We start from the raw sequence: 57,671 nt of genomic DNA, 5'->3' as shown, positions 1-57,671 counted from the left end.
TGGCAGGATATAACCTTTCTCGTTTAAGCATCTATCGATAGCGGCAGTATATAATTCAATATCCGGATGCGCCGCTTCTAAGGCTTTAATGCCTTCAGGCGCAGCCACTAGCACTAAGGCCTTAATTGAAGTACAACCGCGCTTTTTCAATAAATCAACGGTCGCAATCATAGAACCACCAGTCGCGAGCATTGGGTCGACAACTAAGGCGATACGCTCGTTCATGTCGCTGGCCAGCTTCTCAAAATAAGGCACTGGCTCAAGGGTCTCTTCATCACGGTAAATACCGACAACTGAGATACGCGCACTTGGAATGTGCTCGAGTACGCCGTCCATCATGCCCAAACCCGCACGTAAAATTGGCACAACAGTGACTTTCTTACCTTTGATTTGATCGACTTCAACCGGACCATTCCAGCCTTCAATCGTCACCGTTTCAGTTTCGAAATCTGCGGTAGCTTCATAGGTTAATAAACTACCCACTTCGGCGGCTAGTTCACGGAAACGTTTAGTGCTAATGTCACCTTCGCGCATTAAACCGATTTTGTGACGCACTAAAGGATGTTTAACCTCGACAACTTTCATTTTTCTCTCCTGCTTATTTTTCGGCGTATTATTTTAGGCAAATTTTTCAGATTCTAGTTGATTTGTTTACTAGGTAAAACAGAAAGTTTTGCCATTCGGTCTAATCGTGAGCTATCTCGCAAGAATAATCCCCAATCGTCTAAGATACCTACTGTGATTTACTATTTTGTGACCAAACTCAAGACCTCTAAAAATAGAATATTTCGTATTCAGACCAAAAAAACTCCGCCGAGGGGCATAAATCCAAATCATGACTTTCGACCCCTAGCACAAGCTGGTAGAATACCGCCGCATAAAATCCAATAACGATGTACCCGAGAGGATCCCTCCGTGAGCACACCTACCCCACTGAGCTATAAAGATGCCGGCGTTGATATTGATGCAGGTAATGCACTGGTAAGTAACATTAAAGCAGCCGTTAAACGTACCCGTCGTCCAGAAGTTATGGGCAACTTAGGTGGTTTTGGCGCCCTGTGTGAAATCCCCACTAAATACAAACAACCGGTTTTAGTGTCTGGCACCGATGGTGTTGGGACTAAATTACGTTTAGCTATCGACTATAAAAAACATGACACTGTCGGCATAGACTTAGTCGCCATGTGTGTGAACGATCTGATCGTTCAAGGCGCTGAGCCACTGTTTTTCCTCGATTACTACGCAACAGGCAAGCTCGATGTAGAAACGGCAACATCCGTCGTCAACGGCATCGGCGAAGGTTGTTTCCAATCTGGTTGTGCGTTAATTGGCGGTGAAACCGCTGAAATGCCAGGCATGTATGAAGGTGAAGATTACGACCTAGCGGGTTTCTGCGTGGGTGTAGTTGAAAAAGCCGACATTATTGACGGTAGCAAAGTGGCAGCGGGTGATGCACTTATTGCATTAGCCTCAAGCGGCCCTCATTCAAATGGTTACTCTTTAGTACGTAAAGTATTAGAAGTGAGCCAAGCAGACCCTCAACAAGATCTCAACGGCAAACCGCTGATTGAACATCTACTTGAGCCAACCAAAATTTACGTAAAATCATTGCTCAAACTGATTGAAGCATCTGATGTCCATGCGATGGCGCACATTACTGGCGGCGGCTTCTGGGAAAACATCCCGCGCGTACTGCCAGATAATTTAAAAGCGGTTATCCAAGGCGATTCATGGCAATGGCCCGCTGTTTTCAGTTGGTTAATGGAAAATGGCAACATTGCAGAATACGAAATGTATCGCACCTTCAACTGTGGCGTCGGCATGTTAGTCGCGCTACCAGCCGATAAAGTAGATGCAGCACTTGCATTACTGGCTGCAGAAGGCGAACAAGCATGGCTTATCGGTGCTATCGCACATCGTGAAGGCAATGAAGAGCAAGTGGAGATCCTGTAATGCCCCAGAGCTGTCGTGTAGTTGTATTAATTTCCGGAAATGGCAGTAACCTGCAAGCGGTTATCGACGGTTGCGACGATAATCTGCAGGCCGAAGTTGTCGGAGTCATCAGTAATAAACCCGATGCCTATGGCCTAGTGCGCGCCCATCATGGCGAAATTGATACCAGCTGCGTGATAGCTCACCAAGGTGAATCTCGCTCTGAATACGATGCACGTTTAATGACAGTGATTGAAAAGTACCAGCCCGATTTAATCGTGTTGGCGGGATTTATGCGGATCTTAACCGATGATTTCGTGAATCATTACCTAGGTCGCATGATCAATATTCATCCTTCGCTGCTACCTAAATACACTGGCTTAAACACCCATCAACGTGCCATAGACGCGAACGACAGCGAACATGGTGCCAGCGTGCATTTTGTCACGCCTGAGCTGGATGCTGGCCCGGTGATATTACAGGCCAAAGTGCCTGTTTATGAAGAAGATACCGCTGATATGCTCGCCGCCCGCGTGCATGAGCAAGAACATGCTATTTATCCGCTCGTGGTGAAATGGTTTAGTCAGCAACGTCTTAACATGCAAAATGGCCAAGCCTATCTCGATGGCAACCTTATCGGCCCAAGCGGTTACGCGCCCGACTAGTTCCACTTGACAGTAAGTTGTACCAATCAAAAAAATAGAGACCTTCGGGTCTCTATTTTTTTAACTATTTTCAACAAAAGCATTGTTTTCTGAGGCAATGTGGCATTAGATAACTTAACGAAAAAGTGATTTTTGATCGGCATGACAAGAGACTATTAGATGAAAAATATTATCTGCGATATCGATGGTGTACTACTGCACGACAATAAACTAATCCCAGGCAGCGACAAATTTATCCAGCGCATTTTAGAGCAAGGCAATCCGTTAGTCGTCCTGACTAACTATCCCGTACAAACGGGTAAGGATCTGCAAAACCGTTTAAGTGCCGCCGGTATTGATATTCCTGAAGAATGCTTTTACACCTCCGCCATGGCCACCGCCGACTTTTTAAAACACCAAGAAGGCAGCAAGGCCTATGTCATTGGCGAAGGCGCCCTCACCCACGAACTCTACAAAGCAGGCTTTACCATTACCGATATTAACCCTGATTTTGTGATTGTCGGTGAAACCCGCTCCTACAACTGGGAGATGATCCATAAAGCGGCAGGCTTCATCGCACGCGGCGCGCGCTTTATTGCCACTAACCCCGATACCCACGGTCCAGCCTACAGCCCTGCTTGTGGCGCACTCTGCTCACCCATCGAACGTATTACCGGTAAGAAACCTTTCTACGTGGGCAAACCGAGCGCTTGGATTATTCGCTCTGCACTTAATCATATCGATGGGCACTCGGAAGACACTGTCATCATAGGCGACAATATGCGTACCGATATTTTGGCGGGCTTCCAAGCAGGGCTTGAAACCATTCTGGTCACTAGCGGCGTGAGTAAGCTTGAAGATATCGACAAAGAACCCTTCCGCCCGAACCATGTGTTTGCCTGCGCCGGCGATATCGACGTTGTTTAAACAATGGTTTAAACAGATGTCTAATCCTACGTCTAGCAATTCATCTTTGCCAGTCGCTTAAACATTACCTATGCAACACGCCTAGCCCAAAGGCGTATTGCATAGGGTAAAGCAACATTAAGTAACATATTCACCTTCTTCTCAACCTTGTGGCTCACCGCGGCTTGCTTCATGATAAGTCTCGCTTCTGAATGATTAACATAAATCTAAAATACCTTAATTAAAACAACAGTAGGATTAACCTATGCGACGTCTGTATCCACTCTGTGCGTTGGCCATGCTCAGTGCCTGTAGTCCAAATGTATCAGAGCCTGATGGCAACAGCACTTTGGCTGAACTCAAACCAGTGCAGTTTAATGAAGTGCGCTTTAGAAATGATATTAAAGCTCTGTCATCCGATGAATTTGAAGGTCGTGCGCCCACCACTCACGGTGAAAAACTCACCTTGGATTATTTGACCAAAGCCTTTACAGAGATGGGACTCAAGGGCGCGTACCAAGGCAGCTTTTTACAACCTGTGCCTATGGTGAGCTATACCGCAGATGAAGCGCAGCAAGTCACGCTGGCAGGATTACCCTTTAAATACCGAAAAGATCTAGTGCTCAGCAGTCGCCACGATAACGGTGGTATTAGTATTGAGAACGCGCCATTAGTCTTCGTCGGCTATGGGGTGAATGCCCCTGAATATGGTTGGAATGATTACCAAGATCTCGACATGAAAGGCAAAATCGCGGTGATCTTAGTGAACGATCCCGGCTTTGCTCGCCCTGACTCGGGGAAATTCAACGGTAAAGCCATGACCTATTACGGCCGTTGGAGCTACAAATTTGAAGAGGCCAGTCGTCAAGGCGCACTCGGCGCACTGATTATCCATGATACCGAGCCCGCCTCTTACCCTTGGTCCGTGATAGAAAATAGTTGGACTGGACCACAGCAAGATCTGGTCCTCAGTAAAGCAGAACAAGATAGCCGTATCCAAGTCGAAGGCTGGCTTACACTGGACGCGGCTACGCAACTGTTCGATAAAGCCGGTTTATCACTGCCTAATTTAATGGCACGCGCCGCCGACAGCTCAATCAATTTACCCCTTGAGCAAACGGCCAACATCGCCTTTAAAAATAAAGCCGAATACGCGAATAGCTACAATGTGGTCGCCACACTCCCCGGCAGCACACAAGCCGACGAGCAAATCCTCTACACCGCCCATTGGGATCACATAGGTAAAGACGAGACAAAAGCAGGCGATCAAATTTATAACGGCGCCATGGATAATGCCTCAGGCACTGCCGGCATTCTCGAAATCGCCAGACAATTAGCCGACAATGCCAAACAAGGCCATGGTTTAGCGCGCTCGGTCACCTTTATTGCCACCACAGGTGAAGAACAGGGCTTACTCGGTTCACGCTATTACGCCGCTAATCCACTTTATCCTATCGACAAAACCGTGGCAGTGTTAAACCTCGACAGCACTAATATCTATGGCAAAACCAAAGACTTTACCATCGTCGGCAAAGGTAAATCTGAGTTAGAAACTTATCTTATCGATGCGGCTAAACAACAAAACCGCATCGCCATGGGTGAGAAAAATCCCGCTTCGGGCGGTTTCTTCCGTTCAGATCATTTCAGCTTTGCCAAACTTGGCGTGCCAGCGGTATTTGCCGGCGGCGGTAGCAACCCCGTTGATGAAGCCACGGCTGCTTATAAGACTCAGATGCAAGCCACAATGAAAGGCTGTTATCACAATGTCTGCGATGAATATCGTGAAGATTGGGATTTAAGCGGCGCGCTGCAAGACTTACAAATCTATTACCAAGTCACACGCACATTGGGCAACAGTGAAGATTGGCCGGGATATTATCAAGGCACAGAATTCAATAGCCTGCGCCCAGCCAAAACAACGCTGGTAACGGACGCAAAATAACAGGCTAAGTCAGTGGCTTCTTGCGAGAGGCAGCTGGGTTAGCCGTCTCTTATTGACGTCTGGCTAGTCGCATCTGCGAAATAAAGCGCCAGCTGAATAGAGCGCCTCCTACGCCAGCCAAAGCGCCAAACAAGACCTACAAGCACGTGAACCATTCGCGTGCTTTTTTTGTTTTCAGTTCACAAAAAATGCCGTTATCGCTAAATACCCACCACGTCATTATGAATAGTCTTATGCCATTGGTTGATGTCAAACTCGGCGCATTAATTGATTAAAAATAAAACACTTAAACGTGACAACTCATTGTTTAAGGGCTTTTTCGCAGTTTTTCTATCATCGACATATTTTCAAAACACATTGTGGATTCCCCAAAACTCCCCGCGCCAAATCAAACGACAAAAACAAATCATCAAAAATAACGCAAATTAAATGAATTATTCCCAAATAAAACCATGAAACATAAACACCTAAATCAACAAAAACACCAATAAACAGATAAAGCGTCAAAAATAGTGTTTGGCAAATGCCTAAATTGCTGGCACATTAAACCTCAATTGAGACATCCTCAAATGACAGACAGTGTAGGAGTTGTACTATGTGTTCAATCTTTTCGATTTTAGATATCCAATCTGATGCCAAAGAACTGCGCCAAGTCGCGCTAGAAATGTCTAAGCTCATGCGCCACCGTGGCCCTGACTGGTCAGGTATTTATGCCAGTGATAAGGCAATTCTTGCCCACGAACGTTTAGCGATTGTTGACATTGAACACGGTGCTCAGCCGCTGCTGACTGAAGATGGCAGTTTGATCCTCGCGGTCAACGGCGAAATCTATAACCACAAAGAATTGAAAGCCCAATTAGGCGATAAGTACAGCTATCAAACCAACTCTGACTGTGAAGTCATTCTGGCGCTGTATCAAGAATATGGCACTGAATTTCTTGATAAATTAAACGGTATCTTCGCCTTTGTGTTATATGACAAAGCCCAAGACAGATACCTTATCGGCCGCGATCACATGGGTATCATCCCGCTATATACAGGCCGTGACGCTGCGGGTAACTTCTATGTTGCCTCAGAAATGAAAGCCTTGATGCCAGTGTGTAAAACGGTAGAAGAATTCTTACCGGGCCAATATTTGTACTCAAGCGATGCCGCCGCAGTGAAATACTACACCCGCGATTGGCAAAACTATGATGCGGTTAAAGATAACCCAGCCAGCCAAGAAGAATTGCGTGACGCATTAGAAGCGGCGGTCAAACGTCAATTAATGTCAGACGTGCCCTATGGTGTGTTGCTGTCGGGCGGTTTAGATTCATCGATCATTTCCGCCGTGACGCAAACCTTTGCTAAACGCCGCATTGAAGACGATGGCGAAACCAACGCTTGGTGGCCACAGTTGCATTCCTTTGCCGTCGGCCTTGAAGGTGCGCCAGATTTAATCGCCGCCAAAAAGGTCGCCGAAGCGATTGGTACGATTCACCATGAGATCCATTTCACCTTCCAAGAAGGCTTAGATGCGATTAAAGAAGTGATCTATCACTTAGAAACCTACGATGTCACCACCATACGTGCTGCCACGCCAATGTATTTAATGGCGCGTAAAATCAAAGCGATGGGCATTAAAATGGTGTTGTCGGGTGAAGGTGCTGACGAACTATTTGGCGGCTATTTATACTTCCATAAAGCGCCAAACGCACAGGCATTCCACGAGGAGTTAGTCCGCAAACTCGATAAGCTGCATCTGTTCGATTGTCTGCGAGCCAACAAAGCCATGGCCGCTTGGGGATTAGAAGCCCGTGTGCCTTTCCTCGATAAAGAGTTTATGGATGTGGCGATGCGCATCAACCCTGAAGCGAAAATGTCTAAGGATGGCCGTATTGAGAAACACATTCTGCGTAAAGCCTTTGAGCATAAATTGCCAAAAGAAGTGGCGTGGCGTCAAAAGGAACAATTCAGTGACGGTGTGGGCTACTCTTGGATTGACGGTTTGAAAGAACAAGCGGCAGCGCGTGTGGATGATTTACAATTGGCGAACGCGAAATTCCGTTTCCCATACAACACGCCAGAAACCAAAGAAGCCTATTTCTATCGCTGCTTCTTTGAGGAACATTATCCACTGAGCGGCGCTGCAGAAACGGTTCCAGGCGGTAAATCCGTCGCCTGTTCAACGCCAGAAGCATTAGCTTGGGACGAAAGCTTACGCGGCATTATCGACCCATCAGGCCGAGCAGTACGCTCTGTACACACCTCAAGTTATTAATAGCCTAACGTTGAAGGACTAAGTTCATAAATTAGGTTAATGAGCTAGATTGATGAACTGGTTAATACAGCCAACCACAAGCGCCACCCTAGGGTGGCGATTGTATTTTGATGCTTTTTACTTTTATTGCTTACTCACGTACAAAATGGTGACTTAGCTAAAATACCAAACTAGGCTGACAGCGCACTGAATGGCTTGATTTGAGAATGAGCTTGAATGTGAGTTTGAGCGTTGGTTTGCACTTGAGTTTGAAAATAAGCATTACTCTGCGTCAACGCCATCTGATCTAGGCTTAAAAACTGCTTTCCAGCACTCAACCCCGCATGATAATCATGGCGTAAATCCGCATCGGTACTGCCCAGCAATTTACTTTGCAAATTTTCAGCAGCAAAAATCTGCACTATCTCCACATCCTCTGGCGGATTAGCGATAAAGTCCAATTCATCCTGATAGGCTTGTTCGTGCTGCACTAAGTAATCTATGGTTTTCGGGCAAAAGCCAGAAACACAAATCCAAGATTTTAATTTGTGAACCCAAGCCGATTGCGCCTGAAAATCCTCGCTCACAGTACGGATCACCACAATTTTGCGGGCACCACGACGATAGGCCTCACGCACAGGTAAAGGCGCAGCTAAGCCGCCATCGAGATAAAAATCACTATCAATACCTTCGCTTAATGCTGTGCCGTAACCAGAGGCGCTATGATTAGCCGCGCCGTTATTAGAAGCCTTGTCGCTATTACAGGCGTTGTCACTATTACAGGCGTTGTCATTTAGCCAAGGCGTGAGTTTCACCCCTTGTTTATATAAAAATGGTAATGCGCTAGAAGCTTTTAGCAATTCGCGCCACTGGCTTTTACTGCTTGGACTAAAAAAGTAACCTTTGCGATCACTGGCATTCGTAGTTGTGATCAGTAACTGCCGATGACCGAGTGAAGCTGTCGCCGCGTTAAGATCTAATTTAAACATCCCTTGTCGCGTCTGCTCAAAATACCAATCTAAATCGACTACATTGCCGCCGACTAACCCGCGACCGAGTCGATAGAAGCGTTTATGGCGCGATAAACCGCGGATTAAGCGTTTGGCATAACCCTTTTGGCGGGCCAAAAAACTGCTGAGATTCTGTGAACCTGCTGAGGTACCGATAAACAAATCAAAGGGATCGAATCCGCCATCAAGCCAAGCATCGAGCACGCCTGCGGTGAATATACCGCGCTGACCACCACCTTCTGCAATCAGGGCCACCTGTGGGCTAGCGTTAGATTGAGGGTCTTTGGAGGCTAAGTGGCTGACGGCGTGCATAGGAAAACCTTATCGAATAATTCATATAAGGCGAGTCTAAACAAGCTGAATCAGAAAGGATAACGGATAGAAACTATCATCTTAATAGGTAAACACTATTAAGATGATAAGTCACACAAGGTTAATCCATGCTAAATGCACGAATACAGACAGAGAGCTACGGCGGTTATTCGCGCAAGATTAACCCATTCGCTCCAGCTTGCTCATCATCCTTAACGAACAAGCTATTTTTACATCAATGCATTAAAACTTATGACTCAGTTCAAGCGTGATATTACGCGGCTCACCGGGGAAATGGCCATTACGCTCACTAAAACCACTGACGGCATATTCTTTATCGAAGATATTTTTAAGATTTAAGCGAACTTGAGTTTGATCCCACTGGGTCGTCCAGCTCATGTCAAAAATCGTATGGGGCTTCACCGTTTGGCCATCGAGGCTGAACTGCTCGCCCACATAGTCCATGCCAAAAGCAATCGCCGAATCGAGTGCATTGATATCGTAACGGGTCCATATCCCTGCTTGATGACGCGGCGCATTGGCAAAGTGCTTACTATCAAACGTATTGGTTAAACTGTCGTTCGTTACCCCTTTAACCACTTCGGTCTCGTTATAGGCATAGTTTGCCGTGACGGTCAGGTTATCGGTTAAATCTCCCACCAGCGTCCATTCAATGCCTTGACTGTGTACTTCACCCAAATTAAGTAAAGCGGGAATACCATCGTCATCACCAGTATCTAAAGGGTTAGCTTGGGCGACATTTTGTTTTTCAATGCGATACACAGCAAGCGTGGTCATAAACTGGCCATCAAGCCATTCATTTTTCATCCCAAGTTCAATTTGATTGCCCGTTTCTGGATCGAGGAAACCGTCACCAATATCTTCTGCTTGATTGGTTAAAGATGCTGGATTGAAGCTCTCTGAGTAATTCAAATAAAAGGACATTGAATCGATTGGACGATAATTAAGCCCTGCTCTTGGCGTTATCGCGTTATCGCTGAAGGAGAACCCGGTATTTTTATCATAATCATCAAACTGGCTAAAATGCAGACCAGCAATCAATGACCACTGCTCATTAAAGTGCAGATGTTCCTGTACATAAATGCCGTAACGGTTAGCGCGGGTACCATCGGTATTTTTATCCTTCAAGTTGTAACTATTAGGATCGGTTTCACCATAGTTAAGGTCAAAAATATTCAGGTTACCAACACCATCTTTATCAGTCGCCAATTTGTACTGATATTCGGTTTCGACATAGTGATAGTCGCCGCCGAACAGGAATTCATGTTCAAAACCTAAAGCATCGAATGCATAGACAAAATCATTGATTAAACTAATTTCATCATTAGCCCGTGCTTGAACTCGGTATTCACGCTTAATGGTGCCATCACCCATAATGGGCTTTTTATTGGCATCTAAGGTCGCCCAACCTCTCGATTCATGATATTGCTGCGTCGAATCATTATTCAGATAACGGATCTGTGTCTTGACCGAGAAATTATCGGTAAATTGATGATCGAGAATCGATTGCAGCACCAGTGCATCCATCTTCTGGAAGTCACTCTTCTCATTGGCATTATAGGATGGCGCAACAAGGAAGTTACCGTCATTATCGACAGGAACGCCGCGCAGTCGATTGCCACCTAAATCCTGCTTAATAATATCGAAAGTGGTAGTGAGCTTGGTATCATCACTGATTTCGTAGAGTAACCCACCCGCCACTTCGGCATTTTGACTATCGGCATTATTTCGAAAGCTATCTTCCTGCTGATAATAGGCGCCAAAGCGATAGGCGAGATTGTTGGTTAAGCCACCGGTGAAATCCAGCGAGCCGCCCATCATATCCTCGCTGCCCGTACTTAAGGTCAGCTCTTTACTCTCGACAAAGGTTGGTTTTTTAGTGACATAGTTGATCATGCCGCCGGGTTCACCGCCGCCATAAAGTGCGGATGCAGGACCTTTTAACACTTCAACCCGCTGCACATTAAAGAGTTGCGGCACAGAAAATCCCGAATAGGGATCGCCCCTTACCCCATCATAAAAAACGTTGGCATCGTCGCGGAAACCGCGAAAGGTCACGCCCGAATAACTAAACTCACTCACGCCCGCGATAGAGCGGTATAAATCGGTAATATTGCGCGCCGCTTGGTCGACGATTAACTGCTCGGTCAGCACTTGCACCGACTGCGGCAATTCCATCACATTAATCGCCGTCTTAGTGCCAACTGTCGTTTCTTTATCGACGTACATTTGCATTGCACGGCCATGGACAGCAATACGCTCAGGTGCTGCGAGTGTTATCTCCCCATCGGCTGCGGATTGAGTCGATGCAGAACTGGGGACTGGTGAGCTCGTAGACAAGGTCTGCTGTGGAGCCTCTTTATCGAGTACGGTTTCAGCGGCAAATGCCGACTGATGTTGAGCGAGTGCAAGTGCGATTAATGAGTAGGCGAAACGAGTCTTCACAGAATGTCCCCAGCGCGAGCGCATAAAAATGGCATAAACCAAAGGGTTTACAAATGTATTCAAACGAATTGGCCGTCATTATAAAGAATGATTTACGAATGACAATAATTATCATTTGAATTTACGCAATTGTGAGACGCGTTTAATAAATCATCGACATCAACCCACATAATCCTTGTTATGTTTGGTTATGAATCAAACAAAGGAACGTCAATAACACAAACCTTCGATGGAAGTTTTAATGTGGAATGAGACAGAGACGCACAGCATCCAGCTGAGTACTTGCGTGCAGCTTAATAAAAACAATAAGTTAAAGATTTAAACGATATAAAAATAAAAACCAGCGACAAGACGCTGGTTTTGACTGTTGTTGAGCTGTGCTTAAGCAAAGGCTTAACTCAGCCTATAAGGTGAATGCTTAAAAGATAGCTTCATCCAATTGCGTGAGCATTTCACTCGCCTGCTCGATTTGCTTACGCAGACTGCGACCTTGCACCGCCCAGTAAGCCATGTAGAAATCGGCAGTTTTCAATTTAGCTTGGTAAAACGCAGTTTCTTCGGTGCCCTGCTCCAGCGCCGCTAATGCCACTGCGGCACTTCTGGCCCACATCCACGCCAGCGCAGTCACCCCAAATAACTCCAGATAAGCCATAGAGGCTGCGCCGATAATGTCAGGATTGGTCGCTGCCTGCGAAGCTAAATAACCGCTAGCCTTTTGCAAATCACCCGCACAATCCATTAAACCACTCACGTAAGGTTGCATCGCCGCATTCGTGCTATGTGACTTAATAAACTCAGTCACTAACGCCGACCATTGCTGCATCGCCGCACCGCGGTCGCTAAGCAGCTTACGCCCCACTAAATCCAATGCCTGAATACCGTTAGTGCCTTCATAAATCAGTGCAATACGGCTATCACGCACAAATTGCTCCATACCCCACTCATGAATATAACCATGTCCACCAAACACTTGCTGTGCATCGACACAGGCATTAAAACCACGGTTAGTGATAAAACCTTTCACCACTGGCGTGAACAGTGCCGCTAATTGGGAGGCAACTTTGGCTTTTGCGGGATCGCTATGACGCTCAGCTTCATCGAGCCACAAAGCTTGTTGTCCAACTAAGGCTCTTGCGCCTTCATTGAAGGCTTTTTGCGAGAGCAACATGCGGCGCACATCGCCGTGAACCAAAATCGGATCGGCGGCTTTTTCTGGGGCTTTGGCGCCACTTAAGGCGCGGCTCTGTAATCTGTCTTTGGCATAGGCTAGCGCATTTTGATAGGCAATCTCAGAGACACCCAGACCTTGCACGCCAACGCCTAAACGCGCTTGGTTCATCATAGTAAACATGGCGCGCAGTCCTTGGTGCGGCTCGCCGACAAGCTCACCCAGCGCAGCTTCAAATACCATCACACAAGTTGAGTTACCGTGAATGCCCATCTTATGTTCAAGGCCACTGGCATATAAAGTGTTCGGTGCGCCTAAACTACCATCGTTATTCACTAATACTTTAGGCACGGCGAACAAAGATATGCCCTTCACGCCTTCAGGTGCATCCGACAAACGAGCTAATACGAGGTGCACTATGTTGTCGGTGAGTTGATGATCACCTGAGGAGATAAAAATTTTCTCGCCAGTAATGGCAAAAACGCCTTCGGATACTGGCACGGCTTTCGTGCGTAATAAGGCTAAATCAGTACCCGCGTGGGACTCGGTCAAATTCATGGTCCCAGTCCATTCACCGCTAACCAGTTTACTCAAATATTTTTGCTTGAGCGCATCACTGCCGTGGGCATGGATGGCGGCATAGGCGCCATGGGTCAAACCGGGATACATGGCAAAGGCCATGTTAGTTGCCGTTTGTATCTCAGTGGCAAAAATCCCCACCACTTCGGGTAAGCCTTGGCCGCCATATTCAGGATCGCAGGTCAGCGTCGGCCAGCCATTATCAACAAACTGCCGATAGGCATTATCAAATCCTTCCGGTGTAATCACCTTACCATCGACCAACTTACAGCCTTGCAGATCGCCGACACTATTGAGCGGTAACATAACTTCAGTACTAAAGTCGGCCATACCTTGCAGGATCGCATCGACAAGATCTGGATCGATTTCATCGAACCCCTTGAGAGCATCTTGCTGATAAATATGTAACATTTCATTGAGGATAAATTGATAGTCGCGCAGCGGCGCTTGATAAACTGGCATAATCGCTTCCCTTTTCTTGTTAGACTGCAACTCAACTAAGTGATCTGACCACTTTGGTGCTCTGACCACTTTAGCTAAATCTGCCGAAAAAGAAAGCACCTCAGTATCTGCCACAGACTTTTGTTTACACAAACGAACAGCGAAACCGTAAATTGATCGCAACAAAGCCTTATGTTATCGCGGAAAACTTTGTAAGCTAACTGCCTGTTTTTCTGATATGTCAGCAGAGTTAAGGATATTGTTACTATGGGTTCTGTCACTACTAAAAAGCACGCCAACGGGCTCGATTATGTCGAAGTGAATACGGCGTTATGTCAGGCAAGAATTTTTTTGCAGGGCGCGCAAATAGACTATTTTCAACCCGTAGGCAAACCACCTTTGCTGTGGGTTTCATCGGCTGACGATTATCAACCCGGTAATGGGATCCGTGGCGGAGTACCCGTATGCTGGCCTTGGTTTGGCATGAGTAGTGAAGCGAACTTTCCCCAACACGGTTTCGCCCGTACCCGCATTTGGGCGCTGGAATCGGTAGAAATGCGTAATCAGTTAGTGGATTTACGTTTTAGCTTAAAAATCAGTGAGCAAGATAAAATCTATTGGCCGCATAACACTGAGGTCTGCGTGTTATTTACCCTAGGCGACACTCTAAGCATTAGCCTTGTGAATACCAACTTAGGCGATGAAACCGTCACGCTTACCCAAGCGCTGCACAGCTATTTCCCGATTGAGGATATCCACCAACTCAAAGCCAGCGGTTTTAGTGGGTCAAAATACATCGAATTTGCACAAGGACCTTACCCGCAAACCACGGATGAAGTGCTGTTTAATCGCGAGACAGATCGTGTCTATACCGATCTCGGCCCAGTGCAGTTATTGCATACACCGCAGGGGACAATCGAAGTCAGCCGTGAAAACAGCCAATCAGCGGTATTATGGAATCCATGGATTGAAAAGTCACAACGCCTTGGCCGATTTAATCCAGAGGATTATCTGACCATGGTCTGCCTAGAAGCGGCCAATGTATTAGAAGATAAAGTCGTGCTTGCTCCAGGTGAAACCCACAGTTTAGTGACCCATATTCGTTGGAAAGACTAACGATTTAATATCCAAGTTATTAATATCCTAGTCAAAAACGATACAAACAAAAATGCCCAGTTCGATACCAATGCGGACTGGGCATTTTTATAACAGACGACTCTTAAAACAAGATGGCTTATTTAGCCGATTTCTCTAAGCGCGCCAGCAAACTAGACGTATCCCAACGGTTACCGCCCATGCCCTGCACTTCTGAATAGAATTGATCCACCAAAGCGGTTAAAGGCAAATGTGAACCGTTGCGGCGCGCTTCTTCTAAGGCGATGCCTAAGTCTTTACGCATCCAATCGACGGCAAAACCAAAGTCATAGCTTTGACCCCACATCGTCTTGTAGCGATTTTCCATTTGCCAGCTTTGCGCCGCGCCTTTGCTGATCACTTCAATGACTTTCTCGCCATCGAGTCCTGCTTTACGGGCAAACTGTAATGCTTCCGCCAAACCTTGCACCACACCCGCGATACAAATTTGGTTCACCATCTTAGTTAACTGACCTGCACCAACCTCACCTAAACGCTCGGCGCAGCGGGCAAAGGCTTCAATCACGGGTTTAACACGCTCAAATACCGCTTCATCGCCGCCGACCATCACAGTCAAGGCGCCATTTTCAGCGCCCGCTTGACCGCCAGACACGGGCGCATCGAGGAAATCAATGCCCTTTTCGGCTAAGACTTTGGCAAGCTCACGAGCGACATCGGCCGAAGCCGTAGTATGGTCAACCAGCACTGCGCCCTTTTCCATCCCATGAATAACGCCATCACTGCCTAATACCACTTCACGCAGATCGTTATCATTGCCCACGCAAGTAAACACAATATCTTGACCCTCTGCCGCTTCCTTTGGTGTTGGACAGCAGCGACCGCCATAGGTGTCGACCCAAGTTTGCGCCTTGGCAAAAGTACGATTATAAACAGTGACCTCATGGCCTTTGTTCAGTAAATGCCTCGCCATGGGATATCCCATTACGCCTAAACCAATAAATGCAACTTTTGCCATGAGCTGATCCTTAAATAGATAAACAAAGTGAATCGATTCAAAATAGTGGCCGCAGTTTAACATTCATCAACGGTAACGTCAGAGTGAAATCGGAGCGAGTGATAAACGCACTTTTCGCTACAAACAACAAAGGCGCCTTAAGCGCCTTTGCTGATTTAATTTATGGAGCTATTTCACCACATGGGCTTCCATTTCGGCGCCAATCTTTTTACGCATTTCCATCAAGCGCAGTGCAGAATCCCGCAAATGAATATCATGTTCCGTCTGTGGTATCCACTCAGGCACTGGCGTAGGTAGGCCATCTTCATCAACTGCTACCATGATCACAATACAATGGGTGGTGAGATGACGCTCAGAAACTTTAGGATCGCCTGCTCGCACATCGATACCGATATGCATAGAGGTTTTACCCGTATAAATCACTTTTGCGCTGACTTCAACGATATTGCCCACCAAAATGGGTTGCACAAAACGAATACCGCCCGCATAAGCAGTAATACAATATTTACCGCTCCAGCCCGCTGCACAGGCATAGGCCGCGAGATCGATCCACTTCATCACAGCACCGCCGTGAACTTTACCACCAAAATTCACATCCGCAGGCTCTGACAAAAATCTCAGGGTACTTTGTCTATCTATACCAGCCATATAACCTCAACTTATTCAGCCACTGTGGCTCAATGTTTCGTGCAATAGGCTGAGTTTACGATAGAAAGCGCCATTAGCGTAAAAATAATTACGATTGACCTCGTCAAAAAATTCGATTTAACCAAAGTGGCTAATAAGCACGCAGCAAAGCAATAAACTCGGCAACGCTAAACGATAAATCCATAGCTGAAATTCACTACTGACGAAACGTGTACCCTTAGCAAAAGTGTAAACGCCTAAGCCAAACATAAAGAAACCAAGCACTTCGAGGCCCGAAGACATATTGCTATCGCCACCGACGTTAATCGCCGTCACCAATAAGGCAAACCAAACCACCACGTAAGCAGCGATTGCTAAGGTAAAAGTCTTGATCCCAATGTCCATGTTTGGATGCCACACTTTAAACTCACCACGGATCAATTCGGTCAGATTGGCAGTTAATGCGCCAATAAGGGGAACAAGCGGGATCACCGCAGGATTTAACATGACACACTCCATTAAGATTGAATATGTCTGTCATTATCTGTGGTCACTAGAATTAAACAAGCTTGATGAACAAATGTTAACACTATGGATATCATACAGTTAGAAAGTGACATCCATCACAATAAAGTCATAAGATAACGGAGTTCAACTCACATGAGCAATGAATTTGACCCATAAAAAATGCGCCCTCAAGCGCATTTTTTCACCGTTTTTTACACCATAAATGCGTGTTTTACACTTTCTTGAACAGTAATGAACCGTTAGTCCCACCAAAACCGAAGGAATTACACAGAGCATAATCCATCTTCACGTCACGGGCTGTATGGGCAACAAAATCTAAGTCACAACCTTCATCTGGATTATCCAAGTTAATCGTTGGCGGTACGGCTTGGTCGCGCAGTGCTAATAAGGTGAAAATCGCTTCAACCGCACCCGCAGCACCTAACAGGTGACCCGTCATCGATTTAGTCGAGCTAACCAGTACTTTATAAGCGTGGTCGCCAAATACTGACTTAACCGCTGCCGCTTCCGCTTTATCACCTGCTGGCGTCGACGTACCGTGGGCATTGATATAACCAATTTGCTCCAGTGATAACTTAGCGTCATTAATAGCATTGACCATAGCCGCCGCAGCGCCTGCTCCGTCACTTGGAGGCGATGTCATATGGAACGCATCACCGCTCATACCAAAACCGACTAATTCGCCGTAAATGGTCGCACCGCGCGCTTTTGCGTGTTCGTACTCTTCCATCACCATCACACCAGCGCCATCACCGATCACAAAACCATCACGGTCTTTATCCCATGGACGGCTCGCCGCAGTCGGATCGTCATTGCGTGTCGATAACGCTTTCGCTGCACCAAAACCTGCCACGCCTAAAGGAGAAGTGACATCCTCAGCACCGCCGGCAACCATCACGTCTGCATCGCCATAGGCAATAGTACGCGCCGCAAAACCGATATTATGCACGCCCGTAGTACAAGCGGTCGTCACGGCAAAATTTGGGCCTTTCATGCCAAACATGATCGACAAGTGGCCCGAAATCATATTGATAATGGTACTAGGTACGAAGAAAGGAGAAACCTTACGCGGGCCACCATTCATCAATGCGCTGTGACCTTGTTCAATCAACCACATACCGCCCATACCCGCACCAATAGCAGTACCGACACGACCAGGGTTTTCTTTGCTCATGTCCAGACCTGAGTCTTGGATAGCTTGGATGCCAGCCGCCATACCGTATTGAATAAAGAGGTCCATCTTACGGGCGTCTTTTTTCGTTACGTATTGCTCAACATCGAAATCTTTTACTGAACCACTGAAACGAGTGGTAAATTCACTGGCATCAAATTTGGTTATCGGTGCAATACCACTCTTACCCGAAAGCAAAGCCTTCCAAGTAGTATCGACAGTATTGCCCACTGGAGTTACTAACCCCAAACCGGTTACCACTACACGACGTTTAGACACGGCAGTCACCTTTAAATGCTAATTTGTTAATTCAGATAGAGGACACAGGGTTTTCTATCATTAGACAATTTCTTAAATAATTTTTTATTTAGAAAAATTCGCCAATCTGCGGCGAGCATCTCGTGGATAACAATTAAAACAGGATCCAGAGACGATTGAATGGCACGGAGGCAGAATTTGACGGGGGTAAAACAAAAACAGGCGGCAAAAATGCCGCCTGTCTTCAAGAATTCAGAATTACTGATTCTTAGAAACGTAGTCGATCGCTGCTTGAACAGTAGTGATCTTTTCAGCTTCTTCATCAGGGATCTCGGTATCAAACTCTTCTTCCAGAGCCATAACCAACTCAACAGTGTCCAGAGAATCTGCACCCAGATCGTCAACGAAAGATGCCGCTGGCTTAACGTCTTCTTCTTTAACGCCCAGTTGCTCTACAATGATTTTCTTTACACGTTCTTCGATGTTGCTCATTAGTTTTCTTTCCTATTCAAATTACGCACTTGCGTAAGATTGCGAGTAGTTTATTAGATTTGGCTGACAATGCAAGCTTAGTTTTCGTGGTCTAACCACGAAATTTCACTATCAATTGATACAGATCACTACTCAGTTGCGACAGAAATCCCTGCCATTCGCCCTTAAACCATGTACATGCCGCCATTCACATGCAAAGTTTCGCCTGTGATGTAAGCGGCTGAGTCCGAGGCCAAAAAGAGCACTGCATTGGCAATTTCTTGCGCTTGCCCTAATCGTTCCATCGGAACCTGTGACATGATAGCTTTTTGCTGCTCTTCGGTCAGCTCATCTGTCATATCGGTCTGGATAAATCCAGGAGCGATAGCATTAACTGTAATTTGACGAGATGCAACCTCTCTTGCAAGAGATTTTGTAAATCCAATCAAACCCGCCTTTGCTGCCGAGTAGTTAACTTGACCTGCATTGCCCATGGTGCCTACCACTGAACCGATATTGATGATTCGGCCAAAGCGCTTTTTCATCATGGTACGCATCACAGGTTTTGACAGTCTAAATAACGATGTCAGGTTGGTGTCGATAATATCCTGCCATTCATCATCTTTCATCCGCATCAGCAGATTATCACGGGTTATACCCGCGTTGTTGACTAGAATATCAACATCACCCGCTTTTTCTTTGATCGAGGCGAATAAATGTGTAACAGATTCACTATCTGTGACATTAAGCACTAAACCAAAACCTTTGTCACCCAGATATTCTTGGATCGCCGCAGCGCCCTTCTCACTGGTTGCGGTTCCAATAACTACGGCGCCCGCTTCGACCAATGTCTCAGCGATCGCACGGCCAATACCGCGGCTCGCACCTGTCACCAAAGCCACTTTGCCTGTTAAATTCAGGTTGAAACTCATATAAACTCCTTACTCAGTTAATGCTGCTAATGAAGCAACATCATTAACCGCTTGGGCTGATAGTGATTTATTAATTCGTTTTGCTAATCCTGTCAATACTTTACCAGGACCGCATTCCACCAGTTGGGTAATGCCTTTTTGGGCCATTAGCTCAACAGTTTCGCTCCAGCGGACAGGACAATATAACTGACGCACTAACGCATCTTTAATGTCATCAGCAGAGGTGGGTGATGCCACATCAACGTTATTAATCACTGTAATTGTTGGGGTATTAAACTGTACATCGTTTAATGCCACCGCCAGTTTATCCGCCGCAGGTTTCATTAATGCACAGTGTGATGGCACGCTGACAGGTAAAGCCACCGCCATTTTAGCGCCCGCTGCTTTACAAGCTGCTGCAGCGCGCTCAACTGCGTCTTTTTGACCTGCAATGACCACTTGACCAGGACTGTTAAAGTTAACTGGACTCACCACGTCACCTTGAGCCGCTTCAGCGCAGGCATTAGCGATACTCTCGTTGTCCAAACCGATAATCGCATACATAGCACCCGTGCCAGCTGGTACCGCTTGCTGCATCAGTTGACCACGTAATTCCACCAACTTAATCGCGTCTTTAAAATCCATCACACCCGCGCAAACTAAAGCAGAATACTCGCCTAAGCTGTGACCCGCGAGTATAGCAGGCATAGGTTTGCCTGAAGCCACGTAGGTACGCCAAATCGCCACGCTCGCCGCTAATAGGGCTGGTTGAGTTTTATCGGTTTCATTTAAGCTTTCAACAGGACCTTGCTGAACCAATGCCCACAGATCATAACCTAAGACGTCACTCGCCTCAGCAAAGGTTTGTCCAACAACAGCATGAGATTCGGCAAGCTCGGCTAACATGCCTAGGGCTTGTGAACCTTGGCCCGGAAATACAAAAGCAACATTTTCCATATTCAAATTACCTATGGCTAACTTAATTTATTGAAAAATCATGTGGAACACACATGTAGAACTTAGAAACGAATGAGCGCACTGCCCCACGCAAATCCAGCACCAAAGGCCTCAAGCAGCAGTAGTTGTCCGCGCTGAATACGGCCATCACGTACGGCTTCATCCAATGCAATGGGCACAGACGCGGCAGAAGTATTACCGTGTTTAGCTAAGGTCAATACGACTTTATCAAGGCTCATATCGAGCTTTTTAGCGGTAGCATTGATAATTCGGAAGTTGGCTTGATGTGGCACTAACCAGTCAATTTCTGACTTATCGATATTGTTAATGCGTAACGTCTCAGTCACCACATGGGACAATTGAGTCACAGCCACTTTAAAGACATCGTTGCCTTTCATGGTCATAAAACCGACCGCTTCAGAGGTTTCGCCTTTACGTGGTGGGAAAGCGCATTTCAATAAGTCACCTTGGCGACCGTCGGCATAAATGTGGGTCGAAATGATCCCTGGCGTTTCGGATGCGCCTATCACAACCGCGCCCGCACCATCACCAAATAAAATAATCGTTGAACGATCTTCTGGCTCACATAAGCGAGACAGTACATCGGCACCAATCACTAATACTTTTTTAGCCGCGCCCGTTTTTACAAATTGATCGGCAACAGATAAAGCATAAACAAAGCCTGAACACGCCGCGGCGATATCAAAAGCTGGAATGGTATGCACGCCAAGCATGGCTTGAATTTCACAGGCCGCAGCAGGAAAAGCATTGGGAGCACTGGTGGTGCCGCAAACGATCATGTCTAAATCTGATGCTTCTATGCCAGCCATTTCTAGCGCTTTTAATGCCGCTTGGTAGCCCATAGTTGAAACGGTTTCATCGAAAGCCGCAATGCGACGTTCTGATATACCTGTACGTTCAACAATCCATTGGTCAGTGGTTTCCACCATTTTTTCCAAATCTTGATTGCTACGCACCTGCACCGGCAGATAACTACCAGTTCCGAGAATTTTTGTATGCATAAGGAGGGATCAGTTATTTATATCTAAAAGAATCGACTCCAAACGATCTTTTATCATTTCAGGGAGTCGACGTTGAGCTTCCGTTACTGCCAAACTAATTGCTTGTAAATAGGCAGTTTCATCCGCGTTTCCATGGCTTTTTACAACTATTCCGCGCAATCCTATCAGACTTGCACCGTTATAGTGGTCGGGGTTCATCTGACTAAGGACCGCCTGGATACGAGGGGCGATAAGTTTAGCCAGAAAACGAACGAATAAACCTTGGGTTAGTCCCCGTTTTAACTGATGTACTAATAACTTGGCAATACCTTCTGAGGTCTTGAGCGTGATGTTACCCACAAACCCATCACAAACAATCACATCCACATTACCGGAATAGATTTCATCCCCTTCGATAAAACCTGTGTAATTGATTTGTTCTGTGTGTTGCAGCAACTGCGCGGCTTGCTGAACTTGGTCATTACCTTTAATTTCTTCAACACCCACATTGAGCAAGGCGACTTTTGGCCGAGATTTCTTATCTACCGCTTCGCACAGGACTGAGCCCATCACGGCAAATTGAAATAAGGTTTCAGAGTCACAGGAAATATTCGCGCCCAAATCCAACAAATAAACCGGTTTTTGAGTCACCGCAGGTAAACAACTGACTAATGCAGGTCGATCAACACCAGGCAAGGTCTTCAGCAATACTTTCGCCATTGCCATCAGCGCCCCTGTGTTACCGGCACTCACACACGCTTGTGCGCGGTCGTCACGCACTAACTCAATAGCCAATCGCATGGAACTGTTTTTACGTGTACGCAAGGCATGCACAGGCCTATCGGACATACTAACGACTTCATCGGTATGAATGATTTCTATGCGCGAAAGTAAACTCGCTTCGGCTTGACGTAGATAGACATCAATTTCAGTCTTGTCACCGACTAAAATGATTTTAAGAAAAGAATGTAATTGTAGTGCCCGCAAGGCTGCAGGCACCGTGACGTGGGGGCCATGATCACCACCCATTGCATCTAACGCAAGCGTCAGATTCGTCATTAGGAAACCAACAAATTACTTGTTGATTACCTTTTTACCGCGATAGAAGCCATCTGCAGTCACATTGTGACGCATATGGATTTCACCGCTGGTAGCGTCTACAGACAGCTGAGCAGTGCTCAGTGCGTCATGTGAACGGCGCATTCCGCGCTTTGAACGTGATTTTTTGTTCTGTTGTACAGCCATTGGCCTGTCTCCTCGATTACTTGCTCTTCAGTTTTTCTAACACTGCAAACGGATTTGGACGCTCCTCTTGAGCGGGTTCTATCTCGCCTACAACCATGTCTTTAGATCCTGCACTGCAATCAATTTCTTGATGCATTGGGATTATCGGCATAGCGACTATCAATTCATCTTCGATCAATTGATGTAGACGCACTTCGCCAATTTCATTGCACTCAATTGGGTCATACGCATCCGGGAGCTCATCGATTTCTGCCTTAGTCCGACATGGACCAAAACAAAACTCGACCGTAACCTCAGTGGTAAATAGTGTCATGCAACGTTGACATATCAGAGTGAGCTCCGTCACAGCCTTCCCTTTCAGGTAGACTATCCCCTGTAAATCTACGCCACATTCAAGCGACACTGCCACATCGGAACAGTCGCCGGCACATAACTCAGTTAATCTTTTCAGTTGCACACCAGGAACAACGCCCTGATAAACTAGGCGACTCGAGGCGGCGCGAAATGGATCAATTGAAACCGGTATCTTTACTGTTTGCATAAGGCGCGCATATTATAGTTTGAAAACGCTAGAGTCAAAGAAAAAATGCTAACTTAAGTCCCAGTTTGCGACTTAAGCCTTTCCCCTGCCCCAACATTGAAATTGACGGAAGCGAAATAGTACCCAAGCATGGGGCCGCATACAAGCGCAAGCCGCCTAAAATAGTCGCATTCATTGAAAAGAAACCATAAAAGACGAAACTCTTGCACTCTCCCGCATTGATTGGTCACAATATGAGTCACTCTTTTGCGGATATCTCATTATGCCAACCCCATTAATCTTAGCTTCGACGTCTGTATATCGACAATCTTTACTGCAAAAACTCGGGTTACCCTTCGAATGCTGCAATCCTAATATTGACGAAACGGCGTATCTCGAAGAATCGGCCCATGCTTTAGTGCTGCGATTAGCCAAAGCAAAAGCCGTCGCGGGAGCAGAACAATTCCCCGATGGTCTGATTATTGGTTCCGATCAAGTTGCCGTCATTGATGACAAGATTATCGGTAAACCCCATCATTTTAATAATGCCGTCGCGCAGCTCACTCAAGCCTCAGGCAAGGCCATCACCTTTTATACTGGTCTTGCACTCTATAATGCCAAAACTGGCGCTATGGCCGCCGAGGTTGAACCCTTCACGGTTCATTTTAGGCACCTTAGCCATGCGCAGATTGTGGCTTACATTGAAAAAGAAGAGCCTTATTATTGCGCGGGGAGTTTTAAGAGCGAAGGTTTAGGCATCGCGTTATTTATAGCGCTCGAAGGTCGCGATCCCAATACCTTAGTTGGCTTACCACTGATATTACTGACGGAAATGCTGTTAGCCCAAGGTGTAGACGTTCTCGCTTAAACGTTTGCCAAGGCTTTGCTCTGTTTATTGAATCGATGACGAGCATCAAAAATACCGGGCTACAGAGTCGTTTCATCGACAAGAAGACGAGACGTAAATAAAAGTGATAAGGAAGTCTCATGCGCAGCGGCATGTATTGCCGCTCCAGCATTAAATAGCAGTGTTAGAGGTATTGCAGTAATTGCTTTGGTGAATCTATCAAGGCGATAGGTTTTGCCCGCAGCAACTTTTCGGCACTGTGGGCGCCATAGGTCACGCCAACGCTATCAATCCCTGCATTGGCCGCCATGGTCAAATCCAGTAGAGAATCACCCACCATTAAGGCTCTGTTCGGTGCAATATTCAATTCTTTCAGCAAACTTGAGATCATTTCAGGATGGGGTTTGCTGTACACTTCATCGGCGCAGCGTGATGCAACAAAGTATCGACCTAAGCCTGTTTGCTCAAAGACGCGATCAAGTCCCGCACGGGCTTTACCGGTTGCGACGGCTAACTTATAGCCTTGGCTATGCAAGTCATCAATTAACGCTGGAGTTTGCACAAACAAGGGCGTTGGCGTGGTGTCTAAATGCAAATATTGTGCTTTAAACTCAGCACGCATCTGCTGATATTGATCATTTTCGCCTTGGCTGAATGCATTATTAGAATGTAGAGGCTGAGAATATACAGAAGAAGCGCTGCAATTAAGCCCCTCAGGGAACAGGACTCGCAGCGCTTCTGTCATAGAAAGACCAATAATATCGCGAATGTCACTTTCAGTTGGGATAGGTAACTGCAATGCCTTAGCCATATTTTCAATACAAGTGATAATTTTACCGATGGAATCCATCAGAGTGCCATCCCAATCGAAAATCACTAAATCGTATTGCTTTATCTTCATCCTTGAAACCTATCCCCGTCGATTACGCACGCTTTAACTTATCGAGTAATTGCGACAAATTTTCATCTAAAGGCGCTGAAACCCGCATCACTTCATCATTTTCTGGATGAATGAACATCAATTCAGCGGCATGTAAAAAGAGCCGAGTTAAGCCTAATGCACGCATGCTATCGTCAAACCCTTGCTCGCTGTACTTATCATCACAGGCGATAGGATGGCCAGCAAATTGGCAATGCACCCGAATTTGATGAGTACGTCCAGTGACAGGGCTTGCCTTTACTAAAGTACAACCTTGGTAACGCTGCATAATTTTAAAGCGTGTTTCTGAAGGTTTACCCTCCGCATTAACACGCACTATGCGCTCACCGGATTTAAGGGTGATTTTTAATAAAGGCTGTTTAACGGCTTTATCTTGAGCAGACCATTCACCTTTCACTAAGGCCAAATAGTCTTTCTGCATCTTTTTATATCTGAGCTGATCATGCAGATGTTTAAGCGCGCTACGCTTTTTCGCCACCAACAACACACCCGAAGTATCTTTATCGAGACGATGTACTAGCTCTAAAAACTTTTGTTGTGGACGCAGTGAACGCAATGCTTCAATCACACCGTAATCGACTCCACTACCACCATGCACGGCAATGCCAGCAGGTTTATTCAGCACGATCAAATGATTGTCTTCATGCAAAATACGATCTTCGAGTTGCGAGACTTTACTTAAGTTCGCCGATGGTGCGGTACGGTTATCCGGCTCTGCCACGCGGACTGGCGGAATACGTACTATGTCGCCAATCTGCAACTTGTACTCGGGTTTGATGCGTTTCTTATTCACTCGAACCTCGCCCTTGCGGACAATGCGATAGATCATGCTTTTCGGCACGCCCTTCAGCTTGGTCATTAAGTAGTTATCGATACGCTGTTCGAAGTGATCTTCATCAATCGTGATCAACTGAACCTGTTGTGGGGTGGATTCTATATTCATGATGCGCCATCTAATTATAACGGTCGCCATTGTACAACAACTGAGAAGAATTGTGCCTTTCCATTGCTGAATTTTTTGATTATTGCTATATTTCACCAGCGATTAGGGATAAGCCGTGAATAAAGTGTTCACAACGCCCTGATCCCAAGCGGAAAATTTAACGGATAAAAAAAGATTTTCTTGATAGCAAATCATTGATTTGCAAATCGTATACAGAGTAAAAATACCACAAATGCGTTTTTTACGATTAAATCGAGAAAGTCACCTTACTTTAATAAGGTTTACCCTAGATTTTCCTCCCCGATTTCGAAGGATATTTTAACTTGTCGTCAGACAAACCGATTCGACTTGGGCATTACCGGAACGAAACTAAAGAATTTATGGGGTTGGTTGATGTTTTACAACGAATTCCTTGTTTTTGTAATCATTAAAAAATAAGCCATAAATAGGATGCGACACGCAGCGACTGCGTCTAACAGTAATGCGCACCTCTTGCCTAGCCACCAGCCGTGAGGCTCAGTTGACCTACTGCTAGGCCCGTAATGCAGCGAAGCGCGATGTTTGATGACCTCTATTTAAAGAAGAATGACGTCATCATGAAACGTATGTTAATCAATGCAACTCAATCAGAAGAGTTGCGTGTTGCCCTTGTTGATGGGCAACAACTGTATGATCTAGACATTGAAAGCCCAGGTCATGAGCAAAAAAAATCAAACATTTACAAAGGTAAAATTACCCGCGTAGAACCGTCTTTAGAAGCCGCTTTCGTCGACTACGGTGCCGATCGTCACGGCTTTTTGCCACTGAAAGAAATCGCCAGAGAATATTTCCCGAAAGGATATTCGTTCCAAGGTCGCCCCAATATCAAAGAAGTGGTCAGTGAAGGACAGGAAGTTATTGTCCAAATTGACAAAGAAGAACGCGGCAATAAAGGCGCAGCCTTAACGACCTTCATCAGCCTTGCAGGCTCTTACTTAGTATTAATGCCAAACAACCCACGTGCAGGCGGGATTTCTCGTCGTATCGAAGGTGATGAGCGTACTGAGTTAAAAGAAGCGATGGCCGATTTGGAAGTGCCAGCGGGCATGGGTCTTATCGTACGTACTGCCGGTGTAGGCAAAGAATCTGCCGAGTTAAAGTGGGACTTAAAAGTTCTGCAACACCACTGGGCAGCAATCACCGAAGCTTCACAAGTTAAAGGCGCTCCTTTCTTAATTCACCAAGAAAGTAACGTGATCGTGCGCGCTATTCGTGACTACTTACGTCGTGATGTGGGCGAAATCCTCATCGACCATCCACGTATTTTCGAAGAAGCTAAGCAACATATCGCCTTAGTTCGCCCTGATTTCGTTGAGCGCGTAAAACTGTACGAAGCTGAAGTGCCATTATTCACTCACTTCCAAATCGAATCACAAATTGAATCCGCCTTCCAACGCGAAGTGCGTCTGCCATCTGGCGGTTCGATTGTTATCGACCCAACTGAAGCCTTAACCTCAATCGATATCAACTCTGCCCGTGCCACTAAAGGCGGCGATATTGAAGAAACAGCACTTAACACTAACCTCGAAGCCGCCGATGAAATTGCCCGCCAATTGCGCCTCCGCGACTTAGGTGGCTTAGTGGTTATCGACTTTATTGATATGACGCCAGTGCGTCATCAGCGTGAAGTTGAAAACCGTTTACGTGATGCTGTGCACCATGATCGTGCTCGCGTGCAGTTAGGTCGCATATCTCGTTTCGGTTTGATGGAAATGTCGCGTCAACGTCTGCGCCCCTCTTTAGAAGAATCTGCAGCGCATATCTGCCCTCGCTGTCATGGCCAAGGCACGATTCGCAGTACCGAGTCTTTAGCACTGTCAATTTTACGTTTGATGGAAGAAGAAGCCATCAAAGAAAACACCTCACAAATCGAAGCGATTGTGCCTGTGGATGTTGCAGCTTTCTTGTTAAACGAGAAACGCAAAGCCATTCGCATCACAGAACAGCGTCACGATGTCGAAGTGTATGTGATACCTGACGCACACATGATGACGCCTGATTACCGCGTGATCCGTCACCGTAGTGATGATGAAATCAGTGAATCAAGCTATAAACGTATAGAGCATCCTGAAGCCAAATTATATGAGCCACGCAAACTGGAACGTACTGCGGCGCCTATTCCGGCATTAAAAGGTTTTGCTGCGCCACAGAAAGTAGAACAAGCCCCATCACCAACAGTGAAAGTTGAAGCGCCACAACCAGGCTTCTTCAGCAAGCTTGTGAGTGCAATCAGTGCCATGTTTGCGCCAAGTGAAAAAGCTGAACCCGTAAAAGTTGTTGAAACTAAAGCAACTGATACCACTGCGGCTAACGCAAATCGCCGTAACCGTCGTAATGACACTCGCCGCCCACGCAATGCCCAAGATGCCGACAAAGCAAAAGAAGGCACTCGTGAGCCGCGTAGCCGCAATTCAAAAAAGCCGACTGATGCAGTAGTCAGCACACAAGAACGTCCTGTACGCGAAAAAGAAGAAGCGGCTAAACGTCCAGCTAAAGCTGAACCAAAGCCACGCGTACAAGCGCCAAAAGATGTTGTTGCCGACATTGAAGCAGATGATGCCCCTAAGCAAGAAGTCGCCCGTGAGCGTCGTCAGCGCCGTAACATGCGTCGTAAGGTGCGCATCGATAATGGCCATAATACGCCAGATAATGCGATCCCAGTTGCACCTGAAGGTGCCGCAGAAGTGTTAGCGGAAATTGCAGCCCTTAACGCCGCAGCGGCAAGTACTATCAGTGTTAATGCCAAAGCTGAAGTCATTGCCCAAACGCCAGTAGAAACTAAAGCGCCAAGAACACGTCGCCAGCCTCGTAAGGAAGCTGCACCTGCTCAAGAAGCGCAAGAAAATATTGTGCTAGAAGAGACAACTGTAATTTCTACTGTAGTAGAAACACCTGCTGTTGATGCTGTTAACGTAGCTGAAAACACCTTGGTTGACACAGCAGCTCATACTTTGGTTGACACAGCAGCTCATACTGTAGCAGCGGATGCTGTATCGCAAGATAGCGAAGTTGATGCAGACAACGAAAATGCTAATGCTGATGATCAATCAAAACGCGAGCAAAGAGATGGTCAACGTCGAAGCCGTCGTAGCCCTCGCCACCTTCGTGCAGCGGGTCAACGTCGTCGTCGCGACGAAGATGACCAAGGTACATCAACGCCAGCGCAATTCGTTCCTAATGACGAATTAGGTGCTGACCAAGAGTACCCAAGCGAAATCGTCAGTGTTCGAGTGGAAACTCCTGTTGTTGCAACTCAAACAACAGCGGTAACTGAACCGGCCGTTAAAACTGATGACGTCGAAATAGCTGAAACAAGTTCAACTCCAACTGTTGAAGCTCCTGCTGTTGTTAAAGTAGAAGCAAAAGTTGAGCCTCAGCCTCAAGCAAATGACGTTGCAGCAGTTGAAACTAAACCTGTTGTGACTAAAACAACTGAAACGAAAGTGGAAGAGCCAAAGGCTGCTGACGCAAAAGTTGACCTTGCGTCAATCGTTGAAACTCAGGTGACCAGCGTTACTGCTGAAGTCGTAGTCGTTGCAGTCCCATCAGTTGAAAGCTCAGTGACTAAATCAGTAGCAGTACCCAAAGCTGAAGCAGCTAAAACCGAAACACTTGTCGAGCCAAGCGCTGAAGTAAAAGAAGCCGTGAAAGCAACAGCCTCTGCGCCAATGGCCAGACCGGCTGCTATCGCTAAGCCTCAAGCCACAGTACAAACAGTTCCAACAACACCGCAAATCACGGATGCAGTTGTTGTCAGCAAGCCGAAAGCCGCCAGCCGTTTTGGCTCTATGGTGTCTTCGGATATGACCAAGCCTGTCGTTGAAGTGAGAGAACAAGTGGCAGTCCCTAAAGGACGAGAGTATGAGAATACTGCGAACGAAGAGTCTACAGCCAAAATCAAACTCGCTAATGGTGCAGAGTCGGATATGGCGCGTCCATAATCACTTAAGCTAAACCAGAAAAGCCATGCAATTGCATGGCTTTTTTATTTATACTGTAATACTCCACAATATTTAAATTTAGCTCTATCCATTTTTCGGCTTAATCGTAGTCCCTTGAATAACATAACCCATCAAAAGATCCTCGGTATATAGTTCTCAACTTTAAGTATTCTTGCGTTGTCACTAACGTCACATTAGAAGCAATAAACATGCTAACAAAATATCAGGCCAATACCCGCAAGTAGAAAGGGCTCTTAATCCATTTAGTGCTAACTGTAGACCCTCCTTTATAAGTTAGGAAAACTAGTCGAGGGAAAGCATTATTCCGCTATAAAGTAGCCGACAATTAAGTTGGATTAGCAGCCTAAAGCTTCTGTCGGAAATACTTAAATGTACGAAGTGCAAGGCATCTCAATAGCAATATTCATTTTTTGGTCGGCTCCAAACTACATCATAAATAAGCTAGTGTTCTTTAATATCAAACACTAAACGCTTTGCCAGCCTCAACTCTTTACTACAAGGCTTTCAGCCTTAGGTGCAGCTTAGTATATGTAGGATAACTAAGTGCAAGAAATTTAAATGCACCAATCATATTCGGCAATATCTGAAGTCACTGATTTACAACAAATGAATGATTAGACACATTCGCGTTCGACATTGAATATAAGATTACGCAAAAAAATAAACTCGATAAGAGCAAGCGTTAAGAGTTAACATATAATGGAATTGAATGTTACAGGGGTAAAAATAAGGAGAGTGTATCAAATGGTTTTATTGAAAATCTTGGAGATATCAGAATTGGATTCTAACAGAGAAAGATTAGAGGATTAACTTCAGATTTAAGCATTAAATTAATGTGACATGTTAAGTAGATCTCGTCGCTTATACTGGATTCAACAATCTAAACTAAATGAAATCTTATTTTCGCACAAATAAAAAGAGCCACGGAATTAACCATAGCCCTTTAATCCATTGCTATCAGCTCTAGGCTAACAGCACTGAAAATTAACCAATGATAGTTACGTTTTCAGCTTGTGGACCTTTTTGACCTTGAGTCACAGTGAAAGACACTTTTTGGCCTTCATCAAGAGTTTTGAAACCGTCAGAGTTGATCGCACGGAAGTGTACGAATACATCTGGGCCAGATTCTTGCTCAATGAATCCGAAACCTTTGTCAGAGTTGAACCACTTAACAACACCAGTAACTTGAGACATAATATAAATCCTGTAAATAAAAAATTAAAGCCTTAACGGCGGGTGGAGCTGGAAAATGCCGGTATTACTTATGTTTACAGGACGAACTGGTCGTATTGAACACATAAATATAAGCCCAACCTTCAAGCTGATAAGACTATAAACCATTCTAAAGATAAGTCAACACACTGCGACACTTTGGATTATTTATTTTGCCTAAATCTACTTTACGGTTTTGCAACCGGCTAGCAGAACACTAGGTTCATGCTGTTTAGCAAGTACAGTTAAGCATTTTAAATAACTTATTTCAATAGCTTAATCTTATCACTTACTTTGAAATCCGATGCACTTCAATTTGGAAATCCAATTCACAGTTCAGTCCTTGCAACGCAAATGCTTGCTTTTGGGCATGAGTAAACTTCCAAGCATAGGGCGTCATTTCTAAAAAATGAGCAATATGTTCACTGTTTGCCAGTTCTAACTGGGAGATTAAGCGCTCCTGATGAAGACACTCAAATCCAGCAATATGCGCTGTGGAAACGGGATGTAATCTTGGCTCAGCATAAATTTGTTGTTTCAACGCAAAATGGTGTAAAGGTCCCGGAGAAACCGTTATCAGTAAGCCTCCATCAACCATAATCCGTTGTAACTCTTCTACTTTTGAAGGGGCATAAATACGAATGGCAAGATCGACACTTTGGGATGCGATTGGCATTTCATAGGCACTTGCGACACAAAATTGCAAATTGGGGTAACGTTTAGCTGCATATTTAATTGCAGACTTAGAAATATCTATACCTTGTAAATTGCAATCATGGTGCTTGCTCAACACATGGAGTAAACGTTGACTGTAGTACCCTTCCCCACAACCTATATCGAGGATTTGTTTTGCTTCGGCACCAAACTCAAGCGCGAGCTCATTCACTCTATCACTCAAACCTTGATAGTAACCCGCGTTTAAAAATTCACGCCGAGCAAACATCATCTGTTTATTATCACCAGGATCTTTTGAGTTTTTCTTCTGTACAGGTAATAAGTTGACATAGCCTTCTTTGGCCATATCAAACTTATGTTGCTGTGAACAACCCCAAGTTCGCTCCGTTAACGTCAGTGGGGCGGCACACAGGGGACATAAATAATGCATAATGGACTCTTATCATTTCGCTAAATTTGGGTAAAAAGTTTATGTTTCGTCTTCCATCAATCGATCTACCATCAGGGTCAACTCCGGTGAAGCGAGTAATTCATAACACTCTAATTTTCTTAATAGCTTATCAGTGTTATCAACATCATTAGCAGCGCGGCTGTAGTTTGGTCGCTCAAACATATGGGTATAGGTTCTAAATAACCATTGTTGTTTCTGCAGTAGCAAGGGATCGATCCTTAATACTTCATCAGCAAGGCTGGCGTGACATTGACCAAGCTCCCCGCGCATAAACGCCTGCAATTCTAATCTAACCTGCTCGATTTCAGTCATGTAAATTGCAAGAGATTCAGATGATGCGGCATAGTCGTAGTGCCTTGCTAACAGTGCTTTAGCAACCATTAACGCTTTGGGCTCATGCAAAACCCGCAAATCCGCTTCTAAGGGTACTAACTCAAACTTTGAATTGGCTTGTAAGGCAAAAGTTAAGTAACTATTTGCACCTATTAAGTCATTATCTGCATCTAAATGACGAGTCGTATCTAAGGTAAAAGATACACCTCGCCTCAATTCAGCCGCACAAAATTTCGCAGCAGTTCCCATCCGTGTATAAAGCCTAAAACCTTGCCCAAGGCTGCGGGTTATTGGTGTATTGAAAGCCTGAGGACTTTGCGGTAACGATTCGACCTTAAGACCCATAAACGGCTGGAAGCGGATGACTATATTTTGCTGAATTCCGGCTTCAGCGATGACGATAATCTCTAGTAAAGGGGCACTGATCGCCTGTGACACAATAAAATCACTAACATCGTCGGGTAGCCGTAATGTGAGTATTGATGTATTTTCAACATCAAGCACCATAGGTTCATTTAGAAATTGATGGTACATAAGACATTATTCTCCTATTTAACCGCAATTGTACCGTCCAATACCAATTAAAATCACCCCGTAAACCATTACCATCGCAAGATATGACTTAATCTTCATGATGCCGTAAATCGGCATTCGAGAAATAGTAGTGACATTGCGTGGTAGCATATTTATGCCTCCAGTGATCTATAACGTTAAGCACAGGAAGATGTAAGTGACGTATACAATGAACTTCACGTAACCATTCACCCAATGTAAAACTCACGATGCACCCTGCCCAGAAAGTGGCGAGCCTAGTCAGCATTGTTAGACATCGCTCGGCTTAGCGCCAGAAAACCATTCGGTATGCTGGTCACCTTGACGGCCAAAATAGGTTACACGTTTACCTCGCAAAAACACGAAATAACCTTGAACTCCTGCATTCATAGCGCGCTGGCAGAAAAGCCGAAAATTTTGCCCATGCTGCTGACTATCCAAGATGGCAGCTCTGAGTTCAATCACATTAAAATTTTCAGCAATTAATGGAAGTCCCTCAAATGATAAAGGTGATTGCACTGTAGAACCTACTGCGCTATAGAAAGTAAATGACTTCAAGGCATAGTCTACATAGTAATACTCGACACCTTCAGCAATAAGATTGCCGACAATTTGAGGAAATGGTATTAATCCAGACAAGGTTGCTTGTGCAGATTCTAAAATTTTATCCGAGTTCATTGATGTCCTCTCTGGGTCTTGAGTGGTCAATTTATATGTTTAACATCAGCAGTAGAGCCAAAGTGATAGCACAGTAAAAACGTGGAGCATGCGCCAGCGCTGGTTAAACGCTCAAAGCACGTACTCATAAATGATTAACGCAATAAACACGACCTTCAAACTACCCCAAAATCGTTGCCAGACTACAAACACGTTTATGCATATATAACGTAAAGCCATATTAAAAATACTATGGCCAAACAACATAAGGACTTTAAAATATTCTGCGAGCCACTCGCACCCAGTGCCAACACCGTTGGGCTGTCTAAATTGATTTACAACTCACATAAACCCAAACTAAAAAAATGTATCATTTACGCTTATCATCTGTTTCTTTATCCCGCAAGCCATCTAGGCTACTGCTAAAATAAGCACACCGAATCAATTTCAACCTCTAGCAATGAGTTTATTGATGGATAATTTACAGCGACTGGGCATTATTTTTTGTATTCTTTCCCTGTGGGTCTTGGCAAACATACCCGTCACTTATGCTAATGATCAATTCATTATCAATCAGTCAGAATCCAAGCTTGATCACAGATATCAGTATACTTATGACCTTTTACAATTAGTTATTGATGCAACCAAAGCCGATTTTGGTGAAGCATCACTGCAAGTCTCAGATCTAATAATGAGTCGAAATCGTATCTTCAGAGCATTACAAGAGGGTGAAACCATCAATGTTATTGCAGAAGCCTCTAACCTACAGTGGAATAAACAGCTTATTCCAATAAAAATTCCTATTAGAAAAGGCATTCAGGGATTTAGAATTTTTATTATTAAAAAGGAAAATGTACCTAGGTTAGCCCAAATCACCTCGCTAGCGCAGTTAACTGCTCTTGATACTGGTTCAGGTAGCCAATGGTCAACTAAAGTTGCCATGCAACAAGCAGGATTTAAGATTATAGAAAGCAATCAATATGACAGTTTATTTAATATGTTATCAAAAGGGCGGTTTATAACATTTGGCCGCGGAGTGAATGAAGTCTTTCAAGAGGTTGAGCAGTTTAATCAACAATATCCAGATCTCGTTGTTGATGAAAGCATCATGCTACATATTCCGCTAGCGACATATTATTATGTTTCACCTAACAAACCTCGCTTAGCTCAGCGAATACAAATTGGCCTCCAGAGAATTATCGATAATGGTCAATTTGACCAGTTATTTTATCAACGCCATTGCGATTTTTTGATAAAAAGTAAATTGAATCAACGATTAGTTTTTAAAATTGACAATCCTTTTATATCTGAATCAGAAATGACTTCCATTGTCGGTAAAGATTTCTTACTCAATCCAATGGATGACTTTTCCATATTATGTAAGAAATATCATTAAATAGGCTTCATCAGATAAACGCTTTGGGTCCGTCATGACTTAAAAACATCTCTCGGAAAATGGGATAAAAAACAGCAAGTCGCGGCTTGAATTGAAGGAGGTTAGATTTTTGGCCTTGGGTATCAAGAAATCAAATGAAAACCTTCAAGGCCATTAGCCTTGAAGGAAACTTTTTAGAATTGCACTCTGACACCAATAGCCGCTGAGCGACCTGGCATAGGGGATAAATGCCTTAGGAAACTGTTATGTGGGCGCGCATCTACATCGGTAAGATTATCTAAGCTTAGGTAGAATTGAGTCGGCACTTTCGAAATGACTTGATCTAAAGTGATATTGGCTCCGAGCAAAGCATAAGATTCAGAGGGCCTCTCAAATCTGCTAACGTCACCTTGTGAATGATAGCGAACATAATCGATGGACACAGTAAGCGCATCATACTGCCAATTTAGTGCAGTGCCTGTTTTGGATTGTGGTGTTCGAGGCATTGAAGTGCCTTCTAACCTGCGGCGAAAGTATTCGTCCCGCTCACCTGCGAGAGGTGGGCGAGTACTAAAGATGTCGTAACTACCATCGTATTGATATCTAGGAGTATTTCTCACTCTGTCAGTAAATGCGCTGAGTTCAAAAACTCCCCACCTTTGCCACGGTAAGGTATAGATAGCTTGTACCTCTAACCCTTGATTGTTTGTATCTGCTTGGCGCCATTCACGAACATAAGTACCATTACGCTCAAGGCCTGTACTACCAAGATAAATAAAATCATTGAATTGATTTTGATACCAACTTGCCATTAGCTGTAAATCGGCGATTTTAGCGGTGGTATTTATTTCAAAGGAGTGATTAATTTCCTTTTTAAGATTTGAGCTGCCCTGTTCTTCAATTAACAGAGCATAGTGTGGGTTACTGGCGTAAAGCTCACTCATTTCAGGAGCACGCTCGGCATGAACGTAATTGACTCGTGTTGACCAATTTTGCAATATGTCCCATTGCAGTGATCCTGAGTAGCTTTGGAGATAAAAATTTCTATCTTTAACATTCGCTCCTGAGCCTCGACCTACCTTGTAACCCTCTGCGTTTACTTGGTGCTTAATCGCATCATAACGACCTCCAAACTCAAAAGTAACCGGACCAAAGTGCAGGGTTTGTAGCGTATAGGCTGCATAGTTTTGACTATCGACATCAGGCATGTAATTGTCATAGCCCTCCCCTTTATAGGCTTTAGTGTCGTACTGTAATCCTAAGACACCATCGAAGTTTGATGTCCAACTATGATAGAGCTTAGGGCTAATGACCCAAGAGGTAAGTTCGAATTGGTTAACAGATACCTCAGCCATATGCTCATCATCGACTTGATTCGAATAGGCGCCATCGAGGCTAAATGAGTTTATCCAATTGTCATCCCAGTTTTCGACATACTTCATATCTACGCGATCACCACGGGAGAAAATTCGAATATTACCCCGTTGATCAAAATCCACTGGTGCGCTGCTGCCACGACGCATAAATCCCGGAATACCGCGATGAGTGTCCGTATAACCATAAGCCAAACCCAAAAGACGTTGTTGGCCAGTGTAGCTTCCGCCTGCCGAGAATGATGATGTGTGGTGGCTGCTGTTAAGCACAGTGCCATTACTGTCTATTGAGTAGTCGGTGATAATTTGTTGTTCTAAAGGTGTAGCATCTTCATAGCGTTTTAATTGATTGTTCATCTGCCACACAGGTTGCGCATATTTGATTTGGCATAGATCGGCAAACTGTGCGGCACCTACGACTTTTGACCACGTTTTACAATCGCTGTCTTTAGAATATCCAGGAATATCGTAGTCACCACGGTCTTTGTTGATCATATTAAGCGCAAAGTTAAAAGATTCATTCCCTGCGGTAAGTTTTGCCAGTGCGGTACTTGTACTATTGAAGCCAGCTTTCACTTCAGCGCGGCTGTTAAACCCATTGATTGGACTTAATGGAATACGACCATCTTGGAGATCAACAATGCCTGCCATCGCTTGCCCACCATAGGCAATCACAGCTGTAGGACCTTTAATGACCAAGATACTGTCAGCAAGAAAGGGCTCGATGGGGATGTATTGATCCTCACTCACCGACGACATATCCTCAACTTGAGTTCCATTGAGCAACATTTTAACCCTGTTTCCACCAAATCCACGGATTTGTGGCCTACCCGATGAGCTACCAAAAAAACCACTGTCTACCCCCGGTAATTGGCTTAAAGTTTCTCCTAAGGTATCGGCTTTACGATTATTAAGTTCATCGCCGCTGAGTTCGATTTTACTGGCTTGTATTCTTTGACTTAGTGGTTTTTCTAAAGCATACCCAGTGACATTGATACGTTCAATAGGTTCTGCTGAAACAGCTAAAGTGCCAACACCTAATAACAGAAGGTATTTGTGGAAGTTCATTTTGTGGGTCGTCTCCATATGATTACTACTAAAATAAATGATATGTTATAACGTATCACCACGTATCAATCGGGTTCAATATAAATGAAAGTAAATTAAGTTACTGATTGTAAATGGCAATCAGAACAACACTCGGTATGGTGACTGATGATTACTAACAAAGATTGTCATTAGAAGGGGTGGATCAGGTAAACTGTGCAAGTATGATCATTTCAAAAAAATTGGCAGTTCTATGACGGGAAAAAATCTTGATTTACTGCGTGAAGTAGTGAAAAAGTGTGAAGAAAAAGGCATCAATCTTACCAGTAAGCGCAAAAAAGTACTTATCGTATTACAGGAACATGATGTTCCTTTGTCTGCCTATGAAATTGCCGATGTGTTAAAACAAAGTTTGGGCGAGAGTTTACCCATAATGTCTATCTATCGCATGTTGGATTTCTTAGTACAGGAACAATTAGTGCATAAGTTATTAACGGTGAATAAGTATATTGCCTGCCATCATGTATGCGATCATCACATTCACAATCAATTTTTAATTTGTAATACTTGTCAAAAAGTCACAGAGATAGCATTGCCCACTGCTCTTGTTGAACAGTTACAGTTGAATGTTAGCCAAGCGGAATTTACCTTATCGAGCCCACAGCTTGAATTAGCGGGTTGGTGTCATGAATGTCGGCAACAACATAATAGTTAAGTTAAGTTAAGTTATGTACATTAACTAATTTGGAACGCTATTTATCATGGTTGCTGAACTTATCCCATACTCACAGTTACGCTATAAATCCACCAGCCTCCGACATTCTGGTCGATAATGTCCGTCTAAAATAGTGGATATGCCAGTCTTGGTTTCATATCGCGGACCTGCTCATTAATGGAAGCAACATTACCCGGTCGCTTGCCGTGGGAAAGCGCCATGGCGAGTGATATAAGTTCCACTGTTCTTATAATATCTCGAGTAAAGCGGAACTGATCGGCCTTCGAATGTGTTAAGCGGTTTCCAAAACGCATGGGGATCTATAATATTTACCCATGAATTTAGTCACGCAGGGACCAGCTTACGTGCGTCAGCAAGTCCTAAATCCGGGTAGAGACCAAAGGTTAAGCCCCTGATGGATTATCAATCCTAAATCGATACTGCCATGTTATAGTCCCTGCAGGGGTAATACGAACGCTTAAGCCGTCGCGGTCTGCAAGCTCTGGTTTCTCTAAATATGGATTACCGTTTATTGCACGTAACTGCGTGTCAGATAAAGACATTTTGATTACCCTGTGTACATGTGATTTTAGCTAATCTGACGCAGAACCCAATATATACAGATTATGTACTCACATCGAAGAGCTGCATACTAAATTGATGTGAATGACAACGAATCCAATTAAAGCAATTTAACTACTGATAACATGAAGTTACATGCTTTAGAGAACGAAAACAAATGAAGATGAAAGACGATAAAGCAGGGTCGATTTTTTGGCACGACTACGAAACATTTGGAGCGAACCCAGCGAAAGACAGACCCTCGCAATTTGCTGGCATTCGCACGGATTTAGATCTCAATATCATCGGCGAGCCTGAGACATTCTATTGTAAGCAAGCCACTGATTATTTGCCGTCTCCGGAAGCAATACTAATCACAGGGATCACTCCACAGTTAGCTAATTTAAAAGGCATCCCTGAAACTGAGTTTATGGGACGAATTCAAGCGCTATTTAGCCAACCAAACACTTGTGTTGCAGGTTATAATTCACTGCGTTTTGACGATGAAGTGACCCGTTATGGCTTTTATCGGAACTTTATCGATCCCTATGCCCGTGAATGGCAAAATGGCAACTCTCGTTGGGATATCATTGATTTAGTGCGCGCTTGTTACGCATTTAGGCCCGAAGGCATTAACTGGCCGACAAAGGAAGATGGCTCTCCGAGTTTTAAGCTAGAACATCTTACCCAAGCGAATGGTTTAAGCCATGAGAAAGCCCATGATGCTATGTCTGATGTGTATGCGACCATCGCCATGGCAAAACTCATTCGCGAGAAACAGCCTAAGTTATATCAGTACTATTTTGACCTGCGCCGTAAGCAAGCGGTTAGCGATCAAATCGATGTGCTCAATATGCAGCCTTTGGTCCATGTGAGCTCTAAAATTAGTGCGCGCAATGGTTGTGCAACGTTGATCTCACCCGTAGCGCACCATCCTACTAACAAAAATGCCGTTATTTGCGTTAATTTAGTCATGGATTTAACGCCGCTATTCGAGCTAGATGTCGAGCAAATTAAAACGCGCATGTATACGTCAAGGGCTGATCTTGCCGAAGATGAATTACCTATCGCAGTAAAACAAATTCATCTTAATAAGTGCCCTTTTATCACCTCGGCAAAAATCCTCAGTGATGAGCATGCCGCTCGTTTAGGCATAGATAAAGAATTTGCCAGAGAGCAGTATAAACGCCTAAAACGTCACCCAGAATTACGCGAAAAACTGGCGCTATTATTTGAGCACGATGACAGCAGAGTAACCACAGATCCCGATTTGATGCTGTATTCTGGTGGGTTCTTTAGCCAAGCGGATAAAGCAAAAATGGAAATCATCCGTCATACCCTACCGCAAAATCTAGCGGCGTTAGATTTGCAGTTTGATGATCCACGTATTCCTGAGATGCTGTTTCGTTACCGCGCCCGTAATTACCCTGAACTACTCGATGATACAGAGTCGCAGCGCTGGCGTGAATTCTGTCAAAATCGCTTAGCCGATCAAGACTACGTACTTAAATTAGAAAATTTGCTACAAGAAACACAAGCGGATGAGACTAAGCAAAGGCTACTTGCTGCCCTTTGTCATTATTTGCGTGAACTTTAAATTGTGTAAATTCAAGCTTAAGTCTTTTGTTTTATAGTCTTAAGCTTATTTGTGTGCACCAATAGACTCACTCTATACGTGAGTAACATAAGTTTATCACTCTCGATAGCACTGACATTGACAGCGCATAAACGCGAGCTAACTCGCATTTATGCTGTAACAAAATTACTAGAATGTTCTTCCATGAACTTAACAAATAAGGAATAGGGAAATGCAAGATAGATTCATTCGTAGCATAACCCAACTGCCAACGCCGTTAGCCGATGCACTTATCCCAATTTTGCACCAGAATTTTGCTGGACACATTGATGCGCAGCAACTTGCTACGCTAACAAGTGCAAGCAAAATGACCGAAGCAGAAGTGTTATTAGCATTACTGCCGATAGCAGCGGCATTGGCCAAACCGCCTATCAGTGAGTTTTATGTCGGCGCGATAGCCAAAGGTAAAAGTGGCGATATCTACATGGGTGCCAACTTAGAATTACCCGGTGAAGCGTTATTTCATTCTGTCCATGCAGAACAAAGCGCTATCAGCCACGCATGGCTCAGTGGTGAAAGCCAAATTGTTGATATTATAGTTAATGCCAGTCCTTGCGGTCATTGTCGTCAGTTTATGAATGAACTGGTTGAAGGAAGCAAGATCTGCATTCATCTACCCGCACAGGAAAGCCATCCTCTGGCCTATTATTTACCCTATGCTTTTGGGCCAAAAGACTTAAATGTCACTTCGCCCTTAATGGCCAAGCAACAAACTGAATTTGCACTAGACAGTGCCGATCCTATGATCATAGAAGGCTTAGATCATGCAGGTTTAAGCTATGCACCTTACACCCAAAGTTTTGCCGCTGTGGTATTAGAAACCCATGATGGTGCAACCTATTGTGGTCGCTACGCAGAAAATGCGGCATTCAATCCTTCTATGCTGCCCATGCAGATGGCCTTATCAAATCTGGCACGCCACAATCGTGAGTTTAGCGATATCAGCCGTGCGGTTTTAATTGAGTCATCTCAAGGAAAAATCAGCTTAGTTGGCGCGACTATGGATGCGCTTCATACCGTTGCCGCCATCGAACTTGAGCACATCGTGGTAGATCCAGTGTAACGTCTGCTTCAAATGCCAAGGGGGTTTCAAAATGCCAACGGCGAAATACGTTAATGCGTATTTCGCCGTTCGATTATCCACTTAAAGCTTAAAAATCAATTATCGTAAGTAATTCTGACGGCTAATCATGCTCCATCCTGTCTTCTACTAACCACGTCATTGAACTTAGCCAGATACTCCCCCTTACGCTCGTCCATCCTGATAAAACAAGCTTGCCGCTCCACTTCCGACATAACGCGCCATGCTAAAATTTCATCAAGATGCCTGAAACAACCTAAACAAATATCTTGCTGATCTAAACAACAATTTCGAATACAAGGAGTGACATTAGGATCATTCTGACCAGACGGCATATTCATTGCCACAAGGTTCAACAAAATGGAATCGACGGCCTCCCGGAAAACTAAAGATGTCAGCTGTGATAATGCCACCAGCAGTTACGACAGCCGTCAGAGTCAATTCTAAGTTCTGGCTGTAGATCACAATCAGCGGGCAACCTTTTGCGAGGGTGAAATTCACATCGGCTTGATAGAATCCCCCAGTAATGCCGACATCCATAAAGCAACTGTATTCAGGGCCATAATCGACATAGGTCCATCCAAAAACCTGGCTAAAAAAGGCCTTAGAACTCGCAATGTCGCGACTTGGGATTTCCAAATAATTGATACTGTGGTGACGGTTCATAGACTTCCTTGCTATTTAATCAGGGCACAAAATGATGGACATAAAATGCGTAAGTAAAAATGGGAGCCAAAGCTCCCATTCTATTCGCGGCTTTTACTCAGGTTAACCTTGGATTAAGGCTGCGGCAAGTCCAATCAGACCGCCAAACACGCCGCCCCAAATCACTAACCAACCTAAGTGCGTTTGTATCATGTCCTGAACGATTTGTTTCACCATTTGTGGTGTTAACTCGTTTAATCTTTGTTCCACTATGTTAGCAATTTTTGTTTGCAGATCGGCCATCACATTTGGCTGTTCAATTTCTTGTTTCAGCAACTCGTGAAATGCATCGCTTTGTGCCATTTCAACTAAAGAAGCTTTCATCTTTACAATAAACGGCTCTTTTAACGGCAATAAGGCATCTGTGCCACCAAACATAGACAACATACCGCCAAAGGAAGATTGGGCGACTGTGCTAATTAACGCATCAAAAGAAGGCGCTAAATCAACCTTTTCAATCACTGGCGCCAAGTCTATTTTACTCAGCCCTTCTTTTTCAGATAGGAATCGGTCGATATTTTCAGTGGTAAAAAACTGTTTCATCATCAAATGAGCAATACCCGCCTTAAACTCTTCAAAACGAGAAGGCACGACTCCCGAACCGTAGAGTCCGGGGACTTTCTCAAACAACATATAAACTGCAACCCAGTTGGTAATCGCACCCGATAAAGCAAATAATCCGACATTCAGGACAATTGCCGAATTCATCAGGTAACCCACAACGACCAAAGCAGCCGCCAATAAATTCGTCACTAAACTCTTATTCAATCTCGTATCCCCTAAGGTGGCATCGATAAGATGCAAAACTCGCCTATATTAACAAGTTAACGGGAGTCAGGTCTAACACTCAAACCACAGTAAACAAACCCGTTTTAAAATCTGTTTTCAGTGCTAAGTCTTGGCGAAAGGGGCAAGATAAAGCCCATTAACGAAGCCGCAGCGTCACTGAGCCACAAGAAGCTGATTAGCCAGCACCGAATAAAGTGAATCTCCTTGTAGAACATTAAGTTAATTTAATGTTTTCCGACCTGAAAAACGCAAAAATTTTAATTTACCGTCTGTGAATTATCAACTTGCCTCAACTACACTCAATCAAGATAACGCACAAAAAATATGGCTCAGAATACAGCTGGCACTGAACACTGACAGTTAACCTCGGCTCAATACACAAAATTTACCCCAAATAGAATAAAGGATGCGCTTATGGAATCGGCTTTTAACACTGCAGGAGCGTTAAGTTGGCATGAATTGACAACCAATAATACTGAAGAGGCTATGCACTTCTATGCTGAGATTTTTGGCTGGCACTTTAAAACCGTCAAAATGCCCCACGGTAATTATCATATTATCGAAAATCAGGGCGTCAGCATTGGGGGGATCACCGATAGTTTGCTCCCAATGCTTCCCTCACATTGGACCGGCTACATTACCGTTAACGATGTCGATCAAGTCGCTATCAGCGCAAAAAAACTTGGCGGGGATATTCTGTTTGGTCCTGAAGATATTCCCGAAGTAGGCCGTTTTTGTTGGATAAAAGATCCACAAGGCGCCATTATTGCAGCGATTAGTTATTTAAATCGCTGATCAAAAATAGCCTCCAATATAGCGAGTATTGACGACTCAAATCATTAGCCATAGGCTGAAACACATGTAGTTATCAATGTAGATGATAGGTTACCACTCAGGAACGTCTTAGATCAGAAGACGTTATTGTCTGTGTAATACCAAGATTTCATTGGTAAAAATATAAATAATTTCTGGAAACATTAGCATTATTCGCTAGAATGTCCCTACTTATGGAAGTTTTTCCCTGTCTTATGCATTGGAGCCTTGATATTAATGCTGACCCAGTTATCGCAATTCAGACACTCTTTTTTTGCCCTCCCAAGATACCTGCGAGTGATTATTTACCTCACAGCAGTCTACCTTAGCTATGTCTGCACATTAGGTTTAATCCTCCCCTATGCGATAACCACGCTGGCACCAGAAAAACTCTCAACTCTGCTCGGTCGTCCCGTCACCCTCGGCGATATACGCATTAACCCTTTTAATTTCAAAGTCGAAATCGACCAACTGACCATTAAAGAAAAAGACGACAAACCTTTTGCTGGCATTGCACAAGTCCAATTCGAAATACACTTTTGGCGATCTGTTTTTAATCGCGCCGCCGTTATCGAAAACATACACATACAAGCGCCCTACGCACATATCATTCGCGTGGAGAAAAAAGGGAAAGCTGGATTCAACTTCGACGATATTCTGCAGACCCTGAACGAGCATTCATCCGCGAGCACAGAAACGACACCCACAGAAGCCAGCTCACCCGTTCGTGTCCTGCTCAGCCAATTTGTGTTGGATGCGGGACAATTTAACTTCGATGACAAAATTACCCATGCTCAAGTGAACTACCCCAATATCAATCTAAAACTCAGTTCCCTTGATACTGAATATTTGATGGCGGCATCATCGGCATCGATAACACCAGCCATAAAAGTAAACAAAGTTGATAATACGACACCAAACGCCCAATCAACGTCTGACTCACCCATTGTGCCTATCAAGCACAATCACTATGCGATACAACTCAGTGATGAACATGCTGGTGAAATCAGTTTGCAGGGGCAATTCCAATTGTTCCCGCTAAAAGTTGCGGGTGACATCCAAGTCGCCAAACTGAAACTGACACCACTATGGCGATTTATCGACGATCAATTTAATCCCGTTCTCACGGATGGCGAGCTCAGTATTAAAACTCAGTATCAAGTGGATCTTGCCGAGAATGGCGAGTTACAAGTCACCAGCAACAATGGCCAGTTTATTGTTGAAAAACTTAACGTTAACGACAAAGATCGCTCTGTGGTCAAGCTCCCCATGTTTGCCCTCGACGGCATTTCAGCCAACTTGAAGCAGCAGAAAGTGCATATCAACAAACTCCACAGCGATGGCCTAACAATGAGTGCCATTTTGAACCAAGACGGGCTCGATCTTGTTGGCTTATTCATGCCTAAATCGCTAAGCGCCTCCACAACGACTACGCAGCCGGTTACTAAACCAATCGATGCTAAGCCAGCAGATGCTCAATCGCTTGAGCGCGTACAAGTTGCGCAAGTGGAAGAAAAACGTCAAATAGCAGAGACTGCCACTGATGCAAGCGATAGCGCAGACAAAGCAACGGAAAGCGAATTAACCGCAACTAACGAGAGTGATAAAACAGAACAAAAGACAGAAGCGACCGCAAATGTCACCACTGATGCCACTAAAGAAACCGCTGCAGACATCGCTTCAGAGGTAAATCCTCAACAGCCAGTCAAGCAAACACCAGTAACGACGTCAACTGACACTTGGTTCGTGCAACTCGATGCGCTCAATATTGAAAACTATGACCTTAATCTATCGGAACAAAAGCTAACGGCAACGCCGCAGCAATGGCGAGTGTATCCGCTTAATTTTTCAACTAAGGTCATAACGAGTACCTTAACCGCTCCGATTGAATATGAGCTACAACTCAGCCTCAATGGTCAAGGTACTTTGAGCTCTCAAGGCCAAGTCGATGTGACGGGCGAAACCATAGATGCCAATATCCAACTCGATAAGCTGGCATTAACCCAATTTCAGCCCTATTTAGCACCCTACGTGAATATCCAGCTCAAGAGCGGTCTATTAAGCTCAGCAGGCAAGCTGACCGCCGATGCTAAAGGCAAAGCCATTTACGGTGGCAGTGTTGAGCTCGATGATTTAGCTATTCATGACAAATTGCGTAATGCTCCGCTGGTCAAATGGCAAAAGATGAATATCAATCAACTGGATTTTGACCAACAGAAAAATCAAATCAAAATTGATCACTTAGCCTTTAATCAACCCTACGCCAAAGTGGTGATAGCCAAAGATAGAACCACTAATATCAGCGATCTTATCGTTGAGGCTCCGGCTGCAAATAGCAAGACAACTAAAAACACAACCACAGCCAGTGCTAAGCAAACCGAGCTGCAAACGGCAAGCAAGACAACGCCTGAGTTAAGTCTCGATATTCAAAAAATTAGCTTTAGCCAAGGCTCGGCTTACTTTGCCGATAACTCACTGACTCCGAATTTTGCTTCGGGAATTGAGCTGCTTGAAGGCAATATCACTCACCTGTCGTCCACGCCAGGGACTAAGGCCTCGGTTGATATCAAAGGTAAGATAGACAAGTATGCGCCTGTAACTCTAAAAGGCGATATTAACCCTTTGCTAGATATGCCATATTTAGATCTCGACTTAGTCTTTAAGAGCGTTGAGTTAACCTCAGTCAATCCTTACTCAGGCACCTATGCGGGTTACTACATAGATAAAGGGCAGCTATCACTATCGCTGAACTATCAACTCGATAAGAACAAGCTCAAGGGCAGTAACCATCTGGTCATAGACCAACTGAAACTTGGTAAACCCAGTGACAGTGACCTTGCCACTAGCTTACCCATCACGCTCGCGATTGCCCTGCTGCAGGACCGTAACGGCGTGATTGATTTAGGCATGGAAGTCTCTGGCGATTTAGACTCACCTAGCTTTAGTGTCGGCAGCATCATAATGACGGCGATTACCAATGTGATCACTAAAGCCGTCACAGCGCCCTTCACTTTCTTAGCTGGACTCATAGGTTCTGACGAAACCTTAGATAAGATAAGCTTTGCCGCAGGCAAATTCAGCCTAAGTGAAGATGAGCAAAAAAGTTTAGACAAACTCGCTAGCGCCTTACTCGACAGACCTATGCTCAAGCTTAGCGTTGAAGGGGAAGTCGATGCCATCAATGACAGCCAAGCCATTGCTGAGCGCATCATGAAGCGTAAATTGGCTAAATTAGCCAATATCGAATTCAGTGCGTTACCTGATGATTTAAGTCCGAGCCAATTCCCGACCCACGGGCCGCTTGCTGATGCGTTAGTAAAGCTTTATGAACAAGAAGTTAAAGCCGATCCTGCCCAAATCAGAGACACTGTTATCGCAGAGGCCAAAGACGCGCAACTTTCAGATGACGAAATCACCACCCGCTGGCATATCGCTTTATATAATCTGTCGGTAAAAGCGCAGAATGTTAACGATGGCATGTTGGGTAATTTGGCCCAAGAAAGAGCAAAAGCCGTTAAAGCTTACCTTGTGGACGTGAAAGAAATTGCTCCAGAGCGGATCTTCTTGCTCGAAAGCCGAGTGAGTTTAACCCAGAATGCAGCCCAAGTGAGTCTCACCATTGATGCTCAATAACTCAGCCAATTAACTGCTTTTTATATAAAACTAAGCCCGCTAAAGTTCGACTTTAGCGGGCTTTTACCTTATGGCTAAGCGTCATAACCAATCAAAAAACCATTCTTCTACAATCAAATCATCTATCTGTTAATTCACTCTAAAATGTTGGCCGTGCTTGGTGCCATAGGTTACACTCTGCGACCTTTATACAACTGAGATCACATTTTTTAAACGACTGGATCCCAGACTCGCCGCACACTTTCTGTGGCGCCATAACGCACAAATGTTCTTCCACAAAAATTATCATTAAGGTCAATAACATGTTTATCATTCGCTGGATTTTAGGCAGGATTATTCTGTTTTTAAATTTCGTATTTAGCCCTAAGAAGCGCCAACGTCCACTGGCTGAGCAACAAAAAATTGATGCTCAAACTCAAGCATTAGCCCTGTATCAATATCCTGCATGCCCATTTTGTGTAAAAGTCCGCCGTGCAATGCGTCGCCAAGGACTCAACATAGTGACCCACGACGCTAAAAAAGCGCCGCATAAAGATGAACTCATCGCTCAAGGCGGCAAACAGCAAGTGCCTTGTCTGCGGATTGAAGAAAACGGTCAAGTACAGTGGTTATATGAATCAAAAGAAATCATTAACTACTTAGACCAACGCTTCGCCTAAATCACGGCGCAACGGTCAGCGCAAATATACAAATAAGTGCGCCCAGTAAACTTTTCAATCGTCTGTTCAATGGGCTCCTTACAAAGGGCTTTACGTTGGAATGACGAGGTTTAGGGCGCAGTTCTTTTATTGCGTTGTTTTATCGCATTTACTTACGCCACAAATATTCACGGTCAGAATAATCAAATAACCACTGGGGCTGATACACCACCAATAGCGTCACTGCCATGCCATTAAGCAATGCCTCAGGGAATGCCAGCAAAGGGATGAGCATCAGGTAGTCGTCCACTAACACATTCCAATCGTAATCCGCTGCAGACCACAACCACATAGCCCAACTCAATTGATGAAACACCGTTGAGAGGCCCGCATTGATAAAACCACCGACGAAGATGAATACAAAAATATGCTTAGGAAATAAATGGTAACTGCGACTGTATAGGATAAAACACAGAAACAGCGGCACGGCCATAGCGAACAAACTAAAAGCACCAAAATCAGCGGGCTGCTTTAATACAAAAAGGCTAAAAAAAGCACTCGGCAATAGCAACACTAAGGTCGCAAGACGCCAGCCGAACATCAGCATACAAGTGACAATTCCCAGAAAATGCAGATGTAACCCAGTTTGAATACTGGCATTTAACGACCACAGCGCATTGATCCCCACCAACGTCAGCAACAAACGTAATTGGAGATGTTTATCCCGCCGGAGCTGCACTAACTCTTCTTTTGGCCATATGGCGTAGATCCATAACGCCAAGAACATAAGGCATATACCTTGAGTCAGGCTCATATCCCATTCGATTTGCGCCCATTTATTCGACCAAAACGCCAACATTACTCGCCCATCCTTAATCCATTACACCTATCGGCGCGTACTCAGCCTATGAGAATGCCATAAATCCATGAACTTTAGGGCCATATTAAGGTATTCTTCTGTCAGTTAATAACTAAGAGTTAAATTTGATTATGCCGTTTCGATATCTCAGCCTTGCCATCTTAAGTTGCTTCTCGCTCATCGCCTGCAGCAGTGCGCCAATTGACCCGAGTGAACTCGCCGGAAAATTACGGGATAAGTTAACGACGGATATTAAAAGCGATGGCCTTAAACTCTTCAGCTACAAAGCTCGTCTGGTCGATGAAAAGTCGACAATGAATGATACAGAGCGCCCTTTTCCACACGAGGCACGCATACGTAATATGCAAGATCCCCGTGAGCAACGTCGCGCGATGCAAGATCTACAGGACTCATTAGAAATTTGGGGGAGACAGGTTGATTTAGGTTTAATCAAAACCCTTGAAATGACGGGTTATTGCCGCGAAGGTTATATTGAATTAAGCCGAATTATCGAGCCCGGTCGAGGAGAAATCCGCGGTGAGTGCCAAGAGGGTGCAACCAATGCTGATAAACAAAAATTTATGAGCTATTAACTAAACTCAAAGTAATGAAGAAACGTGCACAGTTGCCAATACAAAAAACTGAAATCGGCTAAAAATAGCTAAAACGATAATAAGCAGAATAAAAAGCAAGCATGCGCGTATGAGACAATACGCGCATTCACATCATACTAGACTGATTCGGTCAGTGGCACAGCACGATTTTCCAATAACACAGGGATACCTTCAGTGATCGGATAAGCAAGCTTATCTGCCTTACAAATCAACTGCTGCGTCGTTTTATCGTACTCAAGTTTACCCTTACACACAGGGCAAGCCACTATATCTAACAATTTTTTATCGAATGCCATGGAAGTTTCCTTGTTTAGCTGCAGCCACTTCACGAAGACGTGCGAGCAGCTGTTCATCAAATTGTGGGGATAGCTTGGCATCGACCGCCAAATACCACCAGTTTTCTTGTGCAAAATCGCGACATTTAACCGCATCTTTTTCAGTCATCAACAGTGGCAAGCCTTGGGCTAAATCACCTAACTGGGTTTTATCGTAGGCCTGATGGTCATCAAAACCATGGCAGAAGGCCAGTTGATAGCCTTGTGCGCGCAACGATTCAAAGAAACGCGCTGGATTACCTATGCCTGCCATCGCAACGAGCGGCTGAGACTTATCGAAAGTATATTCACCAGACATCGCATCACATTTAACAGGCTTCACTGCCATAGGTGTCAGTTGCATTTCGAACTGCCCTTTTGCCGCTGGGCCGCCATTACTGACGATAAAATCCACGGTATCGAGACGCCACACGCCTTCACGCAATGGACCTGCTGGCAATAGCAAGCCATTGCCTAAACCGCGCTGACCATCAATTACCACCAACTCAATATCGCGTGCCAGAGCATAATGCTGTAGGCCATCGTCACAGATGATGACATCGACACCAAACTCAGCAATAAGCGCATTAGCCGCATCGACCCGTTTAGCACCAACCACCATAGGCACTTGAGTACGCGCCACTATCATGGCAGGTTCATCACCCACCTCTGCCGCACTTGCACCTAAGCAAACCGATTTAACGCCTTGAATATCAACACCGTAACCACGACTGATCACACCGGGGTGAAATCCATATTGGCGCAGTAATTCAATCAGATAAATCACAGTTGGCGTCTTACCGCTGCCTCCGACGGTAATATTACCGACAACGATGACAGGTACAGGCATTGCAGTTTGTGATTTCATCCCGAGGTTAAACAAAGCGCGGCGCACATAAGTGATAACCGCGAATAAGCCAGATAAAGGTAACAATAGCCATCGCAGTGGATGGCCCTGATACCAGATTTTATTCACTAAGGCCTGCATCTAACTACCAAATTGCATTTGGTATAATTTGGCGTACATGCCATCTAATTCCAATAGTGATTGGTGCGTCCCCCGCTCGACAATCCGCCCCTGATCGACTACTAAAATCTGATCGGCACTCTCGATGGTCGACAACCTGTGGGCGATCACTACAGATGTGCGGTTTTGTCTGAGGTTATCTAACCCTTTTTGAATGGCTTTTTCTGACTCAGTATCCAGTGCAGAGGTCGCTTCATCGAGGATCAACACGGGCGCATCACGTAGCATAGCGCGCGCAATCGCAATCCGCTGCCTTTGACCACCAGACAATAACACACCATTCTCACCCACTTGAGTATCAAGGCCTTGGGGCAGCTGATCAATAAACTCCATCGCATAGGCCAAGGTCGCAGCTTCAATGATCTGCTCACGAGTAGCTTCACCAGGGTAGGCGTAAGCGATGTTATTGGCTATCGTGTCATTGAACAAGGTCACCTGTTGCGATACCAGTGCCACTTGATTACGCAGCGATTTTAGCGAGTAATCGTAGATGCTGACGTCATCAAGCAAAATATCGCCGGATTCAAGGCCGGTATAAAAACGGGTCACTAAACTCGCAATAGTCGACTTACCTGAGCCAGAACGTCCAACTAAGGCTAAGGTTTGCCCAGGTTTGACTTCAAAATCGACATTCTCAAGTGCACGACGATCTTGGCTGTCATAGGTAAAACACACATTATCAAAACGTAGATGACCCTTAGCACGCTCGACAGTATAAGTTCCCGTATCGGACTCTGGCAGCGTATCCAGTAATTCAAACACTGTGGTACAAGCCGCAATACCCCGTTGAAATTCGGCATTCACTCGGGTTAAGTTTTTGATGGGTTGTAACATGGCCATCATGGCGCCAAGAATCGTCGCGAAGGTACCCGCGGTAAGATCGGCTTTCATGCTGTCTAAGCTTGCCGCATAAAGTACAAAGGCTAAGGCGAATGAGCCAATAATCATGATCAGAGGCTGACTAATGGCTTGTGCCACAGCTAACTTCATATTTTGATGGCGGTTTTGATCGTTTACTTTAGCAAAACGGGTTGCTTCTGTTTCCTGTCCACCAAAGGCCAGTACGTTTTTATGGCCTTTAATCATTTGCTCCGTAGTCGCACTCACTCCGCCCATGGCTGTTTGAATTTGCTTAGAGACCTTGCGGAAACGACGGCTGACTACCGCAATGACCATGCCCATGATAGGACCAATCACAAGAATACAGAGGGATAGCTTCCAAGAGTTATAGAACATCAGCACCAGCATACCAAACACAGTCACACTATCGCGGACGATGGAAATCAAAGCACTTCCCGATGCTCGAGCGATTTGCTCAGTATCAAAAGTCACTTTTGAGATCAAGTTACCGGTATTTTCCTTATCCATATAACTGACAGGCAGGCTCAGATAATGCTCAAACACTTGCTGACGCATGTCCATGATCAAACGTGCACTCATATATGAAATGCCGTAAGTCGAAACAAAGTTAGCAAAGCCACGTAGGGAAAACATAACGATAACCACAAGCGGCGCCATCATAAGCACGTCGTTGTTTGCGTGGAAACCTTCACTGGTTGGCAATGCTATGCCGTTGGTCACCGCAGCAGGTGCGCCGCCGGAGAAACCCTTATCAATAAAGGGGCCGATGAAAGCGATAAAGGCGGCATCGACGAGACCATAAATAATTAATCCCGCAACTGAAAGCATAAACATGCCTTTCATCTGTTTTATATAGCCCAGTAATCGTTTGAAAACTGTCCACATTTCGTCTTTAGGAGATGTTGTCATTGATAACACTAAATTATGGCAAAGTAGGCATTCTACTCTGGATTAATCAAGTCACCAAATCTAAACAGAGAGTTGTACCAAAATGGCGCTAAATCACCACGATAGGTCTTAACCTCTCGCTCAGACTGCTGAAAAATCACACTAATCTGCCCTTCTATACCTGTAGTTAGGCCCATAATCTCCCGTTGCTGATACCGTTCAACCACTGTGGATTTTGGAAACCCCCAGCGATTAGCAAAACCAGCAGGAAACAAGACTAACTTGGGTGCAACAGCATCAATAAAGGCTTCAGTTGACGAGGTTTTACTGCCGTGGTGGGGCGCAACGAGCACTTCACTTTGTAACTCATACTCACCACTTAAGGCACGACTTAATAGCGAAGTTTCGATTTGCTTTTCGATATCCCCCGTAAGCAGTAGACTCTGCCTGTCATCATCAATGCGTATAACACAGGAACCATTATTACCCGCTAACGCTTGAGGCGGAGAAAGCAAATTCAAGCTCAGCCCTTGCCATTGAATCTGCTTTGGACGGCAATCTTGGCCGCTAAAGCCAGCCACGTCTGTGATCACTAAAGCCTTAGGGTAAGCCTCAATCAAAACAGGGGCACCACCTGCATGATCGTTATCGCTATGGCTGATAACAATATAATCAATCTCTTGAATGCCTTTAGCTTTTAGGAAAGGCAATATCACCCGCTCCGCATAACTAAAGTCATCACCAAAGGCGGCACCAGTGTCGTAGACCAGCCCTCTACCATTCTTTTCAATAACCACAGCTAAACCTTGGCCCACATCCAGTAAATGCATAGCCCATCGATTATTATGAAAGGGTAACCACAGCGTAATACAGAAAAGCAAAGCGGGAATAAACAGTAAACTCAGCAGGCTTAACCAAGAAGTATAATTTTTATTTTTAGGCACATAGCGCCATAACACACCACCGATGAGCGCGGATAACCCCAAGGCTAATATCGTATCTGAAAGCGCTAACCAATGGGCTGGCAATTGCTGGCTTATGTCTAGCAACTGCGCATAGGGTGATAAACTCCAATCACTTAGGCGAAGCAGTCCCAACCAAGAGAACCCAAACGCAGTACCAACCCACCAGCATATAAATCCCGCCATAGCTAATGGGATAACAACAAAACTAAACCATGGCACAGCTAGGATATTCATCCACAAGCTGTGTAAACTCACACCACCAAAGAGTGCTCCTTGCAGTAATCCAAGCCCAAGGCTCAAGCGCCACTGGATGGCCCAAAATTGCAAAAGCCCCGCGCCTACACGCGTCCTTCGAGTCGACACAGCCGTAAACTCTTTGGGCTGGATGACTAAGGTATATAAAATCACCCCTAAAGCACAAAACGACAGCCAAAATCCCGCACTTAAACAAGCAAGCGGGTCGAGTAACAATACGACAAACAATGCAAACAGCAAGCGCTCCCACGCAGTAGAAAATCGCTTTAATAAACTCAGTAGCATTAACAGTAAAATCATCACGAGTGCACGCTGAGTCGACACACCAAAGCCTGCAAGATAAGCATAAAATGCGGCGCCTATACCTGCCGCGACTAACGCAAAAGTCATATTCCGTCGACTCTGATGTGACACAAAACGACTCAATCCAAACAAAAGGCAAGCGTATACCCATGCCGCGACGACGGAGAGGTGCAAACCGGAAATCGCCACTAAATGGCCAGTGCCAGTCTGCCTTAGTGCTTGCCAACGAGCTTTTGAGATCAAATGCTTATCCCCCAAAAGCAAAGCGAGTAAAATGTCACCTTGAGGTAAAGAGGCTAATTCAGGTGTCAATGCGCTTATGAGGTCGTTACGCAATGAAGGCGAAACCGCAAGTAACTGAGCCTCAATCACTCGTCCTTTACCGACAACATGTTGACTGATTAATTGTTTTTGTTCGTTGTAGCCGCCTTGATTTAGCACGCTAGCAATGCTCTTAGGTGTCAACGTAAACAGCCAAACCTGACCCACATCGACTTCTGGCGGATCTTTCCACGTGAGTCGCAATTTTGCGTTTGGCCCTAAGATTAAATTTGGTTTAATGAGCGATATATCCAAACTTAGCCAGTCGCTGTTTCGACTAACTAGTGATATGATTTCGCCCCTTACCTGTATAGGTTGTTGTAACACTGGCAAATCCTGCCTAGATAATCCTAAGCAAAAACCAGTTAGCCATGCTACCGCAAAGAGCCCACCTGCACAGACAGGGATTTTTCGGTGTAAGATTAACGCCCCAACAACAAGGTAGGGTATGTAACTGACTGGCGGCAGCGAAGGCCATAACATCGCTGATAATAAGATGGCACTAAAGCCAAACATGAATCGATTCATAGTGAATTAAGTTAAGACAGCAATTTCAGCATATGCCAAAAAAATTAATTAAAAGATTTATGCCTAAGCCTGAAACCTTGCGTGAGCATAAACACTTACGCATGTTCGGACGCTTGTTACATAATCCCAATCTATGGGCACTTAATCGAAAATCCGCCCCAGGCGCATTTGCCGTAGGGTTATTTGTCGCTTGGATCCCCATGCCATTTCAGATGGTTGTTGCAGCGGCTTTTGCCATTCTATTTAACGTTAATATTCCCGTTTCAGTTGCATTAGTATGGATAACCAATCCCTTAACTATGCCAGTGATGTTTTATGGGGCGTATTTGCTCGGTGCTAAAATACTCGGCCATGCCCCGCAAGATTTTGCCTTCGAAGCAAGTTGGCAATGGATTGAAGCATCGCTTGCGACCATAGGTCCGGCATTCTTACTCGGGTGTCTCGTGCTAGGAGTGGTTTTTTCCGCTGTCGGTTATTTGCTAATTAATAATCTGTGGAAATATTCAATTATGTTTAAGTGGCAGAAACGCAAGAATAAATAATCTCTTATATTCAAATCGCTTATGTTGGTACAACGATTGAGTCAAGGTAACAGCATAAGCGGATTAACACATTCGCTTCCCTTTTGTTCATCATGTAAATCACCTTCTACATACAACCACGTTAACTCCACTTTGCGCCGAATTTAAGATCGTACATATCTGTGAATTAAATCACACAGCGGCGCCTAGCTTTTCCCTAAAAACAGATTTTTGCTGTTACTATTTATAAAAACATCAAGTAGGGAATATCCATGCCTTTTTATCATCAATATGGTTCTAAAAGCCTCAAAGCCGTTGAACACTTAGTCCTATTTATTATTGCCATTGCCACCGTTGTCGCAATAGGCCAAGAAATTGTGCATATCATCTCTGTACGTATGGTCGCACTGGCCGATTTACTCTTGTTATTTATTTTCTTAGAAGTATTAGCCATGGTGGCTAACTACTATGAATCCGGTAAGTTACCAGTACGTATGCCGCTTTATATTGCGATTGTCGCCTTGGCCCGTTACCTAATCTTAGATATGAAGAGCATGGAAGACTGGCGTATCGCAGCAATATCATTATCGACGCTAATTTTAGCGGCAACCGTGATTGTAATTCGTTGGGGCCAATTAAAAATGCCTTATCCAAAAAATCAAGAATACGACAATTAATCAAATACCTGAGTTGGTGCTATTGAAACCTAAATCAATGGCACCTGCTGTTCTCGTTTTAAAACTATTATCAAAGACCTAGCTTTCACATTGGTATTCTGCCAAAAAGCAATTATGCTAGTTTTACTGAGATCAATAATTTACGGGGCAATTGAGTTATGGGTGACCATACTACTGGTTTTGAAGAAAAACGCACATCACTGCGAGTCGACATGGAAGCAGAGCGCGTGGTCTTGAATTGGATCGACACTCAAGGCATGAAGCAAACAGATGAAGGTGTGTGTATCGACTTAGCAAGACGCGGCATTTTATTCGATTATAAAAATCCGTTTGCACTGGGCGAACTCATCGAAGTGACCTTTAATCCCGATAGCACACAACAAAATACCGTCAAAGGACAAGTCTGCCGCTGCGCAAAATGCCACGACCAAAGCTACCACATTGCTATGCAACTGCTTTAATTTAACTTAAATTTCGCAGCTTTAATGGCTCTGTTCTACACTCAATGAATTGAACAATTCATTAAGGGGCGTCAGTATGATCTTGCTGGTAGGTGGTGAAAAAGGTGGTAGCGGAAAAAGTTGTCTCGCTCAAAATCTTGCCGTTTATATTAAGCAAAAATTTCAGGCAAACGTCCTCATGGTCGATTGTGATCCCCAACGCACGACTTCAGATTGGATCCAAGCAAGAAATAATGATCCAAGCCTCCCAAGTATTAATTGCATCCAACTTTACGGCAAGATTCGTAATGATTTACTCAGCCTCAATGAGCGTTTTGACTACGTAATTGTAGATTGTGGTGGCCAAGATAACTTAGCCATGCGCGCAGCTATGTCGGTAGCGACTTATGTTGTGATCCCCCTCAGACCCAAAAGACGCGATCTCAAAACATTACCCCACATGGAAGACATGCTAAGTACTTGTAAGATGGTGAATCCTAAAATGATCGCGACTATAGTGCTAACCCAATGTCCAGCACTTCCTACACAGTTTAAACGCATTTTAGAAGCCAAAGATGTGGTGCAATCCTTTGGACTAAGGGTGCTAAATTCAGTTACATTTTGCCGAAATATTTATGATGACAGTGAAGAAAGAGGCTCTTCAGTCGTCGAAATAGAACCCG

General features: G+C 44.7%; 51 protein-coding genes (1 of these 51 running past the window's edge). 20 read left to right on the top strand and 31 right to left on the bottom strand.

Features of this window, described 5'->3' with window-relative positions:
• Positions 1–585 carry the 5' portion of a uracil phosphoribosyltransferase gene (upp, locus tag ACHA99_RS09580; RefSeq protein ID WP_011789711.1) on the bottom strand. It extends 42 nt beyond the left edge of the window, so 585 of the gene's 627 nt are visible here — the first part of the coding sequence; its start codon is at positions 583–585; its stop codon lies off the left edge, out of view.
• A 330-nt stretch (positions 586–915) separates the two neighbouring features.
• Here upp and purM point away from each other — a divergent pair, with 330 nt between their 5' ends.
• The 5 genes from purM to asnB all read left to right on the top strand — a co-directional run bounded on the left by purM (position 916) and on the right by asnB (position 7,684).
• Complete coding sequence (gene purM / locus ACHA99_RS09575) at positions 916–1,953, top strand: phosphoribosylformylglycinamidine cyclo-ligase (protein ID WP_113938786.1); 1,038 nt, start codon at positions 916–918, stop codon at positions 1,951–1,953.
• Positions 1,953–2,597 carry a phosphoribosylglycinamide formyltransferase gene (gene purN / locus ACHA99_RS09570; RefSeq protein WP_113938787.1) on the top strand — a complete coding sequence of 215 codons (645 nt, stop codon included), beginning with the start codon at positions 1,953–1,955 and terminating at the stop codon, positions 2,595–2,597. Before purM ends, purN begins: the two co-directional genes overlap by 1 nt.
• Before the next feature lie 159 nt (positions 2,598–2,756).
• Positions 2,757–3,503 (top strand): HAD-IIA family hydrolase, encoded by a 747-nt coding sequence (locus ACHA99_RS09565; protein ID WP_300480910.1) that lies wholly within the window; start codon positions 2,757–2,759, stop codon positions 3,501–3,503.
• A 244-nt stretch (positions 3,504–3,747) separates the two neighbouring features.
• Positions 3,748–5,424, top strand: a complete 1,677-nt coding sequence (locus tag ACHA99_RS09560) for a M28 family metallopeptidase (protein ID WP_393942407.1) — start codon at positions 3,748–3,750, stop codon at positions 5,422–5,424.
• A 595-nt stretch (positions 5,425–6,019) separates the two neighbouring features.
• Positions 6,020–7,684, top strand: coding sequence for an asparagine synthase B (asnB, locus tag ACHA99_RS09555; RefSeq protein WP_393942405.1), 1,665 nt, complete (start codon positions 6,020–6,022; stop codon positions 7,682–7,684).
• A gap of 170 nt (positions 7,685–7,854) precedes the next feature.
• On the opposite strand, the gene ACHA99_RS09550 is transcribed toward asnB, so the two are convergent.
• From ACHA99_RS09550 to ACHA99_RS09540, 3 genes are all read right to left on the bottom strand, one after another.
• Positions 7,855–8,985 carry a patatin family protein gene (locus ACHA99_RS09550; RefSeq protein WP_393942403.1) on the bottom strand — a complete coding sequence of 377 codons (1,131 nt, stop codon included), beginning with the start codon at positions 8,983–8,985 and terminating at the stop codon, positions 7,855–7,857.
• Between the two features lie 243 nt (positions 8,986–9,228).
• Entirely contained in the window at positions 9,229–11,475 is a 2,247-nt protein-coding gene (locus ACHA99_RS09545) for a TonB-dependent siderophore receptor (RefSeq protein ID WP_393942424.1), read from the bottom strand.
• 394 nt (positions 11,476–11,869) lie between these two features.
• Complete coding sequence (locus ACHA99_RS09540; protein ID WP_393942422.1) at positions 11,870–13,660, bottom strand: acyl-CoA dehydrogenase C-terminal domain-containing protein; 1,791 nt, start codon at positions 13,658–13,660, stop codon at positions 11,870–11,872.
• 246 nt (positions 13,661–13,906) lie between these two features.
• On the opposite strand from ACHA99_RS09540, the gene ACHA99_RS09535 reads away from it, so the two are divergent.
• Positions 13,907–14,755, top strand: a complete 849-nt coding sequence (locus tag ACHA99_RS09535; RefSeq protein ID WP_263181074.1) for a D-hexose-6-phosphate mutarotase — start codon at positions 13,907–13,909, stop codon at positions 14,753–14,755.
• Between the two features lie 118 nt (positions 14,756–14,873).
• Here ACHA99_RS09535 and ACHA99_RS09530 read toward each other — a convergent pair whose 3' ends face one another.
• The 11 genes from ACHA99_RS09530 to yceD form a co-directional block, all read right to left on the bottom strand.
• Complete coding sequence (locus ACHA99_RS09530; protein WP_263265220.1) at positions 14,874–15,749, bottom strand: NAD(P)-dependent oxidoreductase; 876 nt, start codon at positions 15,747–15,749, stop codon at positions 14,874–14,876.
• A gap of 168 nt (positions 15,750–15,917) precedes the next feature.
• Positions 15,918–16,397, bottom strand: a complete 480-nt coding sequence (locus ACHA99_RS09525) for an acyl-CoA thioesterase (RefSeq protein WP_105252855.1) — start codon at positions 16,395–16,397, stop codon at positions 15,918–15,920.
• A gap of 117 nt (positions 16,398–16,514) precedes the next feature.
• Positions 16,515–16,883: a hypothetical protein gene (locus ACHA99_RS09520; protein WP_028760367.1), complete on the bottom strand. Its 369-nt coding sequence runs from the start codon at positions 16,881–16,883 to the stop codon at positions 16,515–16,517.
• Positions 16,884–17,115: 232 nt separating this feature from the next.
• Positions 17,116–18,354 carry a beta-ketoacyl-ACP synthase II gene (fabF, locus tag ACHA99_RS09515; protein WP_006087466.1) on the bottom strand — a complete coding sequence of 413 codons (1,239 nt, stop codon included), beginning with the start codon at positions 18,352–18,354 and terminating at the stop codon, positions 17,116–17,118.
• A 237-nt stretch (positions 18,355–18,591) separates the two neighbouring features.
• Positions 18,592–18,825: an acyl carrier protein gene (gene acpP, locus ACHA99_RS09510; RefSeq protein WP_006081231.1), complete on the bottom strand. Its 234-nt coding sequence runs from the start codon at positions 18,823–18,825 to the stop codon at positions 18,592–18,594.
• A gap of 164 nt (positions 18,826–18,989) precedes the next feature.
• Positions 18,990–19,736, bottom strand: coding sequence for a 3-oxoacyl-ACP reductase FabG (gene fabG / locus ACHA99_RS09505; RefSeq protein ID WP_006081230.1), 747 nt, complete (start codon positions 19,734–19,736; stop codon positions 18,990–18,992).
• Between the two features lie 9 nt (positions 19,737–19,745).
• The gene (gene fabD / locus ACHA99_RS09500; protein ID WP_028760368.1) at positions 19,746–20,672 is read right to left on the bottom strand and encodes an ACP S-malonyltransferase; all 927 of its coding nucleotides are present in this window, start codon (positions 20,670–20,672) and stop codon (positions 19,746–19,748) included.
• Between the two features lie 62 nt (positions 20,673–20,734).
• Positions 20,735–21,694, bottom strand: a complete 960-nt coding sequence (locus ACHA99_RS09495) for a beta-ketoacyl-ACP synthase III (RefSeq protein WP_028760369.1) — start codon at positions 21,692–21,694, stop codon at positions 20,735–20,737.
• Positions 21,695–21,703: 9 nt separating this feature from the next.
• Positions 21,704–22,732, bottom strand: coding sequence for a phosphate acyltransferase PlsX (plsX, locus tag ACHA99_RS09490; protein WP_028760370.1), 1,029 nt, complete (start codon positions 22,730–22,732; stop codon positions 21,704–21,706).
• Positions 22,733–22,747: 15 nt separating this feature from the next.
• Positions 22,748–22,918, bottom strand: a complete 171-nt coding sequence (rpmF, locus tag ACHA99_RS09485) for a 50S ribosomal protein L32 (RefSeq protein WP_006081226.1) — start codon at positions 22,916–22,918, stop codon at positions 22,748–22,750.
• 16 nt (positions 22,919–22,934) lie between these two features.
• Positions 22,935–23,459 carry a 23S rRNA accumulation protein YceD gene (gene yceD, locus ACHA99_RS09480; RefSeq protein WP_028760371.1) on the bottom strand — a complete coding sequence of 175 codons (525 nt, stop codon included), beginning with the start codon at positions 23,457–23,459 and terminating at the stop codon, positions 22,935–22,937.
• 262 nt (positions 23,460–23,721) lie between these two features.
• Between yceD and ACHA99_RS09475 the strand changes: the two genes are divergently transcribed.
• Positions 23,722–24,306 (top strand): Maf family protein, encoded by a 585-nt coding sequence (locus ACHA99_RS09475; RefSeq protein WP_393942393.1) that lies wholly within the window; start codon positions 23,722–23,724, stop codon positions 24,304–24,306.
• A gap of 163 nt (positions 24,307–24,469) precedes the next feature.
• Here ACHA99_RS09475 and ACHA99_RS09470 read toward each other — a convergent pair whose 3' ends face one another.
• Positions 24,470–25,186: an HAD family hydrolase gene (locus ACHA99_RS09470; protein WP_393942391.1), complete on the bottom strand. Its 717-nt coding sequence runs from the start codon at positions 25,184–25,186 to the stop codon at positions 24,470–24,472.
• Between the two features lie 22 nt (positions 25,187–25,208).
• Positions 25,209–26,168: a 23S rRNA pseudouridine(955/2504/2580) synthase RluC gene (gene rluC, locus ACHA99_RS09465; protein WP_105252860.1), complete on the bottom strand. Its 960-nt coding sequence runs from the start codon at positions 26,166–26,168 to the stop codon at positions 25,209–25,211.
• A gap of 542 nt (positions 26,169–26,710) precedes the next feature.
• On the opposite strand from rluC, the gene rne reads away from it, so the two are divergent.
• Positions 26,711–30,148, top strand: a complete 3,438-nt coding sequence (rne, locus tag ACHA99_RS09460) for a ribonuclease E (protein WP_393942389.1) — start codon at positions 26,711–26,713, stop codon at positions 30,146–30,148.
• Between the two features lie 1,005 nt (positions 30,149–31,153).
• Here rne and ACHA99_RS09455 read toward each other — a convergent pair.
• The 4 genes from ACHA99_RS09455 to ACHA99_RS09440 all read right to left on the bottom strand — a co-directional run bounded on the left by ACHA99_RS09455 (position 31,154) and on the right by ACHA99_RS09440 (position 34,070).
• Complete coding sequence (locus ACHA99_RS09455) at positions 31,154–31,363, bottom strand: cold-shock protein (RefSeq protein WP_011789734.1); 210 nt, start codon at positions 31,361–31,363, stop codon at positions 31,154–31,156.
• 307 nt (positions 31,364–31,670) lie between these two features.
• Positions 31,671–32,486 carry a 23S rRNA (guanine(745)-N(1))-methyltransferase gene (gene rlmA, locus ACHA99_RS09450; protein ID WP_393942387.1) on the bottom strand — a complete coding sequence of 272 codons (816 nt, stop codon included), beginning with the start codon at positions 32,484–32,486 and terminating at the stop codon, positions 31,671–31,673.
• Between the two features lie 39 nt (positions 32,487–32,525).
• Entirely contained in the window at positions 32,526–33,374 is an 849-nt protein-coding gene (locus tag ACHA99_RS09445) for a hypothetical protein (RefSeq protein WP_393942385.1), read from the bottom strand.
• A 288-nt stretch (positions 33,375–33,662) separates the two neighbouring features.
• On the bottom strand, positions 33,663–34,070 hold the full coding sequence (locus tag ACHA99_RS09440; RefSeq protein WP_168823739.1) for a DUF1398 family protein: 408 nt from the start codon (positions 34,068–34,070) through the stop codon (positions 33,663–33,665).
• A 451-nt stretch (positions 34,071–34,521) separates the two neighbouring features.
• Here ACHA99_RS09440 and ACHA99_RS09435 point away from each other — a divergent pair, with 451 nt between their 5' ends.
• Positions 34,522–35,445, top strand: a complete 924-nt coding sequence (locus tag ACHA99_RS09435) for a hypothetical protein (RefSeq protein WP_028760379.1) — start codon at positions 34,522–34,524, stop codon at positions 35,443–35,445.
• 173 nt (positions 35,446–35,618) lie between these two features.
• Here the strand turns inward: ACHA99_RS09435 and ACHA99_RS09430 are convergent, their stop codons facing one another.
• Positions 35,619–37,865, bottom strand: coding sequence for a TonB-dependent receptor (locus ACHA99_RS09430; RefSeq protein ID WP_393942382.1), 2,247 nt, complete (start codon positions 37,863–37,865; stop codon positions 35,619–35,621).
• 232 nt (positions 37,866–38,097) lie between these two features.
• Here ACHA99_RS09430 and ACHA99_RS09425 point away from each other — a divergent pair, with 232 nt between their 5' ends.
• Positions 38,098–38,559, top strand: coding sequence for a Fur family transcriptional regulator (locus ACHA99_RS09425; protein WP_338255497.1), 462 nt, complete (start codon positions 38,098–38,100; stop codon positions 38,557–38,559).
• 404 nt (positions 38,560–38,963) lie between these two features.
• Here the strand turns inward: ACHA99_RS09425 and ACHA99_RS09420 are convergent, their stop codons facing one another.
• Positions 38,964–39,122: an Arm DNA-binding domain-containing protein gene (locus ACHA99_RS09420; protein WP_393942380.1), complete on the bottom strand. Its 159-nt coding sequence runs from the start codon at positions 39,120–39,122 to the stop codon at positions 38,964–38,966.
• Between the two features lie 176 nt (positions 39,123–39,298).
• Here ACHA99_RS09420 and sbcB point away from each other — a divergent pair, with 176 nt between their 5' ends.
• Together sbcB and cdd are read left to right on the top strand one after the other, a co-directional pair.
• Entirely contained in the window at positions 39,299–40,717 is a 1,419-nt protein-coding gene (sbcB, locus tag ACHA99_RS09415; RefSeq protein WP_393942378.1) for an exodeoxyribonuclease I, read from the top strand.
• 211 nt (positions 40,718–40,928) lie between these two features.
• Positions 40,929–41,819: a cytidine deaminase gene (gene cdd / locus ACHA99_RS09410; RefSeq protein WP_393942376.1), complete on the top strand. Its 891-nt coding sequence runs from the start codon at positions 40,929–40,931 to the stop codon at positions 41,817–41,819.
• A gap of 125 nt (positions 41,820–41,944) precedes the next feature.
• Here cdd and ACHA99_RS09405 read toward each other — a convergent pair whose 3' ends face one another.
• The 3 genes from ACHA99_RS09405 to ACHA99_RS09395 form a co-directional block, all read right to left on the bottom strand.
• Complete coding sequence (locus ACHA99_RS09405; protein WP_393942374.1) at positions 41,945–42,178, bottom strand: DUF1289 domain-containing protein; 234 nt, start codon at positions 42,176–42,178, stop codon at positions 41,945–41,947.
• A complete protein-coding gene (locus tag ACHA99_RS09400; protein WP_105252887.1) occupies positions 42,153–42,503 on the bottom strand; it encodes a VOC family protein in 351 nt (116 codons plus the stop codon). The genes ACHA99_RS09405 and ACHA99_RS09400 overlap by 26 nt, the downstream gene beginning before the upstream one ends.
• A gap of 102 nt (positions 42,504–42,605) precedes the next feature.
• Positions 42,606–43,310, bottom strand: a complete 705-nt coding sequence (locus ACHA99_RS09395) for a DUF445 domain-containing protein (protein WP_105253144.1) — start codon at positions 43,308–43,310, stop codon at positions 42,606–42,608.
• 435 nt (positions 43,311–43,745) lie between these two features.
• On the opposite strand from ACHA99_RS09395, the gene ACHA99_RS09390 reads away from it, so the two are divergent.
• The 3 genes from ACHA99_RS09390 to ACHA99_RS09380 all read left to right on the top strand — a co-directional run bounded on the left by ACHA99_RS09390 (position 43,746) and on the right by ACHA99_RS09380 (position 48,436).
• A complete protein-coding gene (locus tag ACHA99_RS09390; protein WP_028760394.1) occupies positions 43,746–44,126 on the top strand; it encodes a VOC family protein in 381 nt (126 codons plus the stop codon).
• A gap of 255 nt (positions 44,127–44,381) precedes the next feature.
• Positions 44,382–47,777 carry a DUF748 domain-containing protein gene (locus ACHA99_RS09385; RefSeq protein ID WP_393942371.1) on the top strand — a complete coding sequence of 1,132 codons (3,396 nt, stop codon included), beginning with the start codon at positions 44,382–44,384 and terminating at the stop codon, positions 47,775–47,777.
• Positions 47,778–48,079: 302 nt separating this feature from the next.
• Positions 48,080–48,436 (top strand): glutathione S-transferase N-terminal domain-containing protein, encoded by a 357-nt coding sequence (locus ACHA99_RS09380; RefSeq protein WP_028760396.1) that lies wholly within the window; start codon positions 48,080–48,082, stop codon positions 48,434–48,436.
• A 148-nt stretch (positions 48,437–48,584) separates the two neighbouring features.
• On the opposite strand, the gene ACHA99_RS09375 is transcribed toward ACHA99_RS09380, so the two are convergent.
• A complete protein-coding gene (locus tag ACHA99_RS09375) occupies positions 48,585–49,274 on the bottom strand; it encodes an energy-coupling factor ABC transporter permease (RefSeq protein WP_219234561.1) in 690 nt (229 codons plus the stop codon).
• A 131-nt stretch (positions 49,275–49,405) separates the two neighbouring features.
• Here ACHA99_RS09375 and ACHA99_RS09370 point away from each other — a divergent pair, with 131 nt between their 5' ends.
• The gene (locus tag ACHA99_RS09370; protein WP_028760398.1) at positions 49,406–49,867 is read left to right on the top strand and encodes a hypothetical protein; all 462 of its coding nucleotides are present in this window, start codon (positions 49,406–49,408) and stop codon (positions 49,865–49,867) included.
• 137 nt (positions 49,868–50,004) lie between these two features.
• On the opposite strand, the gene ACHA99_RS09365 is transcribed toward ACHA99_RS09370, so the two are convergent.
• Genes ACHA99_RS09365 through ACHA99_RS09350 form a run of 4 tightly spaced genes read right to left on the bottom strand, consistent with a single transcriptional unit; the run spans position 50,005 to position 55,350 of the window.
• Entirely contained in the window at positions 50,005–50,184 is a 180-nt protein-coding gene (locus ACHA99_RS09365) for a Trm112 family protein (RefSeq protein WP_006081200.1), read from the bottom strand.
• Positions 50,171–51,190: a tetraacyldisaccharide 4'-kinase gene (gene lpxK, locus ACHA99_RS09360; RefSeq protein ID WP_393942368.1), complete on the bottom strand. Its 1,020-nt coding sequence runs from the start codon at positions 51,188–51,190 to the stop codon at positions 50,171–50,173. Before lpxK ends, ACHA99_RS09365 begins: the two co-directional genes overlap by 14 nt.
• A complete protein-coding gene (gene msbA, locus ACHA99_RS09355; RefSeq protein WP_105252892.1) occupies positions 51,191–52,999 on the bottom strand; it encodes a lipid A export permease/ATP-binding protein MsbA in 1,809 nt (602 codons plus the stop codon). It lies immediately after the preceding gene.
• 32 nt (positions 53,000–53,031) lie between these two features.
• Complete coding sequence (locus tag ACHA99_RS09350) at positions 53,032–55,350, bottom strand: DNA internalization-related competence protein ComEC/Rec2 (protein WP_393942364.1); 2,319 nt, start codon at positions 55,348–55,350, stop codon at positions 53,032–53,034.
• Between the two features lie 32 nt (positions 55,351–55,382).
• Between ACHA99_RS09350 and ACHA99_RS09345 the strand changes: the two genes are divergently transcribed.
• The 4 genes from ACHA99_RS09345 to ACHA99_RS09330 all read left to right on the top strand — a co-directional run.
• The gene (locus ACHA99_RS09345; protein WP_028760402.1) at positions 55,383–55,892 is read left to right on the top strand and encodes a DUF2062 domain-containing protein; all 510 of its coding nucleotides are present in this window, start codon (positions 55,383–55,385) and stop codon (positions 55,890–55,892) included.
• 251 nt (positions 55,893–56,143) lie between these two features.
• Positions 56,144–56,548: a phosphate-starvation-inducible protein PsiE gene (locus ACHA99_RS09340; protein WP_028760403.1), complete on the top strand. Its 405-nt coding sequence runs from the start codon at positions 56,144–56,146 to the stop codon at positions 56,546–56,548.
• Positions 56,549–56,706: 158 nt separating this feature from the next.
• Positions 56,707–57,009 carry a PilZ domain-containing protein gene (locus tag ACHA99_RS09335; RefSeq protein ID WP_338255522.1) on the top strand — a complete coding sequence of 101 codons (303 nt, stop codon included), beginning with the start codon at positions 56,707–56,709 and terminating at the stop codon, positions 57,007–57,009.
• Positions 57,010–57,085: 76 nt separating this feature from the next.
• A partial coding sequence (locus tag ACHA99_RS09330) for an AAA family ATPase (RefSeq protein ID WP_393942361.1) occupies positions 57,086–57,671 on the top strand: 586 nt, incomplete at its 3' end.

Source organism: Shewanella sp. S23-S33, assembly GCF_043359565.1.
Taxonomy (GTDB): domain Bacteria; phylum Pseudomonadota; class Gammaproteobacteria; order Enterobacterales; family Shewanellaceae; genus Shewanella; species Shewanella oncorhynchi.
The sequence above is the reverse complement of the archived record's forward strand: the minus strand, read 5'-3'. Positions and strand labels throughout refer to the sequence as shown.

Bases quoted from the DNA above. Each gene is read 5' to 3' on its own strand.
- fabD (WP_028760368.1), bottom strand. From the start codon at position 20,672: ATGGAAAATGTTGCTTTTGTATTTCCGGGCCAAGGTTCACAAGCCCTA.
- ACHA99_RS09405 (WP_393942374.1), bottom strand. From the start codon at position 42,178: ATGAATATGCCGTCTGGTCAGAATGATCCTAATGTCACTCCTTGTATT.
- ACHA99_RS09375 (WP_219234561.1), bottom strand. From the start codon at position 49,274: ATGTTGGCGTTTTGGTCGAATAAATGGGCGCAAATCGAATGGGATATG.
- ACHA99_RS09430 (WP_393942382.1), bottom strand. From the start codon at position 37,865: ATGAACTTCCACAAATACCTTCTGTTATTAGGTGTTGGCACTTTAGCT.
- plsX (WP_028760370.1), bottom strand. From the start codon at position 22,732: ATGACGAATCTGACGCTTGCGTTAGATGCAATGGGTGGTGATCATGGC.
- lpxK (WP_393942368.1), bottom strand. From the start codon at position 51,190: ATGCAGGCCTTAGTGAATAAAATCTGGTATCAGGGCCATCCACTGCGA.
- ACHA99_RS09520 (WP_028760367.1), bottom strand. From the start codon at position 16,883: ATGTTAAATCCTGCGGTGATCCCGCTTGTTCCCCTTATTGGCGCATTA.
- ACHA99_RS09400 (WP_105252887.1), bottom strand. From the start codon at position 42,503: ATGAACCGTCACCACAGTATCAATTATTTGGAAATCCCAAGTCGCGAC.
- ACHA99_RS09475 (WP_393942393.1), top strand. From the start codon at position 23,722: ATGCCAACCCCATTAATCTTAGCTTCGACGTCTGTATATCGACAATCT.
- purN (WP_113938787.1), top strand. From the start codon at position 1,953: ATGCCCCAGAGCTGTCGTGTAGTTGTATTAATTTCCGGAAATGGCAGT.
- asnB (WP_393942405.1), top strand. From the start codon at position 6,020: ATGTGTTCAATCTTTTCGATTTTAGATATCCAATCTGATGCCAAAGAA.
- cdd (WP_393942376.1), top strand. From the start codon at position 40,929: ATGCAAGATAGATTCATTCGTAGCATAACCCAACTGCCAACGCCGTTA.
- sbcB (WP_393942378.1), top strand. From the start codon at position 39,299: ATGAAGATGAAAGACGATAAAGCAGGGTCGATTTTTTGGCACGACTAC.
- ACHA99_RS09340 (WP_028760403.1), top strand. From the start codon at position 56,144: ATGCCTTTTTATCATCAATATGGTTCTAAAAGCCTCAAAGCCGTTGAA.
- ACHA99_RS09550 (WP_393942403.1), bottom strand. From the start codon at position 8,985: ATGCACGCCGTCAGCCACTTAGCCTCCAAAGACCCTCAATCTAACGCT.
- rluC (WP_105252860.1), bottom strand. From the start codon at position 26,168: ATGAATATAGAATCCACCCCACAACAGGTTCAGTTGATCACGATTGAT.
- yceD (WP_028760371.1), bottom strand. From the start codon at position 23,459: ATGCAAACAGTAAAGATACCGGTTTCAATTGATCCATTTCGCGCCGCC.
- ACHA99_RS09495 (WP_028760369.1), bottom strand. From the start codon at position 21,694: ATGCATACAAAAATTCTCGGAACTGGTAGTTATCTGCCGGTGCAGGTG.
- ACHA99_RS09380 (WP_028760396.1), top strand. From the start codon at position 48,080: ATGTTTATCATTCGCTGGATTTTAGGCAGGATTATTCTGTTTTTAAAT.
- rne (WP_393942389.1), top strand. From the start codon at position 26,711: ATGCAGCGAAGCGCGATGTTTGATGACCTCTATTTAAAGAAGAATGAC.
- rlmA (WP_393942387.1), bottom strand. From the start codon at position 32,486: ATGCATTATTTATGTCCCCTGTGTGCCGCCCCACTGACGTTAACGGAG.
- ACHA99_RS09445 (WP_393942385.1), bottom strand. From the start codon at position 33,374: ATGTACCATCAATTTCTAAATGAACCTATGGTGCTTGATGTTGAAAAT.
- ACHA99_RS09545 (WP_393942424.1), bottom strand. From the start codon at position 11,475: ATGCGCTCGCGCTGGGGACATTCTGTGAAGACTCGTTTCGCCTACTCA.
- ACHA99_RS09455 (WP_011789734.1), bottom strand. From the start codon at position 31,363: ATGTCTCAAGTTACTGGTGTTGTTAAGTGGTTCAACTCTGACAAAGGT.
- acpP (WP_006081231.1), bottom strand. From the start codon at position 18,825: ATGAGCAACATCGAAGAACGTGTAAAGAAAATCATTGTAGAGCAACTG.
- ACHA99_RS09370 (WP_028760398.1), top strand. From the start codon at position 49,406: ATGCCGTTTCGATATCTCAGCCTTGCCATCTTAAGTTGCTTCTCGCTC.
- ACHA99_RS09525 (WP_105252855.1), bottom strand. From the start codon at position 16,397: ATGGCTGGTATAGATAGACAAAGTACCCTGAGATTTTTGTCAGAGCCT.
- fabG (WP_006081230.1), bottom strand. From the start codon at position 19,736: ATGAGTTTCAACCTGAATTTAACAGGCAAAGTGGCTTTGGTGACAGGT.
- ACHA99_RS09530 (WP_263265220.1), bottom strand. From the start codon at position 15,749: ATGGCAAAAGTTGCATTTATTGGTTTAGGCGTAATGGGATATCCCATG.
- ACHA99_RS09350 (WP_393942364.1), bottom strand. From the start codon at position 55,350: ATGAATCGATTCATGTTTGGCTTTAGTGCCATCTTATTATCAGCGATG.
- ACHA99_RS09565 (WP_300480910.1), top strand. From the start codon at position 2,757: ATGAAAAATATTATCTGCGATATCGATGGTGTACTACTGCACGACAAT.
- ACHA99_RS09540 (WP_393942422.1), bottom strand. From the start codon at position 13,660: ATGCCAGTTTATCAAGCGCCGCTGCGCGACTATCAATTTATCCTCAAT.
- ACHA99_RS09390 (WP_028760394.1), top strand. From the start codon at position 43,746: ATGGAATCGGCTTTTAACACTGCAGGAGCGTTAAGTTGGCATGAATTG.
- ACHA99_RS09335 (WP_338255522.1), top strand. From the start codon at position 56,707: ATGGGTGACCATACTACTGGTTTTGAAGAAAAACGCACATCACTGCGA.
- rpmF (WP_006081226.1), bottom strand. From the start codon at position 22,918: ATGGCTGTACAACAGAACAAAAAATCACGTTCAAAGCGCGGAATGCGC.
- ACHA99_RS09440 (WP_168823739.1), bottom strand. From the start codon at position 34,070: ATGAACTCGGATAAAATTTTAGAATCTGCACAAGCAACCTTGTCTGGA.
- ACHA99_RS09385 (WP_393942371.1), top strand. From the start codon at position 44,382: ATGCTGACCCAGTTATCGCAATTCAGACACTCTTTTTTTGCCCTCCCA.
- ACHA99_RS09470 (WP_393942391.1), bottom strand. From the start codon at position 25,186: ATGAAGATAAAGCAATACGATTTAGTGATTTTCGATTGGGATGGCACT.
- ACHA99_RS09425 (WP_338255497.1), top strand. From the start codon at position 38,098: ATGACGGGAAAAAATCTTGATTTACTGCGTGAAGTAGTGAAAAAGTGT.
- ACHA99_RS09365 (WP_006081200.1), bottom strand. From the start codon at position 50,184: ATGGCATTCGATAAAAAATTGTTAGATATAGTGGCTTGCCCTGTGTGT.
- ACHA99_RS09560 (WP_393942407.1), top strand. From the start codon at position 3,748: ATGCGACGTCTGTATCCACTCTGTGCGTTGGCCATGCTCAGTGCCTGT.
- ACHA99_RS09435 (WP_028760379.1), top strand. From the start codon at position 34,522: ATGGATAATTTACAGCGACTGGGCATTATTTTTTGTATTCTTTCCCTG.
- msbA (WP_105252892.1), bottom strand. From the start codon at position 52,999: ATGACAACATCTCCTAAAGACGAAATGTGGACAGTTTTCAAACGATTA.
- ACHA99_RS09420 (WP_393942380.1), bottom strand. From the start codon at position 39,122: ATGTCTTTATCTGACACGCAGTTACGTGCAATAAACGGTAATCCATAT.
- ACHA99_RS09345 (WP_028760402.1), top strand. From the start codon at position 55,383: ATGCCAAAAAAATTAATTAAAAGATTTATGCCTAAGCCTGAAACCTTG.
- ACHA99_RS09535 (WP_263181074.1), top strand. From the start codon at position 13,907: ATGGGTTCTGTCACTACTAAAAAGCACGCCAACGGGCTCGATTATGTC.